This is a genomic window from Paenibacillus sp. FSL K6-3182 (genome assembly GCF_037976325.1).
Classification (GTDB): domain Bacteria; phylum Bacillota; class Bacilli; order Paenibacillales; family Paenibacillaceae; genus Pristimantibacillus.
In genome coordinates, this window is the sequence record NZ_CP150265.1 from 7466544 (window position 1) to 7524214 (window position 57671).

Consider the following 57671-nt stretch of genomic DNA (forward strand, 5'->3'; position numbering starts at 1 on the left):
TGCCATACAATATGGTCATCATCATTAATTTATTGTATCGATCTAGAAAATAGCCGCAAATGAGAGCCCCCGTAATTTCCATAATGCCAAGTATACTCATGGATAAGGCGATCATGCTTGGTGACACATCTGCCAACTGATGTATAGCTACCAAGTTCATTTCGACGGAACCCATATTAATACCGCAGGTGAACAGTGCAATAACGACAACGACAAAGATAGGAAGATAGACAAATTTCTTGGGTGATGTTGTTACTTTAAGCGGCATATCATGCTCCTCGATCACTACTGGACGATCCTTTTGAGCTTTATTTATATTTTGCTGTTGAGAGCTCTTAATTCCAAGCCAAATAACAGGTAATGTCACAACAATTCCTAGAGCAAAAGAAGCCATAAAAGCATCCTTCCAAGTCAGCCATCCCGCGGATACGAAAATTGGTGTAATAATCGCTAATCCTACAGAGGAAGCACTCCCCAGCAGTGCCATTGCTTTAGCACGATGATGCTTAAACCATTCAAACATCAATATATAACTTGTCGTCAGCCCAATACCAGCTAAACCAGAGATAACACCATATCCAATGAAAAACAAGATAGGCTGGTTCCCTAACACGACAACGCCAGTACCCAAGGTACTCAAGACTGCACTTATAAACAATATCCTTTTTGCACCGTAACGATCTACAAGCCAGCCACCCAAAGGAGCGCATATCGCTGTAATTAATAAATTAGTCGACCATGCCATCGAAATAAATCCCCTGCTAATCTGTAAATCCATTGCTATTTGCACCTGAAAAAAAGACATGCTGAACCTGGTCAATGCACCAATAAATCCAATAATCCAAAGAGACCCTAATCCAATCCATGCATAGCTGGATTCCTTAAACCATGTTGTGCCCATTATCGTTTCACCCCTGCCGCTCATAAAAGATACCGTTCGGTATCTTTTATGATAACATAGATGTTATGTTTTGCAAGAGTGCAAATTCGTTTGATATACTACGTGTACAAATACAGTTACGTACGGGGGGGGGGATGACGATGGAGAAAGGTGAAAAGACACGCCATTACATCATAACGAAAGCCGCTGAACTTTTTAACCAAAAGGGATATTCGGGCTCATCCTTATCTGATATAACAGAGTTGACAGGCATTAAGAAAGGCGGCATTTATCGTCATTTTTCCAGTAAAGATGAGATTGCATATGAAGCCTTTAGTTATGCCGGGCGTATTGTTGGGGCTCAGCTTGCTCATGCAATCAGTCAGCAGGAAACAGCCTCTGGCAAGCTGCTGGCATATTTACATGTATACGAGAAAGTCGTTGACGCGCCTCCCTTCATCGGGGGCTGCCCGCTCCTAAACACCGCTATTGAAAGCGACGACAGTCATCCAGGCCTACGCGAGAAAGCCCAGCAAGCAATGCAAGGTACGTTGGAAGCCAAGAAAAAAATCATTTTCGATGGTGTGCAAAGCGGTGAATTTAAAGCAGACCTTGATATAGAGGCGCTGGCTACCTTCTCCCTTTCCATCATGCAGGGTGGTATTATGATGAGCAAGCTTGAAGGCAATAATCGGCATATCCGGATGAATATTAAGAGCTTTGCTGCTTATTTAAAAACAGCGTGCTTACGCGAACCCAGTTAGATGAGCTCAAGCTAAAAAAAGAGCCTCGTGAGTAGTCACGAGGCTCTTTTTAATAATTCATAATGAGTAAACATTTAGGAAAATTGACTGCCGTCATTCCTATTTCATACTTTTTTTCTCTTCCTACGCCTCAACAGCTGTTTTTCGGTTCAGAGCTATTTTAGTTTCTTCTACTTCCTCGGCTTGCCCCACACGTTTAATGAAGAAGGAAAGCACCAGACCTACTACTCCGATTCCAATGATGACAAGATATGCATCATTAATACCTTGAATAGAAGCCTCCATCATAATATGCTCCTTCGAAAAATTAGCCGCGTCGCCTGCTGCAGACATATCTAGAAGATGCGCCTTTGTCCGGCTAGCCATAACCGTAACAAGCAGAGAAGTACCTATTGCGCCAGCTACCTGCTTGATGGTGTTGGATATTGCAGTACCGTGCGCATTTAGTCTTGCTGGCAGTTGGTTGAGACCCGCCGTAGTGATTGGCATCAGGAACATTGCCATACCGAAGCGTCGTCCTGTGGACATCAGCACTAAATACGTATAGCTAGTCGAATCGGTTAGATTAACGAAGCCGATGGTTGTGATGATCGTAATAGCCATACCGATGATGGACAGCCATTTTGCTCCAAACCGGTCGAATAGCTTTCCTGTTATCGGCATCATTAGTCCCATTAGAAGCGCGCCAGGGAGCATAAGCAAGCCTGACTCCAAAGCGGTGTATCCACGTGCGCTTTGCAAATAGAGTGGGAGCAGCATCATATCTGCATACATGACCATGGTTACAGCAATATTAATAATGGTGGTAAGAGAAAACATGCTGTATTTAAACGCTCTTAGATCCAGAAGCGGATCCTTCGAAATCAGCTGTCTCCATGTAAACAAAATCAAGGAAACCACACCAATAACAATCGATGCAATCACTTCCGCGCTTGACCAGCCTTTGCTTCCAGCACTGCTGAAGCCATAAAGAACGGTACCAAATCCGACTGTTGACAGAATGACACTCAAAAAATCAATTTTAGGATAGGTTCGTTCAGCTACATTTTTCAGGAAAATATAAGCAACTACAATAATGAGGACGACAATTGGAAGCATGCCATAAAACATCGTACGCCATGAATAATGCTCCATGACATAACCAGCCACTGCAGGTCCAATTGCAGGAGCAAAAATAATAGACAATCCAACCATACCCATGGCAGCTCCGCGCTTATCAGGAGGAAATACGGTCAGAATAACATTCATTAACAGAGGCATAATAATCCCCGCTCCAGCTGCTTGAATAAGGCGGCCAGTTAGCAAAATGTCGAAGTTAGGCGCAACTGCCGAAACAATCGTACCGACGAGAAAAATGATCATGGAAGACTGAAACAGCTCACGGGTCGTAAAACGCTGCATGAGGAATGCAGTGATTGGAATAAGTACCCCGTTAACCAGCATGTATCCGGTTGTCAGCCACTGTGCTGTAGACGCCTCAATGCTAAAGTCAATCATCAACTCCGGCAGCGCAACGCTCATTATCGTCTGATTCAGAACTGCGATGAACGCACCCAGTATCATGACAAACAATAAGGGACCTTTCTTAATTGAATTACTGTCAAAAGCTAAACTTGTACTCATGATGTTCAATCCCTTCAAATTGTTCGTGAATTTAATAAACACTTTGTAGTATAATAAACTCAATGTAAAAGATTATAATTACATCGCGCCTAATTTACAAACTACAGATTTTTTGAAAATGTTTATTAGTTTACAGATCATCAGATTCTGTAGTCTATACCGAGAATAAACTACATAAATATCTGTTCTTGTCGTTTAAATAATTTGTAGGGAAAGGAAATGAGTACCTATGTCAACTACATCACCGCGAATGGATCCACGTGTACTTCGCACGCGTCAATTGATTCGAGATGCCTTTGTAGATTTGCTGCAGGAGACGGATCTAGAAAAAATAACGGTGAATCGTATTGCGGAACGCGCGACCATCAATCGTGTTACTTTCTATCTTCATTACCGAGATATTCCGGAAATGCTTGAGAGATTATCAGACGATATGATTAATGAAATACATACTATTCTTCATGACATTCGAAATCAGCCTCGTTCTACTGATTTGGATTGGTCCATTCTGCTTAAAGTGCTCGAGCATATTGCTGAGAACTCTAAGTTTTATAAGGTTCTGCTCGCTTCGCAGCGCATACCGATCTTCACGGATAAGCTTTCGAATTTAATTGTTGATCTTATCACTAGCAGAAGAGAGTACCAAAACAACTCCTCATCTAAACCGGCCGTAATCGTATCAAAAGATATTGCAATCTGGTACGGCTCCTCCGCCTTTATTGGTACAATTGTCTGCTGGCTTCGCAATGATATGCCTTATACGCCGCTTTTTCTCGCCAAGCAGCTCTCTCAGCTGTTCCGTTTGCATCAAAATACGGACCAGCTCGTAGATCTGGAATAACTTCTCCGAAAACATAAATAAGCTCTCAGTAGAACTGATTCGTTCGACTGAGAGCTTATTTATGTTTTCAGTATTGTTGCTTTAAATGCTATATGGTTGCGATGACATCAACACTCCATCATTTTTTTATCTTGGACAGCATGTAGCTTTACCATCGCTAATCGCGCAATGGGTTGAATGACTAAGCTCTCTGCAATTAGTACAATTAAGAAGTTTCTTGGCCAGTTGGTTAAGAAGTTGCTAAAAATTTCTGAACTAAAACCGTTTCCTACAATATGACCAATAAGCGTCATACAAGCCGACATTCCTAGTACAGTAAATAAGATACGGAACATAATTTTGGAATTAAAGCTGTCCGTTGGTTCAGTAAATTTATCAACCAATTTTTCGGCGATACGGCCAATAAACACAGGCTCCAAAATCATGACAATAATCCACATGATCGGTAACGTTTTAAGAATCATGAAGGCAACTTCTCCATTAAATTCTCGGGAAGCTAAAATTATATTTAATGACGTCATAAACAGAACGGTCAATGTACAAATAATTGCACCATATAATGCTCCCTCTTTTCCGTTTCTCGGCAATCTTGTTTCTAAGTTCATCCTATTTTCTTCCTTTCAAAAAAATCATTTCATTATTAGTCATTCACTAAATAAAGATCAGGTACAGTCAACATAACTAATTTTCTGTATTAAAGGTCTTCAATACATTTGGCAACATTTTAGCGATCGTTTTTAAGGGAGCTGATGATTTTTGCGTTAAACAAAGCAGCATAGCACCTTCGATTGTAGCAGTCATCATCAAGGCAATAGCAGCAGCTGACTCATCAGAATAACCTTCAGCTATAAGTTTCACACAATAAATATGTTGAATATTTTCATACAGCACACTGCATGCTTTGCGAACAGGCTCACTCACTGTGGCCATTTCACTGACAATACTGCTAAATGTATAACCGGTAATCGTACCTTCTGTTTCTAAGTTGTGAATTAGTTTTTCGATCATGCCTTGCGTCGCTTCTATAGTTAATGGATACCTTCTAAAAATATTTTCGATATCTGTCGTAATGGCTTCGTTTAAAGCTTGCAAACAAGCAATTAACAGTTCTTCTTTACCATTTGGAAAATGATGATACAGCGCTCCTTTTGTAACGTTGCAGACTTTTAAAAGTTCATTCAGACCTACACTTTTGTATCCCTTTTGCTGAAATAGGACGGTAGCCTTCTCAATGATTAGCGATTTTGTATTCAATTTAAAACACCTCCCCCAAAACCATACCGACTGGTCTGTTTGGTATTATAACAAAATATTTATCCCCGATGTAAGTGTTTTTTTACACTTCATTCCGAGTATTTTTGCGCCGGACGCCGTTCACTCTTCCGATATGCCTTCGGAGACACTCCATTCCATTTTTTAAATACCTTGTTGAAATAGCTTTGATCGTTGAAGTTCAGCCATGCTGCGATATCAGCAATCGGATAGTCGGTCAACGTGAGCAGCCTCTTCGCTTCCTCAATCCGTTCACGCTGGACATATTCGGAAATGGTAAGTCCAACCTCCTTCTTGAACAAGCTCGACAAGTAGTTGGGGCTAAGATTCGCACTCTCGGCTAGCCGTTCAAGAGTAATGTCACCGTATAAATGGTTAGCAATTTCGTGAAGGCTATCCTGTATTGCGGGTGAGTAGTGACCCCGGCGAACCTCTGATACCCGATCGACGAAGTCGAACAGCACCTCGGTCATGATGGCGCTTATCGCTTGAAGCGTATCCTTCTCCTCCAGCTGCTGAATATAGAAATCACTCAGCGTAAACGCATCCTCCTCGTGCATTCCTCCTTCAATTGCAGCTCGGCAAATTAGGGCGATTCCCGTAATCATCAAGTTCTTCTCACTTCGAATCCTGCTCCGCTTGGCCAGCACGCCAAACTCGTCCTCGGCAATGATGGATTCCATGACGAATGTTCTTATTCTCTCCCGCTCTCCGCTACGCACATAATGCAGCATGACACGCTCATGCGACAGGTTGGCGTGCAGCATACCGTTTCGACGTCTTCGCGACAGCTCAGCTTCCGGCTCTCTCTTCTCCACAACCGGTTCCTGCATCGACATTGCATCCGCTAGAAGACTGATCGACGAATCAACGAGCTGCCTGCGAAGCACATAATAAATCATTCGGCTAAATACGGCTATGCGCTCCGTGGAGAGCAGCGCAATCTCCTCATACAACTCCAATAAATGCCTCCGGTTACCAATGGGGAGGGAGCTTATTGTCTCGTTCCATTCACCCTCTTGCGGCTTCTCATTCATGTACGGACCGACGACAAGCGTGCCAGTAAGCTGGTTCTCATCCATCGCATTCACAAAAAAATATTGGAGCCGTGATCGGGTAAAATGAACCGGCTGCTCTGCAGCATAAAGTGCATAAGCGTAGCCCGCCACCTGTTCACGAATGGACGTAAAGTAAGGATTAGACTGAAGCGAACGGTCTACAAACTCCGCTTCAATTGTCCGACCCGGATGAATGATAAATATAGGGATTCCAATCACATCAGAGAGAAGCTGGCCAAAAACAACCAGCTCAGAGAGCTTATTCATACGAACCTCCATAGGGTACGATTAAGGTTAAAAAGAAGATGATAAGAAAGTACTACAAATCATTGATAAATACAATTTTCAAAAATGAAAGCGCATTACAATGAAGAAAGCAAAGATCCTTTGCTATTACACTCGAAAGGGATGAACTCATATGTTGGAAAATAAAATAGCTATCGTTACTGGAGCAGGGAGCGGCATCGGCCGTGCAAGCAGCTTGAAAATGGCCAGCAACGGCGCAACGATTGTCGCTGTTGATTTTAATCAGGAATCCGGTCAAGAGACGGTTCGAATGATTCATGAACAGGGCGGCGAAGCCATCTTCGTACCGGCCGACGTGTCAAAAAGCGAGGATGTTCAGCGTTATGTAAAAGCAGCCGTCGATACTTACGGACGTATCGATATTTTCTTCAACAATGCCGGCGTTGTACAGAAGTTCTCGAAACTCGCGGATATTGATGAGAACGAGTTCGACCGAATTATGAACGTTAATGTCCGGGGCGTCTTCCTCGGCATGAAATATGTAATAAAGGTAATGGAGGAGCAAGAAAGCGGAACGATTATTAATACCGCTTCGACAGCTGGGGTCAAAAGTGAGCACAGCGCATCCGCTTATTCCGCCAGCAAACATGCGGTTGTCGGCCTGACGAAAGGTGCGGCAATCGAGTATGTGAAAAAAGGCATCCGTATCAACGGCATTTGTCCGGGTGGTGTGGAAACGGCTCTGACGAAGAGCGTCGAACAGGCTTTCATGTCCGGAGGATACGTGCCTGAGGAAGTCGGCAATATGCGTATGGGCCGCTATGCTAAGCCGGACGAGCTGGCGGAGGTCGTCACATTCCTTGCTTCCGATCGCTCCAGCTACATGACGGGCTCCATCGTACTGGTCGATGGTGGGCTGACACTTTAAACGAATGAAAATGCTTCTTTACTGAATTCAAACCGTTCTAAGTATACGCGAGTAAAGTTCCCCCCATCCAGACTATAGCGAAAATAGGGCATCCCCAATACGGGTATGCCCTATTACGCTTGGCTTTATCGTTGTAACTCCGTCTATTCTTCTTCCCCACAAACGACCCCAAGCAGCTATTTTTTCAACTTTGATACAGCCATATGTTTGAAACTGTCATGACCGCTGGCAGCGCTGTTTCATCCACCGCCACATGGTCATACCAGCCCCCAACAGCAAGGTTAAGCACCAAATAAAAAGGCTCGTCAAAGGGCATAATGCCCGGCTCCATAGGGCGCTCGGCGAAGCAATGCCCATCTACCAGCCACCTTATGGAGCCAGCATCCCATTCCAATGAATAATCACGGAATTCGTTAATGGTTCCCTGTTCAAGCTGGTAGGAGAACTCATCGGTAACCTTATGGTCCCAATCCTTCCCATAGTGCAGCGTTCCGGATACTTGCCTCGGCAAGCGGCCTTTAGCTTCCATAATGTCAATCTCGCCAGAGGCAGGCCAAGGACCGTAGGCCTGATGCTGCGGGAGCAGCCATATGGCAGGCCATAACCCCTGTCCCACTGGCAGCTTTGCGCGAACGATAAGCTTTCCATAGCAAAAGGAGAGATAGTCTTTTGTATCTATACGGGCCGAGGTGTACGCAAATTGCCGACCGTCTTTTTCAATGGCTTCACGTCGCGCGCATAGGTTTAACCCCAATTCATCGATATATAGATTGTTAGCATGTCCGGTATAAAACTGCTGTTCCCCGTTGCCCCAGCCCGGGTCTATTGGTTTGCCATCATTATCAAGCAAATCGTTGCCAAGGCGAATGTTCCATGCGCTCAAATCGGTGTTTCTATTTAAAAAATCCTGCTCCCATAAAAGCTTGCTCATCCCATGCACACTCCCTTCATTTATTCACAGCATACTTAATTTTGACGCCCAGTCAAACAAATCCAAAAAAATGGGATAGGGTCAAAAATCATGGCCTTTTTTTCCTAGGTCTATTTTCATACGATGAAAAGGAAGGGGGCGCAGAACATGTTTCAATACAGGACGGGACAAATAAAAACTTTTTTTAGGCAGTGGCAATTGCAAAGCATGGTAATCCCAGGCATTATATGGATGTTCATCTTTTGTTATATTCCAATGTTTTGGTTGATTATTGCATTTATGGACTTCAGTATCGCCAAGCCCATGCTGCAATCACCCTTTGTAGGGCTAAAACACTTTCAAGATTTTATTACGGATGACCGTTTTTGGCGCTCGATCCGCAATACTCTAGGGATGAGCAGCATCAAGCTGCTGCTAGGTTTTCCCATTCCCATCTTTTTCGCCCTGATGCTTAATGAAATACGGACGATTCGATTTAAGCGCACAGTACAAACCATTTCATACCTACCGCACTTTATTGCCTGGACTATTTTTGGCGGCATTATGCTCAATTGGCTGGGCGAGGGCGGTGTCATCAACCAACTGATGATGGCGCTCGGACTGCAGGATCGCGAAATTCTGTTTAATAGTGACGCTAAATATTTTTGGTGGATTACCTATTTCTCCGATACGCTGAAGGAAACGGGCTGGAGTGCCATCATTTATATCGCTGCAATCGCTGGCATTGATCCAGGGCTATACGAGGCAGCGGAGCTCGATGGCGCCAACCGTTGGCAGCGGATGTGGCATATTACCATTCAGAGCATACGTCCTACCATCGCGATTTTGTTCATCCTCGCTGTCAGCGGGATACTCGGCAGCAACTTTGAACAAATCTTTATGCTGAAGAACAACATGAACATGAAGATGGCCGAAAGCCTGGATTTGTACATCTATAACATGGGCTTGGTATCTGGGCGCCATTCCTTCTCAACAGCCGTCTTGTTTGTCCGCTCCATTGTGGCGTTAGGGCTATTATTTTTGGCCAATTACACATCCAAGAAATTAACTGGCGACAGCATTTTTTAAGAAAGAGAGGGCAGATACATGGAAAGACGCAGAAGATTGCGGCGAATTGGAGTATTTGAGGTGTGCAATGCGCTGCTGATGCTGGCAGTTTGCTTCATAACGCTGTACCCGATGTGGTTTGTATTTATAAATTCGCTTAATGCACCGGAGCAAGCCATGCTGGGCACCGTAAACTGGTTTCCAAAGGAATTTTCACTAGCCAGCTACAGTGTTGTATTCAATGATAAAAGTCTAATGCACGGCTTCTACATTACTACGCTGCGCACGGTGATAGGAACAGCGGTGCATGTGTTATTTACCGCCATTGTAGCTTATGGGATGAGCAAATCCAACTTAATCGGCCGCAAAATCTATCTCAAAATCGCCTTGATTACGATGTTGTTTTCAGGCGGCTTAATCCCTTCCTTTATTCTGATGACCAAGCTGGGCTTTTACGATAGCTTTTGGGTATTCATCATCCCGGCTATGTACACTTTTTTCAATATGGTTATATTCATGAGCTTCTTCCGCACCATCCCCGACAGCCTAGAGGAATCCGCAAAGGTAGACGGTGCTTCGGATTATGGCGTTCTGTTTCGAATCGTATTGCCTAACAGCATGGCCGTACTGGCTACCATATCGCTTTTCTCAGCCGTCTATCACTGGAATGATTATTACCAGGGCGTAATCTACATTCGCTCGCAGGATCAGCTGCCTATGCAAACCATACTGTACAAAATCATTGCGGAGAACTCCATGTCCTTCATGCAGCAGCAAGCCATGGCTCAATTCGGCGCAAGACTGCCTGGCAACTCCATCAAATTTGCATCGATGATGGTGGCAACGCTGCCAATTCTCGTGTTCTATCCCTTTATTCAGCGCTATCTGGTCAAAGGCGTAATGATTGGTGCGATTAAAGGGTAAGTGCTGTACGTTTCTCTAAGCGATCGTTAGCGAGACGTGTGGGGCCTATAAAAAAACAGTAAAGAAAGGGTGTTCATTTCATGAAACACAACCTCATCAAGCTAAGCATGGTAATCGTTTTAGCCGTAGTACTTACATTAGGCTTGGCCGCATGTACCAAATCGGAGAATAACGAAAACAAGCCGGCCTCAACGCCTGCGGAAAGTACCGAGCAGCCACAAGGCGAATCAACGCCGAGCCCCGAACAGCCTGCTTGGCAGCTGGATACCAGTCCAGTCGAGCTCTCATGGTTCGTAGGCGCATCCTGGTATGCCCACAGCTGGGGAGAGAGCTTGACTTCCAAGTACGTGACCGAAAAAACAGGCGTCAATATTAAGCTCGAAGTTCCTTCAGGAGAAGCAAACGAGCATATTACCTTGATGATGACCTCTGGCAAGCTGCCAGACTTAATTTCTATGGGCTCTTGGGAAAACGCTGTCAAGAAACTATGGGAAGGCGATCATGTATATGCTTTAAATGAATTGGCAGAGCAGTATGATCCCTACTTCTTTAAGGTTGCGGGTGACGGCACACTGAAGTGGTATCGTCAAGAAAATGGCAATACGTATGGCATTCCGAATGACTCATATAGCCCTAATCTCATGCATGAAACAGGCATGACAGCCGCCAACCAAACATTTTTGGTGAGAAAAGATCTGTACGAGGAGATGGGCAAACCAGATTTGAGCACGCCGGAGGGCTTTCTAAATGCACTGCAGCTGCTCAAGGATAAGTATCCTGAGTATAAAGGCCAACCGATTAGTCCCTTCTTTGCACAGGGGAATGTTCCTTATGGGATGAGTGAATACCTGCAAAATCTACTCGCTGTTCCGCATGAAAAAGACGGCAAAGTCTACGACCGCATTACCGATCCAGATTACCTCGCTTGGCTGAAAACCTTCCGCACAGCATACGAGCGCGGACTGATCAATGTGGATTTCCTAGTGGACTCCGATACGCAAGTAGAGGAAAAAACGAACAATGCCCGCTACTTCATGATGATTCGCGAATGGACGGGAATGACGGCTGTCAATCCGATGCTGGCCGCAAGCGGGAACCCGGATTCCAACTACATTGCAGTAGATGGACCGCAAAACAGCAAGGGTGACTCTGCAAAGCTGTTCCCTGGCAACATGGACGGCTGGATGGTTACAATGATTAGCAAATCGACTAAAAATCCTGAACGTGCTATCCGCTTCCTGACATATCTAGCCAGCGAAGAAGGCCAAAGAGATTTATTCCTTGGCAAGGAAGGCGAGACGTGGGAAATGGTGAGCGGCAAGCCGCAGCTGAAGGCTGAAATGGTGAAATTGCTTGAAACTGATATTGAAAAGTTTGAAAAGGAATACGGCATTATGGATACCTACTGGATGATGCGGAACCCTGTTATTATCAACCAGTGGAGACCGGAGAAAGCTCCTGTCATTAAGCAAATGGAGGACTTCGCCAATGCGCAGGCCGATATTGACAGCGGCATCTACAAAGGCTTAGATCCACTGGGTGATTCTGAAGTAGCGGTAGCCTGGTCACGCATCTCTCAAAATTGGGAGGAAGTGCTGCCTGAGCTGATTACGGCTAAGGATGAAGCAGCCTTTGATAAAATTTTTGATAATTTTCTTGCCCGCCGCGTGAGTTACGGTTTCGACAAGGTCATGGAATATCGCCAAGCCGAGCTGGATGTACGAAAAGCAAAAATGGCAGAGTAGTTACACCTATAACCTATATACTGCCGGCTGCCGAAATGGTGGCCGGTATTTCCGGCTTTACTTACACATTTGTAAGTAACGCCTTGTTACCTACCAGCCGGTTTGTAATATATGGTATATTACGGAGGTAGGGAGGGCCGTTAAATGAAGTATATGCTGACCAAAATGAAAAAGCTTTACCGCAATTCCCGCATATCCCAAAAGCTGTTTCTGGCCTTTAGCCTAGTCATTGCAATCCCTGCCATTTTGGTGTCCTTTTTATTTATCCGTATACAGGAAGCCCAGTTATACAAAGATGCTATGGCCACCGGCAGCAGCCATGTCGCACGGCTGAACGAACAGCTGCGCAGCAAAATGGACATGTTTGAAAACGCTTCCTCGACAGCGCTGACTCAAAAGGCATTCGTGGATTTTATCCACTCCAATATGCGCGGGGATGGCCTCCGCCTCGTGAAATTTAAACAAAATCAATTTGAGCAGATGCATAATATCATTGAAAGCCATGAGATGATCAGTGAGCTCAGCTTTTATGTCGATAACCCTAACCTGTTCGAAATTTGGCCCGAAATCTATCATTATGACAAGTTTTGGCCGCAGGATTATTGGGAGACCCTTCGAGATGAAGGCGGCGCAGCATACCGCCTGTTTGCTTTTAAGGATGGCGAGCACACGCTAGCCTATTATCGGTTGGTACGGCTTCAGGGTCAACAGAACAAGTTTCCTACCATTATGGAAATTCGTGCCGAGCACAGCGTATTTTTCAACGACCTGCTGGAGGAGAGCGGAGGGGATTTCTTCTCGGTTGTCATGGACGGAACAAATCCTTCAAAAAATATATACAATCCGCAGCATATATTTTCTCAAACCGCTGGGGAGGGGCTAAACAGTATCCTTGGCAGCATTCACCGGCAGCTGGACGTACTTCAACAGGATAGCCCCATGAAGGTCCAAGTAGGAGATCAAACCTACTACGCGCTTTATCGTTATATTGCTCCACTGAACGCTTATGTTGTGGATATTGCTTCCCATCAAGCACTGATGAAGGGTCCGCGCAGCTGGTATGCCTTTGTGGTAGTAATTGCTTTATGTGTATTGCTCCTGATCATGCTGCTCGTATCGCATACGACCCGGCGTATTTTCCGCCGATTGGACAGCGTATTATCTTCTATGCGTCAGGTGCGGAAAGGCCAATTGGATGCGAAGATTAATATCGGCCTAGATGAACACGAGACCGGTGATGAAATCGATGAGGTAGCCATCAGCTACAACAAAATGCTGGACGAAATTAGTCGTCTGATGACGCAGGTGGTGGATAAGCAGCTCATTGCCAAAAACGCACAGCTGCACTCGCTCCATTCTCAGATCAATTCACACTTCTTGTATAACGCGCTGGAATCCATTCGGATGCTGGCGGAGGTTCAGCAGCAGCCTGCAATCGCCGATGCGCTCGTATCGTTAGGCTCACAGCTGCGCTACAGCATGCAGTGGCGAAGCGATACCGTCGCCCTCAGTGAGGAGCTCGCCAACATCGAAAGCTATATCAAATTCATTAACTTTATGGAGGGTGGCAGCATCGTATTGACGGCGGATCTCCCGCAGGAGGTGCTTCACTATGCTATTCCTAAAATGTGCATGCAGCCCATCGTTGAAAATGCGGTTCATCATGCGGCACCTTTAGGCGGCAGTGTACACATACAAATGACCGTACAAGTGGAGAATGACAGCCTATTACGAATTGAGATACGTGATGACGGTGCGGGTGTTGATCCGAAGATGCTGGCTAGTCTGCAAGCTGTGCTGAGCGGCGATTCAGATACGCCAATTGTGACCAGCAAAAACGGCCTCGGCCTCGAAAACGTGCATAAGCGCCTGCAGCTTCATTATGGCAAGGGCTGCGGTCTTTCAATTGACAGTGTACAGGGTGCTTATACCTGTGTAACCTTACGTTTGCCTTGGGAAAATGTGAATCTTGGAGGATGGTAGGGCATGATCAATATTCTAATTGTAGATGATCAAAAGCATATACGCGATGGCCTGCAGGCCATGCTGCGCCAATTTCCATTGCAGCTTGATGCTATTTATTGTGCCGCTAATGGAATTGAGGCGCTGCACTTATTGCGTCAGCATAACATTCATCTGGTGATTACCGATATTATGATGCCGGATATGGACGGACTGGCGCTAATGGAGCAAACCAAAGAAGAACACCTCAACGTGGATTACCTCATAATTAGCGGCTATAGTGATTTTGCTTATGCCCAGAAAGCCATTGGGCTTGGGGCAAAAGGCTACCTGCTCAAGCCGGTAAAACGGGAGGATCTGCTTACCGCAGTAGAGCATATTGGTCAGGAAATAAAGGCGCGGCAAGCCCTTTCCCGCAATATGGAGCATATGTCCCGCCGCGCTGAGGAGACAGACCGTAAAGAGCTTTGCATGTTTATGCAAGGCGCAGTGAACGATGAAGCATGGATTCGGCAGATTCAGCAGCAAAACCCAAAACTTTGGCATAATTACCGTCTGTGCTTGCTGCGGGAAGAACTATGGATCAACCAACCGGGGGCAGACAGTGCCCATAGCATCGAATCTATTGCTTACCGTGTTTATGGCAGCCAGGGATATATATGTCTGCAGCACCGCCCATACCTGGTTCTTGCGGTCGATGCGGCCACAGATACGAATGCTTTGCCTGCTGCACTTAAGGCAAGTCAGATTGATGCCACAGCGGCTATGACTGGACCCCAGCAAGGCTTAAAAGGGCTTCCCGGCAGCTATACACAGGTGCTTGAACTATATCGCCATAGCTACTTGTTCCCTGATAAGAGGTGCATCCTACCCGCGCATATGGAGAGGCTGGAGTCGCAATGGGAAATTCCCTATGAAGAGCTATATGCCCTGTTTCAGCTTATTGGCACCAAAAACAGCGGGAAGATTGCCCAAGGCATTTCTACGCTATTCCACAAAAATGTGCTGCAGCGTTACCATATACGGTACACACAGCAGTTATGCAGCGCAACGGTGCAGATGCTGGAGGAATATGAGCGGGTGATCCGTCCCTACATGGGGGAAGAGGCGCTTGATATTGAATGCTTGCGGAATCTATTCGACTATCCGGGTATTCGAGATTATATTCAGGCGCTGCAGCAGCAGCTGCTTCGGCTGAATCAGTTTTATTATGATTACAAGTGCAGCTATCGCAAAACGCAGGACTTAAATGAAGCCATTCGTTTTATACACGAATGTTATCATAAGCCGCTGGACCTCGCGATGGTTTCCAACCATGTGTCGCTTAATTACGCCTATTTTTCCAACCTGTTTAAAAAGAATATTGGCAAAGGCTTTGCAGAATACCTGCGCGATGTGCGCCTAGATAAGGCCCGCCGCTTACTAGCCGAAACCGATCATAAAATTATCGAGGTAGCCACCATGGTTGGCTATGAAAGCTACAAAAGCTTTACAAGGGCATTTCGCGATGTTATGAATATGCAGCCCACGGAATACCGGCAGCTGATGCGGCGGAAGCTTGAACGAGAAGGAAAATATCAGGGCAAAGCACTATAAGCCTTCAAAAATAATCAAAATCCAAAAAATTGGGTCATAACAAAAACAAATGGACCTTTCCAGCTGTTAATTGTATTCGATAGAATAAAGGTGCACTCCAATGTAAGCGGTTTCCTCCGAGTACTTACACAATCAATTGCCTCAAAATAAAAGGAGCCGCAGGGGTAACCATATTTTATTGAAGGAGGACAATAATGAAGGTACTTCACCATTCACAGAAACGGTTTAAGCAGAAGGTACTGAGCTTGTTCTTGGCGGTAGCGATGATGGCGAGCGTCGGGCTATTGCCATTTTCGAAAATTCAAACCGTCGATGCAGCAGGCACCACCGTTACCTCTATGGCTTACTTTTCAGCAGCAGATGGGCCAGTCATTTCAAAATCAGGGGTTGGGCAAGCAAGCTACGGTTTCGTCATGCCTATATTTAACGGCGGCTCCGCCACATGGAACGATGTTTCAGATGACGTAGGCGTAAATGTGAAAGTAGGGGGCAACTGGGTCAATATTGACAGTGCCGCTGGCTATGTCTATAACCAAAACTGGGGGCACTGGAGCGATAGCGGCACTTACGGCTATTGGTTCACTCTCTCCGCAACAACAGAAATTCAACTGTATTCTAAAGCTAATGGAACGACCCTTAACTACACGCTTGTATTTCAAAATATAAACAAAACAACGATTACGGCTATGACCCCTACCCAAGGGCCACAAATTACTGCAGGCTTTACAGGAGGTGCAGGCTTTACTTATCCTACCTTCAACAATAATCCAGCCATTATTTATGAAGCCGTAGCGGATGATTTGAAGGTGTTTGTAAAACCTGTAAACAGCAGCACTTGGATTGATATTAACAATAATGCTGCCAGCGGCTGGATCTATGATAGCAACTTCGGCCAATTCACCGAAGGAGGCGGCGGCTTCTGGTTTACGGTAACCGAGTCTATCAACGTAAAACTTGAATCAAAAACCTCTTCGGCTAACGTCATTTATACGATAACCTTTAATCAACCCGTAAGAAATTCATATGTTATTACTCCCTACGATGGAACAACCTTTACAGCAGATTCGAAAGGCGTCATAGGCATACCGCTGCCAAAAATTGATGGTGGCGCGCCAATAGGCACTGAGCTTGGAAAATTCGTCTACCAAATTAATATCAACGGGCAATGGGTGGATATGGCGAACTCCAGCCAGAGCGGATTCTCATATTCCGGCAATGGTTACAATAACATGTCCGATGCCAATCAGTGGGGATATTGGGCTGACTATATCTATGGCCTTTGGTTCCAGCCCGTCCAGGTGAATATGCAAATTCGAATCGGCTACCCATTGAATGGGCAGGCAGGCGGAAGTGTTGGCAGCAACTTCGTTAACTATACCTTTATCGGGAATCCGGATGCTCCCCGTCCAGATGTATCCGATCATGACGATGTGGCAATCGGAACGCCAAGCGACCCAGCCATTGCGGGCATGAATCTCATCTGGCAGGATGAATTTAGCGGTACAGTGCTCGATACGAACAAATGGAACTATGAAACCGGCTATTATATCGGTAACGATCCCAACAGCTGGGGCTGGGGCAATGCAGAGCTGGAGCACTATACCAATAGTACACAAAATGTATTTGTACAGGACGGAAAGCTGAATATCCGGGCGTTGAACGATCCAAAATCGTTCCCGCAGGATCCAAGCCGATATGCTCTATATTCTTCAGGCAAAATAAATACCAAAGATCATCTGTCCTTCCAGTACGGTAGAGTGGATATTCGCGCGAAGCTGCCTACAGGCAATGGTGTCTGGCCTGCGCTCTGGATGCTTCCAAAAGATTCAGCATACGGTGCATGGGCCGCATCTGGTGAGATTGATATTATGGAAGCTAAAGGACGTTTGCCTGGCACAACTAGCGGCGCTGTACACTTTGGCGGACAATGGCCAGTGAATCGATATATTGCTGGGGAATATCATTTCTCGGAAGGGCAAACCTTTGCCAATGATTATCATGTGTATACGATGATCTGGGAAGAGGATAACATTAAATGGTACGTGGATGGGGAATTCTTCTTCAAAGTCTCCAGAGATCAATGGTACTCCGTAGCTGCACCGAACAATCCGAACGCTCCATTCGACCAGCCTTTCTACATCATTATGAATCTCGCGATCGGCGGGCATTTTGATGGCGGTTTAGCTCCAAGCCCATCTGATATTCCTGCGACGATGCTGGTGGATTATGTACGGGTTTATAAAGAAAACGGTGGCCAAAATCCTACGAACGTGCCTGTTACCGGTGTAACTTTAAACCAGAGCACTGCACAGCTGCAAGTAGGACAGAGTGTACAGTTAAACGCCACTGTTGCACCCTCTAATGCAACAAACAAACAGGTAACTTGGAGCGTTTCGGGCGCCAGCATCGCTTCCGTAAATCAGAACGGTGTGGTGACAGGGCTCGCTCCAGGAACAACAACGGTTACGGCAACAACGGCTGACGGCAACAAAACAGCCAGCTCTACCATCACGGTTGTACCCGCGCCATCAACCGTTATTGTCATTGGCGATGCGGTGCGTGGCCTGAAAAAAGCGGGCAATAACTTGACGTTTTATGTAAATGGCGCAACCTTTGCCGATTTGCACTATAAGATAAATAACGGTGCACAGCAAAACGTAGCCATGACCTCGTCAGGAAACGGCAACTATACTTACCCTGTAAACAACCTGCAATCTGGGGATACCGTCGAATACTTCTTTACCTATAATCCGGGGCAAGGCGCGCTGGATACTCCTTGGCTCACCTATATTCATGGGGTAACGCAAGGAACACCGGAGTAAACCGGAGAATCCTGGCTAGACAATTCTTTACTGGCCTGCTAGTAGTAACACGCGAGGTCATTTGATAGGTTCTTTAACAGGCGAGGGTGAGTCTTCCCCTCGCCTGTTCACTTTGCAGCCATCTCTCTCATTGGAGGCCAATGAGCAACTAAACATGGAGCTTCATGATGATATTGACAGATTTAGATTTAGAGTAAAATTCTGTGTTCTAATATATTTTTCAAACTGATATGAGACTTTGAAGTTCCTAGCTTTATAAGGGAATCTTGAAATTCAGCAAGTTCCTCAATCGATGCTGTTTGTACCTTATGTAGATGAAATGTTTCAAAAAGCCCTTGCTCATGGAGCAATCTCTTTTATAGAACCGGATTATCTGTCACTTGGAGATTGCGGTTGGCTGGATGCCCTTAGAGGAAAAGCATGCAACGAACGTCAATTATATCTAAGTACTGTTCGCTGTATCACTCATTTTTTTTGAAAAAAGGCATCCAATGGGTGCCTTTTTTATCATTCTAGATCCCAACCCGGCAGCCGTGTATCCATGCACTCATAATTCTTCAGGACTGCTCCCTGTTCGCAATCTGCTCTTGGGCGAGACGGATCATTTCCCGAACCATGGAACCGCCAATTTTGCCACCGACATGGCCCACTGATTCCGTAGTCAAATGACCATTGTTTCCTGGATGCAAAGGCACTCCAAGCTCCTTCGCCACTTCGTATTTTACGTCGTCCGGTTGATTCGGATTCACGGCATAGCCTTCGCGTTTCATTACATCTGCTTTGAAAGCTTGCATCCCCTGTTCAACCCCAGGCACCGCATATTTTCTCCTTCTTCTTGCCATCATACAACACTCCCCTCGATATTTTCTCTCTAACTTGCCCGTAAGCACAAAAATTCATCCCTCTTCCGCATCAGCACGAGAAATGCAGGACCATCAAACAGTTGATAAACTGTTGAAATTTATACGCACGACCGCAGTGGAAAATATCTTGGAGAATCTTTGTTTTCCTCTATACTCGACTTCTATTGGCCACCTACCATGAAACATAGAAATTCGACCTACTTAGAGCACAGCTCAGCTTAACGGATCAATCGTCGAAAATCATAAAAGGAGCAGCCGCAGCATGCTCCTTTGTTAGTGTTCTAATGAATTCTTACTTCATTTTGCAAGAGCTTTATGCAGCTCGTCAATGTTACCATGCCAGAGTCGGTCATCCTCCTTACATAAAAATCGCCGTCCGATTCCCATCAGAGAACGTGAACGGCAACAATTTTGGAGTCATCACGTAAGTGGCAGTCCTTTAATAGACCAATTCCGCCAGCAGCTTCCCAAGTTTATCAAGCAACTGCTCATTAGCTTCTATGCAGATCGGCTTAGATTTTTCAAACTCTTCTTTATCCTTGAAACGTTGACGGAAGGTGACTCTGGTGCTGCCTTGAATGCTCTCGAAGGTAGCGGTTATCCGAAATTCGTGACCGGACACATGATCGAGCACAATTCGCTCTGACGATACGATTTCAACAAAGACGTTATGGTTAGGATAATCTACTCCATCCGGTCCATGCATAATGAACCGCCATGTGCCTCCCGGCCTGATATCACACACCTGATTCGTATTCGTGAAGCCTTGCGGTCCCCACCACTGAGCTATCAAATCGGGGGTTGTCCAAGCTCGAAACACGAGCTCCTGCGGGACATTGTATTCGCGAGTAGTCATAAGTTCATTTTTAACTTTTGTCATGTTCCTACTCCCCGTCTACTGTTTTTCCAAGTGCGTCCAACATGATGTTTGTACCATGCTCCCGTATTTCTAGCGTATCGTGTCCGTCAAAGAACGCACCTTGCTCCGTGAAAATCAGCTTTGTACCGTCCTCCACTTTAATAAGCTCTATCGTTGTAATCGAGACGGAGATGCGTGTGCTTCCCGAATCCAGCGTGTACGTGTAAACAATGCGCTGCTCTGGAACAAGCTCCTGATAGTAGGCGTCAAAGGTAAAAACTGGCCCTTCCGGCGGCCCGCCGCTGCTGTACTCCCGCCCGCCGACCTGAAAATCGAAGATCTCTGGCTTCGAAAACCATTTCGCTTTGGCAATTGGATCGGCCCATGCGTGATAAACCCTCTCCAGCGAAGCTGCATAAGTCCGCTCGACGACAAAAGTTCCATGTTTGACAAATCGTTCGTTCATTGATTTTCCTCCTTATGTTTTGGACTTCCGCTCTCCTCGATAAGAAAGTCCCCTAATAGGTTCAAATGTCGCTCCCAACTCGTTTGCCGTTCAATGACCGGTTTCTCGAATTCCATTTTCATCGCTTGCAGAAGGCTTGTGAAATCTTCAACTGTTAATTCCGCTTGACCTTGCATTAGCTTGGATACATGTCTGAGCTGCTCCAATAGTTTTTGCTGTCGTTTGATCTGTTCTTTGATTTGATTGATCTGCAGGTTGACGATCTCAAGCGGACTGATCTGCCCGCCGCTTAAGGCCAGCTTAATCTCCTCGAGAGATAACCCCAGCTCCTTAAGCGATAATATCTGGTGCAAGCGTGATAAGTTCGATTCACTATATAGCCGGTGACCCGATTCCGTCTGGTCAGATGGCGATAACAAACCGATTTGATCATAAAAGCGCAGCGTTCTTACGGTCAGCCCCGTCAGGTTGGCGAGGTCCCCGACCTTCCAATGTTTCTTCATTAACCATCTCCGATCTCTGACGCTAGCTATATACCGGTAGCTCTATTGTAAAACATTACGTTACGTAAGGTGCAAGTGAAATTGTATCTCTCTCCCATTTTTTTTGCGTCGCTAATTTTGAACACAGGTTATTTTGTCTAATGGCGCAAACTCCGCCGCGGCGCTATTTTATGCAATTGTAATAAAAAAATACGCTTGGGGTTCCAAGCGCATTTTTGAGTTTTTTTAATTTTCTCCCTGCTTTAGACGAATATCGCCGCCGCTCGTTTCGCTCGATTTACCGCTGACTTTCCTGTTGGTTCAGCAAATAAAACAGATAATCGGTCGGGAACCCCGCATATCCTTGCTGCCTCAGCATCGCGGTCACATTGCCCCTATGATACGTCCCGTGGTTGACCACATGCTGCAGAATCTCAGAGAACCGCGTATTGAGACTACCGTACTTCGGATGCTCGATCGTCATCTCCTTGTCCGGGTCGGGCGTTCGCTGCAGCAAATCTCGGTACTGTTCGGCGACGCCGGCGAACAGCTGCCGTGTCTCGTCCACTGTTTTGCCTTGCGCTTGCTCCGCCCAGACCGACATCCTCGGAAAAATGTTTTCATTCGGAACTCCCGCGAGCACGCACAGATAAAGCTGTTCGAACAAGTACATATGCCCGAACGTTTGTGACACGGACGGGAAAACGCTCGTTACTTCCGCATGGAACACATCCTTCGGAAGCTGCTCTAGATGTCCGAATAAACGCTCGTTCGCCCAAACGTGATAATCATACAATTGATGCGTTTGTTTAAGCATGGGTGAATCCACCATCCTTTATTCATCGTCGTTCGGCTGCTGCAGCCTTTCCATTATCATACACCGGGCTTGCTGACAACTGTTGTCAGTGAAGTACAATCGGAATCGTCTGCATAATGTTTTGCAATTCCTATCGCTAATTCCTGAATGCGATATTTCAGATCCAGCGGCTCACGAATGCGAATGGCTGTGCCGAACGTCATCAGATACATTGGAAGGTACTTGTTCATTGTTGGGGTATCGAGCAGGAATTGCGCCTCCCGGTCGGTCCGTTCCGTCAAATAGTGGCGCATATGCCAGTGGCCGCAAACTGCGTTCAACGTGACCGGGTCCCCCTCGATGCGAATGACCGTCAACGGTCCGTCCGCTTCTCGTTCCCGCTTGGACTGGTCATGGAAATAGGCGGACGCTGAGAAGTGCTCCGGCTTTTCGAACCGCATATCGGTCGGCTCCAGCCGTGCGATACGATCCACGCGGAACGTCCGAACCGCTTGCGACCGATGACAGAACGCGACAGCGTACCATTCGTTTCGGACATAAGCCAGCCCGTAGGGATCGATGTTACGTTCGTCGGCCTGTTCCGCATTCGGTTTGCGGTAGGTGATGCGCATTGTTTGTCCGTCATCCGCCGCCTGCTCCAGGTCTCGCAACAACGGAACGACGGAAGGTGGACGCGACGGAGCAATCACATCCATGCCGCTCGTCTGACGGGTTAGATCGTGAAGCTGATCTTCGTGCAGCCCGTTCTCCACCTTCTTCAACGCGCTTTCCAGCTGTTCTGTATACGGATAGCCAGCGCCTTGCGTAAATTTAAACGCGTCTACAAGCGCCTTCAGCTCTAAGGGATTGAAGAACAATGGTGTCTCCTTGAAGCTTTCCATAATGCGAATGCCGCCGTCATGGCCCGATTCCGCGACGACCGGCACCCCGCTGGCGCATAGTGCGTCGATATACCGGTACACGGTGCGGACGCTGATCTCCAAACTGTCTGCAATCTGCGCGGCGGTGAGCTTCCTTCCGGATCGCAGCATCCACAGCATAGACAGCATGTTATCCCATTTTGCCATAGTGGCCGCCTCTTTTCCTCGGGTAATTGAACTTCATTTCACCGTCATTTATGATACGGTTCTCTGCGCTGTCTGTAACGGCAAGTTTTATTAAAAAAACGGGCGCCAAATCCGGCGCGCCCGTTAATTTATATTAGTATTCGACTCTCAAGATTCCATGTCCTGGAGTCTATTGAATGTTGAAGCTGGCAATAATTTTGTCGTATTCCTTCAAATCTTTATCTTGATACCGGGTCTTATCGACAAAAAACATCAGTGTTGCGAAATTAGAATCTTTTTGGATGAAGACCAGTTTGCCGACCGTGTCACTTGTCTCGTAATCGATCACCTGGGCTTCTGCTCCGGCGATCTTTGTGTTCGTTTGCTTGTTTACTTTGACGTATTTGAACGCATTCTTTAATGCCTGCTTGATATACTCGTCCAAGCCTAAGCCTTTCTCTGACTCCAATTGGAAGTCGACTCCCATATAATAGTTGCTGTACAGCTTCCGATTATCAGTCATTACAGAGGGTCTCCAATTGCCATTAATGACAATCTGAAAGAAGTTCGCGGTGTCATGATCAGACAAATTCACATACATAGGACCGCCGATGATTAATTTATTTGTCTTGTTGTCGAAAACGAGCTTCGAAGTTAGACCGAAGTAATCAGAAACACTCTTAGCTGGCAAATATAAGCTTCCATTGTACTGTAATGCTTTGATACCATCGATTTCCTGACCGTTTAACTCCACTTTGATCGAAGGATGAAAGAGCGCCTTTACTTCCTTCCAAGCAGATCCTGCCCAGGCTCCAGTTGCGTTGCCAAGCAAGAACATTGCTGCAATAATCCCCACCCAATATTTCTTCTTCATTTACCTTCCCCCTACTATTCAACAATAGCCTAATTCTACCATATCTTTTCAAAAAAGGGCGTTTTAAGAGGATGTTGCACCTATCAAAATGGATGAAATTCTAAATAATTGATCTCAGCTTCGCCCATCTACATCATGACTTCTTTGTAAAACTAAATATTTCGTTCCTCATACTCAAAGGGTTCTTCGCAAGAGTACATTTCATGAAAAAACCCTTTGTACGGGATATCGTCTTCCAAACATTTTATAAGATACGACAGCTCCTCATCACACTTTGGTTCCTCACCGTTGTTCTGCATGACCTCGAATGCATCAATAATATTTTCCAAGAGATTTACTTTGATAAATAAAGGCACCTTATCCAACGCCGAATCTTCGAGCTTGGTCTCGGATCTGTATCCCGCGAGGACTGTTTCAAAATAATCATCCATAAACTTTTTACGTTTACCGGCGTCTGGCTCAAATTGTATCCAGCCCACTCCGCTTGTCCAAAGGCCTGCCAAGTCAAACATATACCAACCGAAACATGAATTATCGAAATCATATACGGTTATTTGTCCGGTATCAAAATCGATTGAATAATTCCCATCGTTGTAATCAAAATGGAGCATTCCGAAAGTATCCTGGTTGTTGTCCAATCCTTTTAAGGCATTAAGGAGCTCTACCAGCTTCTCTTTAAGCAGAGGTAAGGAGTCTGGTATTAGCTTATTAATATATTCAGCATTGTATTTGTCAAAAAAACTATGCCGACGATGAACAGGCATATACCCTTTCGATATTTGGTGCAGTTTCCCCAGGACTTTGCCGCAATTGTAATAATATTCGGTAATTGGAGCTCCTTCTCGGTACTGATAATTATTTTCTACAAGCATTTTTCCCTTAGCCTTTTCAAACAGACAGACAAAAAAGGTGTGGTTATTATGTGTAATCTCCTCCAGCAGATTCCCATTACGGGAGCTGATTACATTTGAGACACTTCCCCCATGCTCGAATAAATATCTAACATACTCAACTTCTCCCAGAAAATCTTCCCGGCTTCTGTCAGGTAAAAAAGCGATTCTAAGTATTTTTGCGTCGGCGCCCTCTTTCACACAGGTATATAAGACATTCCTTCCTCCATCATGTGCCGGAATCAGCTGAATTTCATAGCCCTCTAATCCGAATAGCTCCGATACTACTGTAAGCAAATAGGCATCGCCGAATGAAACAACCTCGTTATAATTCATACAAGTTCCTTTCCGCACAAACATTTATTTTTTTCTTACCCTATAAAAAGAACGTACCATAATAGCGGCACGCTCAATGGACTTTTTTGATCATTTTACTCTAATGGGCGCAAACCATTCCATCTGACAGTACTCGCCATCGTATGCATCGGTGTCGATTTTTTCTACGAAAAATTCGCGATCCAGAAGCTCATATTTCCCTTCGTTCTCCTTTGCAAGCCTATCGATAGCATGATATAGCGCCTCTGCGCGCAGTTCACTAATCTCCTCATAATGATGGTTCCCTATATAACGAAAGCCGACGCATAAGGAAGCAGGGACGGTGTCACCTGAAAAGCCGTTAGGAATATCGTTCAGATTCTGCACGCGTATAGACGGTAGATAGTGCGTCCAACTAAGTGATGGATCAAGTGCCTTTGTTAGACCATAATAAATATTGGGTTCTACTGGACTTGGCACTTTATGCCGATTGTTCCACCAAAACTGCTTAGCAGCCTCGGGCGCTTTTGTCGGCGCTTCAGCAATTTCAATTCGATACATTTGCCCAATTAAATGAAACGATGGCATCATGACCATATTCGGCCCGTATACCAAGTTTCCGCAAACATTGTTTTTCGGAAATAGATGAAGAGGAGCTGTTATATGAATGTTTCTTCCGGAATGTCTGCATTCGCCAGGCGTAAGCCCATATTCGCGTTTAAACGCGCGTATGTAGGTTTGCTCATGTTCATAACCGCATTCGATTGCAATGTCGAGAATTCGTTTCTCGGTAAGCATCAAATTCTCCAAGCTGGCGGCAAGCTTTCGAGATCGGATATAGCTTTGTAACGGCACGCCGAAAGCGAACTTGAATAGTCGACGTAAATGAACAATGGAAATCGGGAGATCGACCAGATATTCTGCCTCCCTAGTACCAGAAACATTTTCTTCTATTCGTGATAGAAGCTCAGACAAAAGCTTGTATAATTCCATGCAACACTCCTAGGATGTTATTGTTCCTTATCGTAAAAAAAATAGAAAACTTTGCCCCGAACGTATATTTTCAGTACCCATTTCTACTACGTCCTATATATCAAATTACATAAGGGCTATTAGTAAAATTATACCATGATATGGAAAACGTTGTCGTTTTCTGCATATAAAAAAGCCCTTAAGTTAATTAAGGGCTAGACATTCTTATTACGATTCGAGCTTACAGGCCTCAAGCCCCATACAATCCGAATTTTCGCTGTTGCTTATTTAATATTCTTTTTTAATTACAAAAAACGAACCTCGGATTGTTCCAGCTAGTTTAGACTTCTGCCTCGCAAACTTAAACTTTCCTTCTAACTCCTTTGGTACTTCCATCCCCTCAGAGAGCTTAAAGCCAACGGCCCGCTTCTTAGCGTCATCGACCGTATACATGACATTGATACCAAGACCGTCTTCATAAAAGACGTAAGCAAATTTAATATTCTCCACTTGAAAACGCGACGTTTCTAAAGGCTTGGCCGCAAACGCAATATCACGCTCTTTCAAAACTTGGTTCACATAATCAAGTGTATCCTGACTTTCGCTAGCTGGCACAACCGTAAATTCATGTTTGTATTTATTCATAAAGTAACGGGCTTCATTAGCGCGCAAACCAGCAAGCGCTTCTGCTACAGGTGAAGACTCTAAACCAACCGTAGACACATTTTTAAAATCAACGATATAAGACATGTCCATCTCTCCTTTTATAACATTATTTCCAACAAAACTTGTCATTATTTATAATATCATTCCTTATCCCCACCATTCTACTAAGCAAAGCGGAGAAAACAGAAATGATATGCGGTACGGGTTCAAAAGCCTTCTTTACCTGCTCCGGTTCATAAATATGGACGAATCGTCACTTATGCTGATCACTAATTTGACTTAGAATTACCGTATAAGATTGAAAAAGGCTGTGATTATAATGTTAATCAAAAGAGACAAATGGTTGCAATATCGCATCTTTCGCAGCAGGTCCTCTCTCGCCGGACGGTTGCCAAAAACACAGTTACTTAAGAAGAACACCTTATCGAAAATGCTGCTTCAATATCAAAGCGTCGTACTGAAACCTCGCAACGGGAGTTACGGAAGGGATATCGTGTTCATCAAACGGAACGGTACGAATGCCTATCGTATTCATAACGAACAGAATGCAGTTACCATGAGAGACACTGATAAAATACTCAAATGGCTCCGTAAAAAAAATAGTGCTCATGGCTATATTGTCCAAAGACGTCTGCAGCTTGCTCAAATTGGGCACAAGCCCTTCGACATTCGCATAATGGCTCAGCGGAAAAAAGGCTCTTCATCCCCCTGGAACGTGACAGGCTCATACGCAAAAGTAGCGGCGCAAGGATATCTAGTCACAAATGTAACTAGCCGCACCATTCCAGTGCTTGAGGCGCTAAAATTAGCCCGAATCGGAGATCGAAGCTTGCTTGTCAAAGCGGAACGGATCGCACTATTGGCTGCCAAAAGACTTGGAGAGCGTTACCCCAAGCTTAGACAAGTCGGGTTCGATATAGGCATCGACAGAAAGCATCGAATTTGGATCATTGAAGGCAATTATCAACCGGACTTGCGCCCTTTTCGGCTCTTGAAAGATTCCTCGATGCAGCGCAGAATATCATGGTATAAGAAACATTAGAGCGAAAAAAAGACGACCAGCCTTTTATCCTTGGCTTGTCGTCTTTTCATTTTTATAGCCTATTCTTGATCATGCCCCGTTTGGGATTTTACTTGCGTCTACTTGTACTTACAACACGCGTCACTTGGAACTTATTTACCCCTACCTGTATAATGGCAAACTTGCTGAAAGAAGTGCCGGAAGAAGTATACGGTTCGGCCTCAATATTTCCACTCGGTGTTCTAACAGTTGCGGTGATTCTAGTCACCAAGCAAACTCCACGGCTAGAAGCTGTCCAAGTCTCATCACGCTGAACCGCATAATTGTCGTCACTACAAAAGATGGATGCATATTCAACTTTTCCAAACGCATTAAACGATGTGGAGTTAAATATCTGAACAGGGTCGTAACCCGTAGGTCTTCTATTTCCCATCTCCAAAACCTCCTTGATATTGGTATCGTTCATTAAATGCAATTTAATAGTTTTTGGTAAGGTATAAATGTGGACAAGGAAAAAAAGCACGTTTGTCCAATGGTCGCGGAGATACGTCAGCATATGATGATGCACCTCAAACAAAAAAAAGAACCACCCTCGTTGTTAAACAGGTGGTTCGAGAACTATAGGTTTAATACAGCGAGCGCTATTACTATGCTTCTTATGGCTACTCTGTGACAAATAGCTATAACTCTCCCTCAAGAAACTTGATGAGGTACATTTCAGGCTGCGCGAGGAACTCTGTAAAGCTGCACAAATCCGCATACTCCTGGTGCTCCACGTCATAACAGCCTACCAAGCCTTTTTTCTTCGGATTCCATACTAGCTGCAGATCAGAGTAATTGTCGATATCGGCTGACAGACGCAACAGCTTTTGCCTGCCAACTCTCATCTCAATCGTATCAGTTAATGTAAAAAAATCGATATACCCGATTTTATATTCATTTTGTGCTAGCTCAAGGCGCAGCTTGTCTCCAGTAAGAAAGCTGAGCAGCTCATCGGTCAGTTTATATTTTTTTAGCTCAAACTTTTTATTTTCCATATTATGAAGCTCTGCCGGCTCCAGCGATTTCAAATAGTCAGCCAAGATTGTATTCTTATTGCTGACCGCAATCGTATACGGGCGCTCGCCGTCCTTTTCCGCAAAAGTCACGTCCGCACCGCGTTCAATTAAAAATTTGACCATGGCCAGATTACCCAAACGCGCGGCAACGGTCAACGGAGTCGCTTGATAAGGATAGACCATATCCGGTTTATTATAGTTGATGTCCACCCCATGATCGAGCAAATAGGTGAGAGTCTTATAGTCATGATCCGATACAGCTTGACGCAATACAGCACCGCCATGCAACTTTATATCTAATCCCAGCTCATGTATGAGAGGGATATTGCTTTTGTTGCCATAGTAGGCCTGTGAATATGCGCCAGACCCGATTTGATTGAGTTTGTCCAGCTTGGCTCCTTGCGCTGCAATGTAGCGAATGATATCTTCCTTGCAATAGCGAACTGCTCGCAAAAAGGCCGGATTATGATTGACATTCAGGTTGACGCCATGCGCTACCAGCAGCTTTACAACATCCATTTGCTGCAATATAAGCGCCAGATCAAGCGGAATTAACGTGGTATGCTTGCTAAGTATGATGCCAGCTTCAATATCCCAGCCTGCTGTAATTGCAGCTTGCAAAGCAGGAATATTTCCTTTGTAAATGTGCATCGCGATTTCCGGCAGATCCTCGAACTTCCCAATATCTTTTAGATTTATCATTTACTAATCGCTCCTACACCTAGTTCAACTGTTATTTTCTGAAATTGCTTCGCACCCTTTTGACAAGAGCCACTGCTTCATAACGGCAAACGCCTGTTGTACATCCTGTTCATAGAAAACAGCCACCTCTTGTTGGTAGGCATAATTCAATCGTACATAGCCACCTAGTTGCCGGTAGAACAGGAAGCATGCATATGGGGTCTCAATGGACAAATCCGGTGGAAAATCTGCTTGGCACATTCCGGCCAGATCGGGCAACGAAAGTCGGTTCTGCCCTTGTGGCAAACGTAAAAAGAGATGGCTCCGAGTGCCCGTCCACGGTTCATAATAGACAGCCTCCTCTTGACTAATTCCATACACCTGACGATATATTTCGTCCAGCACCAAGGCGTACATCCCTTCGTCTTCCTGCTCCCGTTCCTGCAGTGAAATCGCCTTAACGTGCTCCGCATGCCGAGGCAGCCAGAGAAGTAAAGCCGTCTGGGGATGCACGGCCAGAAAATCACCGTCCACTGTTGTGCCTATAACGGTACACTCACCGATCTGTTGCTCAGTAATGGGGCTGTCTTCGTCATGCTCCCATAACCCGTACTCAGCAAAGGGCTTAAGCACCTCCGTATCCGGCAGTTGGACATTCAACCACCCTCTGTAAGTCCCTTCGCCGAATCGCCGCAAAAACCGGAGGTAGCCCGGTGGATAAACAGCGCTGTCTTCCTTTGCAAGTGCTTGGTTTTGACCATCTGACAGCGGTTTTGGCCGAGATACAATGTACATAAATACTCCCCCCTATTTGGACTATTAAGTCTGCCGCTGTTGGCAGTCGGATTTACTTCATGGAAAATTCTTTTCAAAATTCATATGTCCCAAATTGTTTTCTGAGAGATTCTTCGTGCGGTATCCACTCCGAATCACTCCATAAAGACATTTTCACGAGTTCTGACAGCTTATCTACAGCTTGTACTGGACTCGTAATGCTAATGAAGTCGTCAAAAACCTCATTACGGATATCCAACGCTTTCCGCAGGTAGTCATCATTAATACGCTCTTCTTTGAGTTGTTCATATTCATCCCTCATCCACTGTTCACAAAAAATTTTTTCGGCCCTAATATCTCCATTCTCGAAAAACGACAAGTCAAATAATTCCTCATTCATATATCCGGCGGTCATCACCGGCTCTTCGATAAGCCGGGACAACGTTTTGCCAACCTCCTTCACCGTACCCCATACAAAATAATCGTGCAGCACGCTGATCCAGTTTTCGTTGCTTTTGCTTATGTACATGACGACTTTGATCTCTTGAGTCTCATTATTTGGCTCGCCTAATACTGTGGCATGCCCTTCACTTAGCTCTCTTAATGCATCGACAGTCTTTTCAAGGTTTTTCGACTTAATATGCAAATTCGCAAATGATCTTCCCACGAGATCGCCTCCTCTAATCGCTTTCTTACTCAGCCTGATTCTTGTTTATATCCAATAGATTGGTTCTATATATGTATCTTATTTCCATTATAGTGATCGCTTGTCCTGAGTCTACCTACTTTTCACCTGAATTTTGGAATAAAGTTTGCAATGCTAGAGATATAGCCTTGATCTCTCCAACTTTCCAAAACAAAGTTTTTCGCCGTCATATATGGCATGGTTCTCCGCTTTGTCTGTAAAGGCCAGCTTTTGAACAAAGACCATCCCGATAAAAGGATGGTCTTTGGAATCTCTAATTTATTTTAATTGCCTCAATATTAAGTTCGATTATCACTTCATTTCCGACAATAATTCCACCCGTTTCAAGAGGCGAGTTGAATTTCAAACCAAATTCATTACGATCAATACTCGCTGTTGAATGAAAGCCTACACGTTCACGGCCGCGAGGGTCTTTGTTTAGTCCTTCAAAAACGGAATGAAAAGTGACAGGTTTAGTTACTCCATGCAGAGTTAGATTGCCCGTAAGTTCATACTGCCGTTCGCCAGCAAATACGCAGTTGGTGCTTTGAAACACAATAGTTGGATACTTGTCAGCATGAAGAAAGTCGTCGCTTCTCAAATGCTCATCTCGTTGTGCTTGACGAGTTGTGATACTATTTGCTTCTATGGAAGCCTGAATACCCATGGTTGTTAACTCGTTGGGATCAAAACTTATAATCGCTTCGAAACGCTCAAATACTCCTTTAATTTTATTAATCATTAAATGCGTCACCGAAAACTCGACGGAGCTGTGGTCCGGATCTACTTCCCATTTGATATTACTCATGAATAAATTCCACCTCTATAATAAGATTATGAGAAAGGTCACCCTATCTCCAAAACACTGCGCTATTCGCATATACCTAATATACAAAAACGCTACTGACAACGTAATGTCAGTAGCGTTTTAGCATTTTTTTGGTTCGCAGATGTCGATTATCTGTAGTGTGATACTCCCTAATTTAAAATGGGCAGGCGGTTCCAGATCAAGTTTATTTAAGCTCCTGTAAGAGACTCTGTCCAAACTGCGGCATTTTCACATTAAAGTTATCTGCAACCGTTGCCCCAATATCCGAAAATGTCTTACTTACAGGTAGCTCACTTTGCTCAGTGAAACTCTTGTTGTAGATGAGTAAAGGTACATTTTCACGGGTATGATCTGTACCCGCATGAATGGGATCATTGCCATGATCTGCTGTAATCATGAGAAGATCATCTTCGCTCAGCTCAGCAAGAACTTCATTTAATCGATCATCAAATTGTTCTAGCGCTTTCCCATAACCGATCGGGTCTCTACGATGTCCATAGAGTGCATCAAAGTCAACAAGATTCAAAAAACTAAGTCCTGTAAAATCAATATGAATGGTCTCCATGAGTTTATCCATGCCATCCATGTTTGATACTGTGCGCAAAGACTTGGTGACACCTTCACCATCATATATATCTGAGATTTTGCCAATCGCTAATACATCGAACCCAGCATCCTTGAGCTCATTCATCACGGTTCTTCCATAAGGCTTCAAGGCATAATCATGACGGTTCGATGTTCTCTTGAATTTTCCAGACTCTCCGAGGAATGGCCTGGCGATCACTCTGCCTAACATGTATTCCTCACGTAGCGTAATCTCTCTGGCTATCTCACAGATTTGATAAAGCTCTTCCACAGGGACAACCTCTTCATGAGCCGCAATCTGAATCACTGAATCTGCTGAAGTATAGACAATGAGTGCACCAGTGTTCATATGCTCTTGCCCAAGTTCATCCAGAATAGCTGTACCACTAGCTGGTTTATTGCCAATAACCTTTCGTCCCGTTTTTTGCTCTAATTCGTTAATTAATTCATTTGGAAATCCTTCAGGGAACACTTTAAAAGGAACATCGATTTTTATGCCCATAATCTCCCAGTGACCAGTCATTGTATCCTTCCCGTTCGAAGCCTCCTGCATTTTGGTGAAATAAGCTAAAGGCTGCTCTACTTTGGGTACTCCGGGTATTTGTTCAATATGGCTTAACCCTAACTTAGATAAAACAGGAACATGCAGCCCATTCATTCTTTCTGCAATATGCCGTAATGTATGTGATCCTGTATCCCCAAACTTTTCAGCATCCGGAGCTTCACCGATGCCTACAGAATCCATAACGATGACGAAAATCCGCTTAAACCGAGGTGTTTGTTTCATGTTAATGCTCCTTCTATTTTAGCTGTACTCAACTAAAATATGATTCCGATAACGATGGCTGATAAAACGCTTACAAGTGTCGCGCCATATAACAACTTTAATCCAAATCGAGCAACCACATTCCCTTGTTTTTCATTCAAGCCTTTTACGGCACCCACGATTGTACCAATGGACCCAAAGTTAGCAAATGAGATTAGAAATACAGAGACGATGGCTGTCGTACGATCACTAAAGCCGTCTTGAATTTTTACAAAATCAAGCATAGCCACAAATTCATTCGCCACTAATTTGGTCGCCATGATACTGCCTGCACTAACAGCCTCAGACCATGGCACACCCATAACAAAGGCAACCGGTGCAAAGACATAACCTAATGCTTCTTGGAACGAGATACCGAATATGCCAGCGAAAACGCCGTTAATTAAAGCAATTAACCCAACGAAACCAACCAACATAACCCCAACCACGACGGCTACCTTAAAGCCATCCATAATATACTCGCCCAGCATTTCGAAAAACGTTTGTTTTTCTTGTTCCTGAACTTCAACAATATCCTCTTCAGGTTTAACCTCATATGGGTTGATGATGGATGCAATAATAAAGCCGCCAAATAGGTTTAGTATTAATGCAGCTACAACATATCTAGGCTCCAGCATCGTCATATAGGAACCAACGATTGACATGGATACCGTCGACATTGCTGATGCACATAATGTGTACAGACGCTGCTTAGACAATAATCCGAGTTGATTTTTCACCGAAATAAACACTTCATTTTGTCCGACAATGGCAGCCGCAACCGCATTATAGGATTCCAATTTCCCCATACCATTTATTTTACTTAGGACCAGACCAATATACTTTATAATAAATGGCAGTATTTTATAATGTTGCAGAATCCCGATAATTGCTGACATAAATACGATAGGCATCAATACAAAGAGGAAAAATGTGTGTGCTCCTTCGTTTGCCATTCCACCAAAAATAAAGTTAATCCCTTCATTTGCATATCCCAGTAATTTATCAAAACTATTGGCAAAGCCCTTAATTAATAATTCCCCTATACTCGTTTTTAGTAGAAGTATTCCTAAAACAATCTGAACCACAATCATGACAATAATTGGTCGATATTTAATCTTTTTCTTATCATTACTTGCAAGCCATGCCAGTATTAGAACAAGAATTAGACCAGCAACAGAGATGAGATAATGCATCTTTACCCCTCCAAATTTTTGTTTATTGTCTTACCTTACTCCGCTGTTTTTCCCTCCACATGCATCCCTGTTCCAAAATAATCGCCAACAGGCTTCCGCATATTAACCCGTTATTTAAAATGGCGATCACGATCGGAGATAAATGGATTGTGGCTGATGAAGGGATAAACATTAAACCCACACCCACTAGCAGGGAAACTCCACTAACAATAAAAGGTCGCTCTTCATGAATGACCTTTCGCAATTCCCTCAACGATATTCCAACCATCTTCACAAAAATAACGAATGTAACAGCATAACCAATCGGAGCTGGAATGCCGGATATGACATTCATAATTGGCGGAAACAAGGATAAAATTATCACTAAGCTGCACCCTATTAAAAACGATCTGCGCTCTTTCACACCTGTCTGCTGAACATATCCCGCCGCTCCCGAAATAGGCACCGAGCCAATCGCCCCTAAAGAGCCGCCAATAAAATGTGTAATTCCGGATATAATTCCAGCACGCCAATAACGGCGATGATCCGTGGATTGCTTTTGCTCTATCACGGTTTCCATCAACCGGATGGATGCAATCGCATTGGTTATTAACAGCAGTGTTAATAACAACGCTGTAGTAATGGTCCCACCGTCAAATCGCGGCCGTCCAAATGGAAACATTTCGGGTAGATTAACTAGGTTTTCTGCTTGTGAAAAAACCGGTGTGTTACCAAAAACTATAAATAATAGCCAACCTAACAATATACTAATGATCACCGAAAATTGTCGAAGTAACGCGATGCGACAGCTCCCTAACCAAAAGGTAATGCAAACCACAATCACACTAAGCAAAAACACTTTAACATCTAACGTCGTATGGCTAGATGTAATTCCCATCATCCCTTTCATAAAAGAACCGCTTAATTGAAAGATCAATAACAGTAAATATATAAAAGTGATGGTTGGTGTAAATAATCGGGCTATTTTATCCATTAGCTTAAAGGCTGAAATGAGGATAAATAAGACACCGCTAATGATCATTCCTCCACTTAAAGCTTGCAGAGCATCAATGTTAGAAGAATATAATACCCCCACTAAACTCGCGTAAATGGTAAAAATGCTCCACCATAACCCTGCCGGACCTTCATGAATAGGAAGTTTATGACCAATCAGGCCTTGTAAAAAGCCCGCTATCCCCAAAGTAATAATGGTACTCTGGATGAGTCCAGCAGTCTCAATGGGTGTTAAGTTATATAAATCTGCGATAGCAATTGGTGCAGCAATTGCGCCTGCGATCATAAAAATCATCCACTGCAATCCGGACAGAATTACTCTCATTTCTTTCTCACTCTCTTTTCCTAACCCTTAAACCTATAAACTAGTGTCATCAATGATTGTATTAAGAGCTATTTCTACCATTTCATAAAAGGACTGTTCACTTTCTTGATGAGTTAAGTGCTCCTGCGTTAATAATTGACTGCCCACGGTCAAAATGGACAGTGCTTTTACCCCATATTTAGAAGCCAAAGTATAGAGCGATGTGCTTTCCATTTCTACTGCTAATACGCCAAAGTCCATAAATTTGTGAAGTCGATCCAACGTTTCACGATAAAATTCATCCGAATTATAAATGTTGCCAACAAAGACTTTCGCTTGCTTACCTTGTGTGTGTTGATATGCTTTCATTAACAATGAGAAATCTGCCGTAGGCGCATAGTTGCAGCCATGGAAAATTTTCTCCGTCAGATTGCTGTCTGAAGACACGGCTTGGGCCAATACAATATCACGGATATTTACATCTTCTTGCATCGCGCCACATGTGCCAATGCGAATCAATTTCTTCACTTCGTAATCGATGATCAGTTCCGTTGCATATATGCTCATCGATGGGTTACCCATCCCTGTCCCCTGAACCGACACCGGCACACCTTTGTATAACCCAGTGTATCCATACATACCTCTTACTTCGTTATAGCAATAGGCTTCCTCTAAAAAATTCTCTGCTACAAATTTTGCACGCAAAGGATCTCCTGGAAGCAAAACACGTTCTGCTATTTCTCCTTTTTTTGCACCTAAATGCCTGCTCATATGGTTTCCTCCAATAATCTGAATACTGCACTCAGATTTTCCGAAATCGCTTCCATTTACCGACGGGAAAATAGATGCTTTAGTATTCTCCAAACGAATTTCCTTAAGGAAGGTCAGTATTAATCGTTTAGAACCTGCTTTGAGCATAAGGTTTTTTATCATCGCAAACTAGACCAAAATCTTACGTAGGGTACGGAAAATAATTGGTCAAATTATAAAAGTAATTCTTTACGAATATTGTCCAGATCTCTTTTTGATGGAATCGTAGAGATAGTAACAACAGGTACTGTCTTTAATGAAACAGGGAAATTACTAATGACAAAATCAATTTGATGCTGCTGCACCATTTCGTCGGTTAGTCCTTTCATAATGGAAGTATTAACGATCAACTGATCCCCAATTTCCTTTTTAATCAAATCCGCTATGTAATGACGAATTGAGAATTCTTCACCGATCACTAAGAAGGCCTTTTTTCTTTTATAACGTAAGCTTGAACGAACAATTAAGGTTAGTTTTGTTAAATGGAAATCATTATACAAGACAGAAGGATAAGCTTCATTCCACGTTTTCATGCAGTCTTGCAATTGTTGATATATCTGCTGGCACTCTTTTTGAACATATGTCGATAAATTGCTTTTTGAAATCATCATCCATTCAGGAATGGCATTATCCATCAGAAGCTTATCAATGAAGTCATATACCTCCAATGTAAATCGTTCTTCCATATCCATATTCGGATATACCTTTGCCAGTAATGTAAAAAGCAGATTACCCATTTGATACTCTTCTTTATCCTTGTATAATTCGAATTCTTTTATCGGTGTCATTTCTGATCCTTCGTAATAATGGTATTGGCTGAGTCTCACTCGTGATTGCATAAAGGATATTTCACTTTCAGGAAATTCTATAGAAAGCTGTTCTTCTAGACTCTTCGCAAGAGCTTTCACCGGCAAATAAAACATCCCTTTTTCCCAGGGATATCTGACCTCGTCGACTTTTACACATTTCCCTCTCGTCACTCTATCTACTACAATCGCCAGCAAAAAGGATAATTTCCTTTTTGAATTGATAAAATAAACTATATTTTTCTCATTCTCTATATTTGTGATTAACTCATTAATATAAGCAAAGTCAATATTCTCAAAGGGCCATCCAGTAAAGTCATAGGCATCACAATATAACTTCCAATAAAAATATCGTATATTCATTTCATTCCCTTTGATCTTAGGGCTGGAATAAGTAATGTGCAGCTTATACGGTTTCAGATCATTATTATTTAAATTTACAATCAACTTCTTCAAAGACGAGGTGCTCATAAACATTTCACCAGCAAGCTCCTCCACTGAGAATCGTCCGTCAGTGGTAAACAATAGATTCATCAGCCGATAAAAGGTGGTTTGCCTGAGCATAAAAGAAACCACCTCACTAATTGTCTTTCCTCGTCCATCACGTCGAAGAAATACTCCCTTTCCTCTAGTCACCTCAATGGTGATATCGGGTGGCAGCTGCTTGCTTATCTCTTCAACCATCTTACGTATGGTTTTATCTGAGATTCCTAAACTCTTCTCAACTTCGGCTAAGGTAAACCACCTTTGTTCCGTATCAAGCAGTGTTAATAGTTGGCTAGCTAATTTATATTCCTTATCCATTTTCCCACCCTATTTCAATTTAATTTGAATGTTATAGGATAAACAAGGACAATTCCTCTTGCCCTTTTTGTCGTTCTTTTTCTGTAATTCCAACAAGCCCCTCTAACGAAAAATCGATTCTCCCATAAGGAAGAATCGGCTTTTTGATCTGTTTGAACATTATCTATGTTAAGTCTCACCCTAACATAATTGTGTTATTCAGTATCGAATAAGAATTTTGTTCAAAAAAATTCACCATATTTATGATATGGTTCAGCTTAACGGGTCTAACGGCGAAAAATGTTAAATCAGCTACCACGGCATGTCCTTTGTTGATGTTCTTATGGGTTTTTAATTTCATGATCTGCACGACAGGCTGACAATTCGGTGCCGACACACTCGAAAAGTCAGCCTTTTTATTGATCTACCGTGTTGAATTAACTGGCACGTTATCATAACCCCCAAATCGCATCTCGTCAAGAGATAATGTGAGAATGAGCGACATAGCGGGGATCCCCCCTTATGCTTTCTAAATAGGAATGAATTTCCGAGTATGCAGGGCGATATCGCTTTTTCCAATTCATCTGCTGTCACGTAAAATATTCTTCAGATCGATGTGGAATAAGGAAAGGAGATCTGCATGAACAGCGTGGACAAAATCAGATTTTTGCTCTTTTACGGCGAAGCGCCCGAGGCAACTTGTTACGGGTATATGGAGCTGAATCGGGATGGTAATATAATCGCGCTTTACAATAGTTGTGGCGAGGAAATCGACATGTTTGGCGGACATGAATTTGTCAGGGTACGGGCGCTTGGCAAATTCGATGATGAAGACCGCGATAATTTTTACTCCTTATTAGAAAGTGATGGTGTAGGATAACCTGCACGACAGTCAGATGAAGATCTGGTGTCAAGTCACTACGTGGAACGCAATGAATATTCTCTGGAGGTAGAAGATGAACAAACGGGTTCAAGAGGCAAGGGGAATGAAGAGAGGGCCGATGTTAGCCGCGTTACTCATAGGTGCATTTGTTGCGTTTCTTAGCGAAAATTTACTTGTTAATGCATTTCCTGGATTAATACAGGAATTCAACGTTGCTGCTTCGACCATTCAATGGTTATCTACGGCTTACATGCTCGCGATCGGCGTACTGGTGCCGGTGACCGCATTGCTGCAGCAATGGTTCACGACTCGCCAGATGTTTATGTCTGCGATGGCCTTATTTTTAGCCGGTACCTGCTTGTGTGCAGTATCCCCTGGATTCGAAATCTTGCTGATGGGCAGGGTTGTTCAGGCTTGCGGGACAGGATTATTGATACCGTTGATGATGAATACGATTCTCGCCCTTTATCCTCTAGAGCGCCGGGGTGCGGCCATGGGACTCATGGGGCTGGTCATTATGGTCGCCCCTGTCATCGGGCCAGCTTTGTCAGGTCTGGTCATCGATACCTTACACTGGCGATGGCTATTCTATATGGTGATTCCTGTCGCATTGTTTTCGATTATTTATGCGTTCATGTACTTAAAGAATGTGACAGAACTAACCAAGCCAAGAGTCGATCTTTTATCCATTGCGATGTCAACCATCGGTTTCGGTAGCGTCATCTACGGCGTCAGCCGGGTAAATGTCTGGACTGAGCCTGAGGGTTACATTTTGATTGCCATAGGCAGCCTCTTCTTGCTCTTGCTTGTATGGCGGCAGTTCAAGATCAAAGAGCCTTTGATTGATCTTTCCGTATTCCGGCATCCCACTTTTTCTTTGGTTGCGGCATTGGTAATCATCCTGATGATGGTTCTATTCGCCACCACGACATTGCTGCCGATCTATATGCAGGATGTGATGCAGTTGACAGCATTCGCGACAGGTTTACTTCTGATGCCAGGCTGCATTTTAAACGCAATGATGATGCCTGTGACGGGAAAATTATTCGATAAATTCGGGCCGAGATTCGTCATAATGCCCGGACTGGTCATGATCGCCCTATCGCTGTGGCTGTTTGCCGGTATCGATAGCGATACAACCCGAGTCTCCGTTCTGTTCAATCATGTCCTCTTATTCTTAGGCATATCGTTTGTCGTCATGCCGGCTCAGACAACGGGATTGAATCAACTTCCGCGTCATCTAGTAGCCCATGGCACAGCCATATACAATACGCTCCAACAGATTGCCGGGGGAATGGGCATCGCTTTGTTCGTTGGCGTCATGTCATCCGGAGCCAATCGTTATCTTCATCATTCGCTCGATCCCACTTCAATGCATGAGAAATCACAGAGTATCCTTACCGGTCTACAAACGGTTTTTTGGATTGAATTTATTCTTTCCATACTTGTTTTGGTGCTGGGTTGGTTTATAAAAAAGCCGATTACCAACCTTTAAATACCCGATTCAATGTACATCATTATCTAGCCAACGTAACATGCACAGAAGGCCACCGAAGTAATCGGTGGCCTGTTGTCGATGATTCAACTATCGTTCCTCGTTAGAATTCCTGTGGAACGTAAAATTTGGAGTTTGAATAAAAAAGAGCGCCTCTGTACGATGTGAGTACGAAACGGGTCTACAGCCCTTAAAATCCCACATCAGGAGGTCACTCTACTATGAAGTTTAAAGCTCAAGATAAGCAAAATCAACTCATTGAAAACATGACCGTTAATCACCTTGTTGTCGGTGTAGATACCGCTCAAGAAAACCACGTTGCTAGAGCTGTTAATTTTCGCGGAATTACTTTAGATAATCCATTGAAATTTTTCCTGACTCCCAAAAACCGGTGCCCTTATTTATGATACGGTTCCCCCCGATTTATCTTCACTCCGCGATAAATCTGCTCAATCAGCACCAGACGCATCAGCTGGTGCGGCAAGGTCATGCGCCCAAAGCTCAGCTTCTGCTGGGCGCGCTTCATCACAGCGGGAGACAATCCCGTACTCCCGCCAATAACAAAAGCCACGTGGCTGCGCCCATACGTGGCTAATTTATCGAGCTGGCCCGCGAGATCCTCGCTTGACCAGAGCTCGCCATCCAGCGCGAGCGCGACAACATGCGCATCAGGCTTCAGCTGCGCTAGAAGCCTCTCGCCCTCTCGCTCGCGCACAATCGCTTCCTCCGCCGCACTCATCGTCTCCGGCGCCTTCTCATCGGGCACTTCCGTGAGCGTGAGCTTCACGTAAGGCCCTAACCGCTTGGCATATTCCGCTATGCCAAGCACTAAGTACTTTTCCTTCAGCTTACCAACAGCAGCTATCTGTATATGCAATCCTTACACTTCCCTTTATCATCTCGGATCTATTATTTCAGTCCGCAGCGCTTTCGTCCTTTAAATCCTCTATATCTCGGATATTCCCTTCAGTCCGATATGCTCTCCGAACAAGAGAGCCTTTATTCCTCAATATTCGAGTCTTTCTTCATACCTTCACGTTATACGGACATAACCCTATAGATCCTGCTCTGCGGTCAGTTAAACCACCAAAAAAGTAGCTGGTTCTTCACAAAAATCACATTTGCGCGGTGGATCCCAATCTGCAAACTGTGTTTCCTTCAGATCTACTACGTCTGGTGCATCCTCATACTCATCTACAAAACGGTCCAATGCTTTCTCAATATGCTCTTTACATACACAATACATCGTCTGCACGCTTCCTATCCCTAGTTGATGGTCGTCCTTATTGTCTATACACAGCATATCAGAAAACGCCTCTCCATGTGAAGACGACAATTTTCGTATTATCTCCGCACGATCCCTTTCCCAGTATGCTCCCCACATCCACGCACAAAAAAAACCGCAGCACACAAATGGGCTACCATTTGCATACCGCGGCTCCTTCGAGCTATTCCTAAAATTCCAGCTCAATAAGCTTGAACTAACCAAGCTTTATCCAGCGCTTATGCACTCGAACTTATTCCTCATCTGTCTTCTCAGCCAGCTTAAACTTCGTAACCTTCAGCTTCCCATCACGGTAAAAGCTAATCTCAATCTCGTCACCAATCTTCTTCTGTTGGTACAAATATTTGCGAAGGTCCATCGTACTGCTGATCGGATGACGATCCAGCTTAACAATCACGTCATTGAACAGCAAACCTGCATCCTTAGCAGGGCCAACCGCTTCAAGCACGATTACACCATCGTAAACCTCATCTGGCAGCGTAAGCTTCTGTCCGCCCTCAAGAATCTGATCATCACCTGGGTTAGCCTCTTCTTCGTCATGAGGAACATCGCCCTCCGGCAAAATTCCGCCTTCGCCAGGATTGCTGTATGCATCCTCAAAGTCCTGCTGCTCCCAATACTGCTCCAAGTCCATCGTGTATACGCCAAGATACGGACGCGGCACATGGCCCAGCTTGATCAAGCTTTCAACAATCGGCATAGCTAGATTGATTGGGATAGCAAAGCCAATGCCCTCTACGCCAAGATCAGCTATTTTCATACTGTTGATGCCAACTACACGTCCATTCAAATCGATCAGCGGTCCGCCGCTGTTTCCTTGGTTTATGGATGCATCAATTTGAATAACCTCTTGTTCCCAGTCGTACACTCCATCTTGATTAAGTGATACTGGTACAATTTGTCTTGTCTTGCTCACGCTGCCCGTGGTCACAGACTCTCCGAGTCCGAGCGGGTTGCCGATCGCAATAATATATTCAGCAGGGCGAAGCGCAGACGAATCGCCAATTTCTGCAACGACTTCAATTCCTTTTGCGTCAATTTCCAGCACTGCAAGATCCGTAATTTGATCTTTACCGACAATACGTGCCTCACGCGCTTCTCCATTCATCAGTACAACCTTTACCGCTTGTGCCTGATCAATGACGTGGTAATTCGTAATAATAATCGCTTTGCCATCCTTCTTGCTAATGATGACACCTGAGCCAACACCCGCTTCACGAAGTGTACCTTTGCCTTCTTCTTTTTCCGGCTGCGATTTGTCTTTTCCAATTCCAAGAGAGAACATTTGCTGATTAATGACGCTTACGACGGCCGGTCTTACTTTCGCTGAAGCCTGTATAGGACGCTCAAGCGGATCAATCACTTGTATACCACCCGTTACCGGTGCACCGCCGCCGCCGCTGGTCGTACCACTGCCTCCGCCGCCAAACACAGCACCGAACAACAACGTTGCAGCTACCGCGCTCGTGATAGAAGATACAAATGCAATACGAACGTTGGACCACTTGCGTCCACCGCTCTTATATCGAAATGCAAAGTCTCCTTTCTTACTCTCGCGAGCAGCACGCTTGGATACTTTGGTTGAATAAAAATCGTCGTCGAATAAGCTCATTACTATCGCCCCTCTCAAAGTCCCCTACATCAAGACTATTTTTTTGAATCTAGGAATGTTTTCGGAAGAAATGACTAAAATAATAATAGAATCATGCGATGCTTATCCGAAGTTTTTTGTTGCGCTTCAAAATTCGTTCCACTAAAGGAGAAATGCTTATATGAAAGCCAAAACGCCAGTCGCTTGGGAACATGTTCAGCTTGCTGCAAAGCTAGCAGATTTAAAGGATGATCACTACCGTACCGTTCTCACCTTAAGTGCGATGCTAGAATTGTTTATAGATAAGGGCATACTTACTAGAGAAGAGCTAAGTGCTAAAGCGGATGTGCTTGATGCACAGCTGGAATCCCTTATTTCTGCTTCACTACATCCCATGACGTAGGTCGGTCGTGATAGGTTGCGCGTAGAGGATGTTCTTCTTTCTTATAAAATATTCCATGGTCCTCTAATATAGTATTCACGGTCAGCATTGCCAAATCCATTAAATTATGGTCAAGGCTCAAATGAGCCAAATAAACGCGTTTTGTTCGATCTGTCATGAGCTCTAGCAGCGCTTCGCCTGCAGCCACATTGGATAAATGGCCAACATCGCTCAATATCCGGCGCTTCGTATTCCACGGATAACGCCCCATACGAAGCATTTCCGTATCATGATTGGCCTCAAGCACGAGCACATCGGAATCAATAATTTGACGTTTGACCTTTTCACTTACATAACCTAGGTCAGTAGCTAGACTCAGCTTCTCGCCATTCTCTACAAAGCAATAACCTACAGGCTCTGCCGCATCATGCGAGATCGGGTACGATTGAATGGCCATTGAACCGAGGTTGACCTCTTCACCTGTTTCCATAAACACTCGCTTCTCTGGAGCAATCGTGCCAACATGCCTCTCCATTGCAGCCCACGTTGCCTCATTTGCATAAATGGGCAAATCATATTTCCTTGCAAAAGCACCCAATCCCTTAATATGATCGGAATGCTCATGTGTGACGAACAGCCCGTCCAATTGATGACCCATTACTCCGCGCTCGCGCATAAGTTCATCCAGCTTCTTCGCGCTCATACCGGCATCTACAATGACCATCTTGTCATTCCCCTGAACAATGGTTGCATTGCCGGTCGAGCCGCTTCCTAGTACTGTAAATCGAAGTCCCATAATTGCTTTTTCCTGTCCCTTCTCCTGCTCCCGTTAACGTAAACCGTTCGCTGCCGCTTCCCCTTGCTCATCATCCGTTGCAACCTCGCCGCTGATGGCATGCACGTAAAACAGATGGCCGTCCTCCAGCATAACACGCCATGACGGCACCGATACTTGACGCTCCGAATCAAAGATTTGTCCTTTATAGCCAAGCTGGATATCGGTAATGACCGCACCATCGGGTAAATAAGTTTCAATCAAGCTCGCTACCACCTTGGCAGCTGGCAGCACCTGCTTGGCTTCACCTGATCCGAGCAGCTCTACGCGATCCTGCAAAAAAGAAGTAATCTTCTGATCTTTAATATAAAGCTTCAGCTTCACATCAAACATCGGACGTCCTTCTACTACTCGATAAAAAACAGACTCGCCTACGCTGCTGTTCAGCAAATCAAATGCATATTGATCAAGCTCAGGAATACGATCTCCCAGCGTCTTTATTAATTCTTTTTTGGAATAGATGATCGTACTATCCACCGGTTCTTTCAATATGACTGGTTCCGCATTTTTGCGGCTGTCAGAGTGGAGCAAATAAGTTAAGTCCTTGAGCTCAGGTGTTTCCAGCGATAGATTGGCTTCTAACGAAATTCGCTTCTGCTGCATGAGCAGTAACTTATCCTGCGGCAGCTCCGCCGTATTTACATTAATGTTCAACTGTTCCCTGATATCCAGCCATAGCTGATAACCAAGTAATACATTGAGCAGCAAAAACGAAATAATAAGCACGTTTTTCGCTCGTCCCCAATCCAATCGCCTTCACCTCCTGCTTTTGTATCCTATTTCTATGGTCCATTAAGCGAACGAATCTGGCTCGCACCCACTGATAAGCTTACAGCTCCTGCAGCATTAGCTGCTGTTGCTGTCGTATCATTTGGCTTCTCTGAATTGCCATCAGCCTCACCTTGCACAGCGTCCTCATCCTTCTGCTCAGGCGGTGTAAATCCGCTTCGATAAGCCTCTACCAATATTTCTTCCGTACCGTCTTTCAAGCGAACAGCCCATACCGGTATGAACCGAAGTCTGTTCTCATCGATCTGAGCTGCTTGCAGCGCTGGGAACAAAGCTGTCACTTCGCTGCGTCTATCGTAATTACTGAGCGTTTTCTCCAGCTCTTCCCCGCCTGACAACCAGCGAACATTCCTCGATTCCGACTGCGCTCCAAGCGTAATAAGTGTTCTCGAATATTCGGTTACGACACCTTGCTGAAGCCTTAATCTCATGTACCCATAGCGGAACGGCTTCGTATCCATAACAGGATACTGCTCGACATATTGCTTAAATCTAATATCCTTGCCTTCGCTGCCCGGCATAGCATTCACAAAACGATGTGTGCCGTCCCATCCGCCATGCTGATTGACAAAATCTACTGAGGCATACACATTGTCGCTAAGCAAGTTTTCCGTAATTTGCGGAGCGCTTGGATCTGTATAGCTGATCCACTTGCCGTTCTGTTCTACCTGCAATCCCCGCTTGCCGTCTGTATAAATTTGCGAACCGCCTCGGTCTTCAATTGCTCTTGTTGTGCTTTGATCGAAGAATAAGCTTCGTTTCATCAAATCTGGCGAATACGTCTCGTAAGGAAATACGATTTCCGTTGACTGAATTGGCGCAACCGGAATATAGAGGCCGTCTGCTGTCATGGTGTACTTAGGCTGGAACTGCCCGAACCCCACATAGTCCTGCACATCGCGTACCGTTAGATCCGCACGAACGGACTCATAAACCATCTCGCCATCAGCGCTAAAAAAGAACGTTCGAATTTCCTCGGTGCCCGACGTCTTGAAAATCCAGATGCGGTCAATCGTTTCGTTCAAGAACAGCAAATCGCCTTCCAGCTTAAGCAGCTTCTGCAGCAGCTCTACTGGAATGCCGTTATCAAAGCGAAGCTCGATACCGATATCGTTTTTGCGAATTTCTTCCCAGTTGAGCACATCCGAAGGGCTTCGCTGGAACCCTTTAAATTCTCTACCCTGAATGCGCTGGTTAAGAATCATCTCGTAGAACTGTGTTCCCGGATAGATGATGGTATGCTTATTACCGCCCAAGTGGATAACTAACGCTTCTGGAAAAATAACACTCTCTACGCTTGTCGGTTTTCCTATTGGCTCCGAATTCACATAATCCTGATCGCTTCTTACCGTAGCGCCAAGACCAGGCATGCTGTAAGCAAGCAAATAGCTTTGAAGGAGACTAAGCACAACTAGCAGGATAAGCGTTGTTGTCTTTATTTTTTCTTTCATGCCAGCTCGCCCCCTTCCTGTAGAAGTGGTAGAGTGAATGTAACCGTAGTTCCTTCATTTAGCTCGGAATCAAGTGAAATCGTACCGCTATGTGCCTTCACAATTTCCCGGGCAATCGAAAGCCCAAGGCCGGTTCCGCCCATGTTGCGTGAACGTGCTTTATCTACACGATAGAAGCGGTCAAAAATACGATTCAAATCCTTTTTCGGAATTCCAATGCCAGTATCCTTCACACTAATTGAAAGTGATGCCGAATCGGCCGGCTTCTTCGCCGTTAATTCAATCGTTCCACCGTCCAGCGTATATTTGATTGCATTGGAGAATAAATTATCAAGCACCTGATCGATCTGATCGCGATCCAGCCAAGCGGACTCCAGCCCTTGATCAACGCTCACTGCGGCTTTAATCGACTTCTGCCTAAGCTGAAATGAGAAACGATCAGCCACTTCATCAAGCATGTCATGAACATTTGTCTGTCTGCGGCGCAGCGGCGCTTGGTTTGAATCGAGCCGCGACAAATGCAGCAGATCAGTAACAAGCCGAATCATCCGCTCCGTTTCATTGCGAATAACGCCAACAAACCGCTCGGATAACTCCCGTTCATCCAGCGCACCGTCATTAAGTGCTTCTGCATAACTCTTAATTGTAGTAAGCGGTGTACGCAGCTCATGCGATACATTCGCGACGAACTGACGCCGCGATTGCTCAAGCTTCTCTTGCTCTGTCACATCCTGCAAGACAGCAATCGTTCCGGTAATGCCCTTATCCCGACGATGAATAGGCGTAAAGGTTACTTTTAGCAGCCCTTCATCATTATCGTTCATCTCCTGCCCATCCTCATCACGTTCAATAAGCAGTGTCTGACCGCGCCCTTGCTGCAGCTCTTCGAGCCGCTCCTCGGATAGATCGAACAGCTCGGACAACTCAAGTCCTTCACAGGAGCGTACGTCGAGCAGTTCTAATGCTCTCCTGTTCCATACGATGACCTTGCCGTTCTCATCCGCTGCAACAACGCCATCGCTCATGTTGGAGAGAACGGAATTCAGCTTCTCATTTTCCTCTTCATTAACCGATAGGGCTTCTTTAAGCCGAATCGTCATATCGTTGAAGGCAACGCTCAAGCTGCCAATCTCATCATCGCCAAGCACAGGCACCTGCAGATCGAATTTCCCTTGTGAAATCGCCTCTGCTTGCCTCGTCAGACCTTGAATCGGGCTCGTAATGGTATGAGCAAGCAATATGCCAAGCACACCCGTGAGACCAAGCGCAATAAGCGTCCCTGAGAAAAAGATCTGATTGACCCTGTTGACGGTCTCATACAGCTCATTCATAGACGCAACGACATATACAACCCCAACCACCTTGTTGTCATTAATCGTCACTGGCTGGGCAATCATCTTTTTGCGTGTATTATCATCATCTATAATTTCTTGCTCATTGTCTGTAATGTTCTGAAGTGCCCGGCTTACAGCAAGCGACTTGTTCTTCTGGCCAATATAGGCTTCGTTGCTTTGAACGGACGTTGCTACCATCTTCCCGTTCGAATCAAGCACCTGCACCTCGGCGCCGCTAATGCTGAACAGATTGCGAACGACCAAGCTAAGATCCTCTGTCGTGCTTTCCGCAGAATCACCCTCAGTATCTGGTTTAGCCGCTAAGCTTGGAGCTGCAAACTTAGATAAAATATCCGCTTGCTCCTTCAAATTTTTCGTGAAGCTGTCAATTAAGGAGTTTTTGACCGTACTTATAAAATAAACACCGATCAACTGCATAGCCACCAATATAAGCAGCAAATAGATGATGACCAGCTTTACTTGGATTGTGCGAAAAAAACTTTTGCCCTTCATCCTGGGCCGAAGCCTCCGGACTTGGAGTTGCGCATCATATAGCCGAGACCGCGCCGTGTCATAATGTACTCAGGGCGACTTGGATCATCCTCAATCTTCTCGCGCAATCTTCTAATCGTAACATCAACCGTTCGCACGTCTCCGAAATACTCAAATCCCCATACTGCTTGAAGCAAATGCTCCCGCGTCATTACCTTGCCGCTGTTGCGGGCCATATAATAAACGAGCTCATACTCACGATGTGTCAGATCAAGCGGTACGCCGTCCTTATAAACGACATACATATCAGTATCCACAAATAGGTTGAACAGCTTAAAGCCCTGCTGCTCCTGCTCGGCGGAATGATCGGCAGTGCCAGAATGATCACCGCTTGCAGCTTCTTCTGTCTTTTGCTGCCTGCGCAGATGCGCCTTCACTCGCGCGAGCAATTCCCTTGTGCTAAATGGTTTTGTCACATAATCATCAGCGCCCAGCTCAAGCCCAAGCACCTTATCAATTTCCGTATCCTTGGCCGTCAGCATAATGATTGGCATTTGCAGCTTGGCACGAACCTCGCGGCATACATCCATACCGTCCTTTACAGGCAGCATCAGGTCCAGCAAAATAAGATCAGGAAGCTCCTCGAACGCAAGCCGAACCGCCTCACCGCCATCGAAAGCGCAAATAACTTGATGCCCTTCCTTCTCCAAATTAAACTTTATAATATCTGCAATCGGCTGTTCGTCATCGACCACTAATATTTTTCCGTGCATCGCTACACCCGCCCGTCGCTTGTCCTTTTTATTACCTTCTATTTTAACACTGTTATCCCTTGCTTCACAATGAAACTTCCCTCATGTTGAAAGGTTTTTCCTCAGTCCGCCATCACTGCATGAATCAGTTAAATACTCCATGTCCATACACATCATTTATATACGCAAAAAAAAGAAACACTTCGCTTATAGCAAAAGTGTTTCTCTCTAGTAAATTATGGGTATATGTTATAAGTACTTTAATGGATTTTGCAAAACGCCGTCCTTGTGTACTTCAAAATGCAAATGAACGCCAGTAGAGTTTCCTGTACTGCCCATGATAGCAATCTTTTCACCCTTCTCAACAATATCCCCTACTTTGGTATTGTAAGAGCTAAGGTGACCGTATACGGTTTTGTAGCCGTTCTTATGATTGATAATAACCGTTTTGCCTAGACCTGGCTTCGTTCCAACAAACTCAACTTTTCCTGTATCGGATGCAAGAATGTTCTTGTTGCCAGTAAGGTCAATACCGTTATGCATGCGTCCCCAACGTTTCCCGAACTTACTAGTCATTCTAGATCCGGAGACAGGCATTGCAAAACGTCCTGATCCTTCTCCCAAAACAACCTTCGTTCCTCGTTCAACAATTTTTGGAGTCGCTTCTTTAATTACTTCTTTCGTGAGAAGCTCTTCGGATACGACGTAACCGTTTTGCTTCACGATGCGATAAGTCATTCGTTTGGATCCAGCCGTACCATTTGCTATCGTCTTCGACTCGCCTACACGCATGCTCGCATTTTTCTTAATTTCAACGGGTGGTTCTATCGTTTCAACTTCAACTAAATTCTCGGTTGTCTTTACTGTGAGCTCCGGTTGGAGCACCGTTAGATCTAGAACATCGCCAATCGTTATCTTATCATCTTTAATCCATGCATTATTCTTATAAATAACCTCTGGGGAAATATCAAATTTCTGTGCGATACAGCCAACGCAATCGCCTGCTTGTACCGTATATTTAGTTGGTTGAATACTGCCTTGAACGAGCATCTTATAAATGGCTTCTGCTTCCATGATCTGTTCTGGATCGGTATCGATTGATTCCATCATTACCGCTTCAATGAATTCAACTTCTGTCACTTCACGCCCAGGCTGCTTAGAGGCTGCCTTTGAATCAAGCGCTGGCGGCTTTGCATCTTTTGCATTGAACGAAAGCGACTTCACTTCCTTTGCTTCCTTCTTCGCTGCGGCAAGCTTCGGTGCAAACTTGCTTTGCACGCGCAATAAAACTTCATCTGCTGTCTGTTGGTCTTTCACTATACCGATGACTTTTCCATCAACCTTCACTTCGACACCAACCGCATGAGAGGTAAACAACCCTTCAAGCTTGTCCAGCGTACCAGCAGTTTCTGGAGCTCCTTTGAATGCATGATCAGGCTCATAGGTAATTGTTCCTGTATCAAGCACCATGTTAATGCCCGGGTTAGCTTGCTGAACCTCTTCGGTTTCCAGCAAAACTAGCTGCTCTACTTCTTGTGGATCACTTACGGTTCCAACGGCTGTTCCATTCATATATACGTTATAAAATTCGACTGTGTTTGCTTGAACATATTGGATTCCGCTAAATCCGGCTACTGTGAGGAGTACGAGCGCCCCGCCCGCTAACTGAACCGGCTTTTTTCGCCAAAACGGCTTGTTTGCCTGATCACTTGCGGATTGTTGCTGTGTCTTGCCATCCAGTTGTTGCGATCGGTCATGCCGAAAGTACTGAATCGCTTGATTCCATACTTTCTGAATCCGACCCTTGTCCCTGAAAACGGTCATGATTGTCTCCTTTTCGCGCTAATGCAACTTTTTTTCCGATTTCCGACATAAAAAAAGACGAATTATCCTGTCGGATCGTTCGCCTAATACTGTAACATATGCCCAACAATTGGAGCAACCTTTACACCCTATTCACAATATTAATATTTTTTCAGAATCTCCATCATTTGCCCATATTCGGTCTTGTCGAGGTGCTGTGCCATTATTTGTTGAATCTCTGTCAACTCTTGTTCTGTCAACCCATTTTCGATATATTGAGAGATTGTTTGCCACGATTCTTGCGGTAATTTTGTCATAAGCAGACTGAATAACTTTTCCTTATCCTCATCGCTCATTTGATCCTTTACCTCAGTCAAATCATCCGTTGTCATCGCTGTCTCGGTATCATCAACACCTGCTGTTCCCTCTTCAACACTGCCATCTTCAGGTTTTGCTCCACTTCCTGCTTCGGTGCCCCCGCCAATGCCCATATCGGTAAGCGGAGCATCCGTTGCTTGGCCAAAGGCGTCGATGGCTGCCGGTGGATCAGCCTGCTCATTTTCACCTGCATCTGTTGCTGGAGTATCCTCACCATCAACTATAGTCTTCTTCTCTTCTTTATCTGCAATATCCGTCGTTACTAGCGGATCTGCTCCCCATAGTTTGCCCCATACGCCTGACATTGCCATCGGCGGCACTTCAAGCGGTAAATTGAATTGTTTTAATATCGTTTCCACATAGCTGGTTACAATATATCCCGTCGTCCAAATGGATAAGAAGCTTACGATTAATCCTGCTGCTACAATTTTCGCCAGCCATTCTACTTTTTTCAACATTGCCGCACCAATCCCTTCGTCCAGCAGCTGACAAATTGTTATTTAGCAGCTGCAATTGCCATAATCTGTTATATACCATTATGGTCAACATTAGGGACAACCATTCTTCTAAACTCTATTAATTTCCTATAAATTACGTGTTTAAAAGCGAGTTTTCAACATTTTTATATACAAAAAAAAAGGATGGCCCGCAGGCCACCCTTTGTAAGAAACATTTTATTCGTAAATCGGACGAACCGGATTTGTTTGCTCACGGTTACGGCCAACGGAGAAGATCGCAATTGGAATACCTGTAAGCTCGGATACACGGTTCAAGTAATTGCGTGTATTCACTGGAAGATCCTCAAGTGTTTTCGCGCCAGAGATATCCTCTGACCAGCCTGGGTGCTCCTCGTAAATCGCTTCGCACTCTGATACCATTTTGAGGCTTGCTGGGTAAGTATCAATCACTTCGCCGCGCAATTTGTAGCCTGTGCAAATTTTAACTGTTTCAAGGCCTGTAAGAACGTCTAGCGAGTTCAGAGAAAGACCTGTAATACCGCTAACACGGCGTGCATGACGAACAACTACCGTATCGAACCAGCCAACGCGGCGTGGACGACCTGTTACTGTACCGTATTCATGGCCTTTGTCACGAATCATTTGACCGATTTCGTTGTCTTGCTCTGTTGGGAAAGGACCATCGCCTACACGAGTTGTGTATGCTTTAGCAACACCAATAACTTGCTGGATTTTTGACGGACCAACGCCAGAACCGATACAAACTCCGCCAGCTGATGGGTTGGATGATGTTACGTACGGATAAGTTCCTTGGTCAATATCGAGCATAACGCCTTGAGCGCCTTCGAACAAAACCTTCTGACCAGCATCGATAGCATCGTTTAGAATAACAGAAGTATCTGTTACATATTTGCGAAGCACTTCTGCATAACCAAGATAGTCGGCAACGATGGAATCCGCATTAAGATGCGCTCCGCCATATACTTGCTCAATCAATTGGTTTTTCTCGATGATGATGCTGCGAACTCTGGATTCAAATTCCTCAGCATCCATCAAATCAGCAATACGAATGCCGTTGCGTGCCGCTTTATCCATGTAGCAAGGGCCGATCCCTTTGCGAGTTGTGCCGATTTTATTATCGCCTTTACGATCCTCTTCAAGACCGTCAAGCACAAGGTGATAAGGCATAATGACATGAGCGCGATCGCTAATTTTCAAATTATCAGTAGAGAAGCCATTTTCGTGAATATAGTTAATTTCGTCAATCAGAGCTTCCGGATTAATAACCATTCCGTTACCGATGACGCAAGTTTTATCATGATTGAAAATACCCGATGGAATCATCGTCAATTTATATTTTTTGTTATCAATAAGAATGGTGTGTCCGGCATTGTTTCCTCCTTGGTAACGAGCGACGACGTCGGCTCCCTCTGCCAAGTAATCAGTGATTTTGCCTTTACCTTCGTCTCCCCACTGTGTACCAACTACAACAACCGTAGACATAATTATACCCCCGTCCGGTGTTTATAAGCACCGAAAATTACCGTCCCAATGCTTTATACACCAGCAAACCTTTAATAAAAGGGCCCGTGTCACAAGTCAAAAGACAGCATTAATAGTGTAGCAGTCCAACATCGAGAAGTCAAACTAAAAACGAACAATTGCATAACTACACATGCAATTGTTCGGATATTCACGACGCTTGCATCGGATCTTGATGCGCGCGATCGATACTTACGAATTTATTGTACTTTTTGAGAAACACGAGCTCAACCGTGCCTACCGGTCCATTCCGCTGCTTCGCGATAATGATCTCGATAATATCTTTTTTCTCAGATTCTTTGTCGTAATAATCATCCCGGTAAAGGAACGATACGATATCAGCATCTTGCTCGATAGATCCCGATTCCCGAAGGTCGGACATCATCGGACGTTTGTCTTGCCGCTGCTCAACGCCCCGGCTTAGCTGAGAAAGTGCAATAACGGGAACTTCAAGCTCACGCGCAATTTGCTTCAGTGTACGTGAAATTTCGGAAACCTCTTGCTGCCTATTCTCGCCCGCTTTACCGCGGCCGGAGATCAGCTGCAAATAGTCTATCATGATCATGCCTAACCCTTTTTCCTTCTTCAAGCGACGGCATTTGGCGCGAATTTCTGCGACCGTAATGCCCGGTGTATCATCAATAAAGATTTGTGCCTCCGAAAGCGACCCAATCGCCATCGTCAGCTTTTCCCAGTCATCGCCTTCAAGATGCCCTGTCCGCATCCGCTGGGCGTCTACATTTGCTTCTGCGCAAATCATACGCTGTACAAGCTGTGCCGCTGACATCTCCAGACTAAAGATCGCGACGGTCTCGCGTGCGCGAACGCCGACATTTTGTGCAACGTTAAGCGCGAATGCCGTTTTACCTACAGAAGGACGGGCAGCAACGATGATCAAGTCGCTTCGCTGGAAGCCAGCCGTCATCCGATCCAGATCGGTAAATCCGGATGGAATGCCTGTTGTGCCGCCTTTATCCTGGTACAGCTGCTCTACCTTCTCGAATACCTCCATCAATACGTCTCTAATGGAGATGAACCCGCTGCCGGAGCGGCGGTTCGATATTTCGAGAATTTGTTTCTCTGCATCTCCGAGAAGTACACCTACATCCTCCGAATTCGCATAACCATCGGATACGATGTTGGTTGCTGTGCGAATAAGGCGCCTCAGCATCGACTTCTCTTCTACAATTTGTGCATAGTAGTCAACGTTTGCTGCGGTTGGCACCGAGTTGGCAAGCTTTGCCAAATAGCTTACTCCGCCAATTTCCTCAAGCAAATGCTGATCCTGCAAATGCGCAGTCAAAGTCACGAGATCAACCGGCTGGTTGTTCTCCGCGATTTCAACCATCGCCTCATATATTTGTCTGTGAGGACCGCTGTAGAAGTCATCACTGCGCACGCGCTCCATCGCTGTAATCAAGGCTTCTGATTGCAGCAATATCGCTCCGATAACAGCTTGTTCCGCTTCTAAGTTTTGCGGTGGAACACGATCAAACATCAATTCAGTGCTCATGGGCCCCTCCTAAAGGTTTTCGAAGAAAACCTACATCGTAAGCATACACTAAGGTTTGCGTAGCAAACCTACTTCGTAAGCATATAGCTAAGTTTTTCATAAAAGCCTACTTCGTAAGCATAAGCCAAGGTTCTGTAACAAACCTTGGCTTATACTTTAGACTGCTCTATTCTTCAGACGCCTGCACGTTCAGCTTTGCTTTCACTTCAGGGTGAAGCTTCACAACGACTTGTGTAACACCCAGCGTACGGATTGGATCATCAAGCTCGATTTTGCGTTTATCTACTTTAATGCCTTTCGCCGCTAATGCTTCGCCAATTTGTTTGCTCGTAATGGCACCAAATAGTCTGCCGCCCTCGCCTGCTTTTGTCTTAATTACGATGGTCATCTCTTCAAGCTTCTTGCCTAGTTCTTGCGCGTCCTGCTTTTCCTTATCCTTGCGCTTCTGTTCAGAAGCATGCTGTACTTCAAGCGTCTTCAGATTGCCGTCGGATGCCAGCTTCGCAAGCCCTTGCGGCAATAGAAAATTACGTACATACCCTTCGGACAGATCCTTTACTTGCCCTTTTTTCCCTTGTCCTTTAACATCCTGCAAAAAGATTACTTTCATTCAAATAACCCCTCTTCCTTTTCAATTTCTTCTAACACTTGTTTCAAACGCTCCGCTACTTCCACCACAGAGCCTTCCAGCTGAGCGGCAGCATTCGTCAAATGTCCGCCTCCGCCCATTCTCTCCATGACGACCTGTACATTCATATGGCCTAGTGAACGCGCACTAATGCCAATAAGCCCATCTTGGCGCTCTCCGATAACGAAGGAAGCAAGTATATCCGTCATATTCAGCAGCGTATCCGCTGATTGCGCGATGAGCAGCTGCGAATATTTACGACCGCTTTCGGTTACAGCAATGGCGACATGCTCATAAAGCACCTCAGCATGCTTAATAATTTCGGCCTTGCGTACGTATTCCTCAAGATCCTCTTTCAGCATCCGCTGAATCATCATCGAATCTGCCCCATTACGGCGCAGGAATGATGCCGCTTCAAACGTTCTCGCACCAGTGCGAAGCGAGAAGCTCTTTGTATCCACCGTAATACCGGCAAGCAAAGCTGTTGATTCCCTTACATCCAGTACAACTCGATCATGGATGTATTGCAGCAGCTCCGTTACGAGCTCACATGTTGATGAAGCGTAAGGCTCCATATAAATTAATATCGCATTCGCGATAAATTCCTCACTGCGGCGGTGATGATCGACAACGACAATGCGGTCGGTCTGTGTAAGCAGCTTAGGCTCCTTAACCATCGATACCTTGTGCGTATCAACAACGACAGCGAGCGTCTGAGGTGTAATTAATGCCGAGGCCTGCTCCGGTGAGACAAAGCGTTTGGACAGCTTCTCGTCTTCGCGGATGAGCTCCATCATTTTCTGAATGGCTGGATTTACGCCTTCTAACACAATATAAGCTTCCTTGCCGAACAGCTGCGCTGCCTTCATTACACCGATAGCTGCTCCAATCGCATCCATATCGGGCATTTTGTGCCCCATAATGACTACGTTATGGCTCTCGCGTATCAGATCACGTAATGCATGTGCGACAACCCGTGCGCGTACACGTGTCCGTTTCTCCACCGCATTCGACTTGCCGCCATAGAAGGATTGCCGACTGCCAACCTTCACCGCTGCTTGGTCGCCGCCTCGTCCGAGCGCGATATCAAGACTCATATGCGCCCATTGACCGAGCTCGATTATATGCTCAGCCCCTGCCGCAAAACCGATGCTCAGCGTAACCGGAATTTTGTGATCGCCGGTAATATCTCTAACCTCGTCCAGCACGACAAAACGAGACTGTTCAAGCTGCTTTAACGTTTTTTGATCCGTCACGAGCAGAAAACGATCCGACGTGAGCCTCTTCAAATAAATATGATACTTTTGAGCCCACTCGGTAATTTCCGTCGTCACCTTCGAGAGCATAGAGCTGCGCTGGTGATCGTCGAGACCCTGCGTAACTTCTTCAAGATTATCGATCATTACAATGCCGATAACGAGCTTCTCATCATCGTATTTGCGGCCAAGCTGCCACAGATCCGTAATGTTCTTCACATAAAGAATACGTTCCTTCTGCTTGAAGATCAGCTGATAAACTTGCGAGCCTACTGTCGCTTCAATCGTTCCTTCACGTTCCTTCACTTGCTGCAATGATGGGAACAGCTCCGCAAGCGGAACGCCAATGACGGTTTCCCGCTCCACCATATTAGCAATATAAGGATTATGCCATTCCACCATACGATCCTCGTTATATAAAATAATTCCGAAAGGAAGCTCGCTGACGACATCGTTTCCTGCCTTTTTAACCCGGTAGGACAACGTGCCTAGATACGATTTCAAATCTTTGCGGAAAGCACGTTCTGCCATTATGGTATAAAACAATACCAAGGCCGTGAGCAGTAATCCGAGCAGCCCTAGCAG

54 protein-coding genes and 1 pseudogene (2 of these 55 cut by a window edge) are annotated in these 57671 nt (G+C 45.0%); 15 read left to right on the forward strand and 40 right to left on the reverse strand.

Going from position 1 to position 57671, the window contains the following annotated elements; translation table 11 throughout:
- Positions 1 to 901, reverse strand: the 5' portion of a protein-coding gene (locus tag MHH56_RS32675; RefSeq protein WP_339205724.1) for an MFS transporter. 362 nt of this gene lie to the left of the window's left edge; 901 of the gene's 1263 nt are visible here — the first part of the coding sequence; its start codon is at positions 899 to 901; the stop codon falls past the left edge of the window.
- Between the two features lie 140 nt (positions 902 to 1041).
- On the opposite strand from MHH56_RS32675, the gene MHH56_RS32680 reads away from it, so the two are divergent.
- Positions 1042 to 1644, forward strand: coding sequence for a TetR/AcrR family transcriptional regulator (locus MHH56_RS32680; RefSeq protein ID WP_339205726.1), 603 nt, complete (start codon positions 1042 to 1044; stop codon positions 1642 to 1644).
- Positions 1645 to 1767: 123 nt separating this feature from the next.
- On the opposite strand, the gene MHH56_RS32685 is transcribed toward MHH56_RS32680, so the two are convergent.
- The gene (locus tag MHH56_RS32685) at positions 1768 to 3267 is read right to left on the reverse strand and encodes a DHA2 family efflux MFS transporter permease subunit (protein WP_339205727.1); all 1500 of its coding nucleotides are present in this window, start codon (positions 3265 to 3267) and stop codon (positions 1768 to 1770) included.
- Between the two features lie 250 nt (positions 3268 to 3517).
- Here MHH56_RS32685 and MHH56_RS32690 point away from each other — a divergent pair, with 250 nt between their 5' ends.
- Positions 3518 to 4108: a TetR/AcrR family transcriptional regulator gene (locus tag MHH56_RS32690; RefSeq protein ID WP_339205728.1), complete on the forward strand. Its 591-nt coding sequence runs from the start codon at positions 3518 to 3520 to the stop codon at positions 4106 to 4108.
- Between the two features lie 107 nt (positions 4109 to 4215).
- On the opposite strand, the gene MHH56_RS32695 is transcribed toward MHH56_RS32690, so the two are convergent.
- The 3 genes from MHH56_RS32695 to MHH56_RS32705 all read right to left on the reverse strand — a co-directional run bounded on the left by MHH56_RS32695 (position 4216) and on the right by MHH56_RS32705 (position 6705).
- Complete coding sequence (locus MHH56_RS32695; protein ID WP_339205729.1) at positions 4216 to 4713, reverse strand: DUF2798 domain-containing protein; 498 nt, start codon at positions 4711 to 4713, stop codon at positions 4216 to 4218.
- Positions 4714 to 4789: 76 nt separating this feature from the next.
- The gene (locus MHH56_RS32700) at positions 4790 to 5362 is read right to left on the reverse strand and encodes a TetR/AcrR family transcriptional regulator (protein ID WP_339205731.1); all 573 of its coding nucleotides are present in this window, start codon (positions 5360 to 5362) and stop codon (positions 4790 to 4792) included.
- Between the two features lie 89 nt (positions 5363 to 5451).
- Complete coding sequence (locus MHH56_RS32705) at positions 5452 to 6705, reverse strand: helix-turn-helix domain-containing protein (protein WP_339205732.1); 1254 nt, start codon at positions 6703 to 6705, stop codon at positions 5452 to 5454.
- 151 nt (positions 6706 to 6856) lie between these two features.
- Between MHH56_RS32705 and MHH56_RS32710 the strand changes: the two genes are divergently transcribed.
- The gene (locus MHH56_RS32710) at positions 6857 to 7612 is read left to right on the forward strand and encodes a glucose 1-dehydrogenase (RefSeq protein WP_339205733.1); all 756 of its coding nucleotides are present in this window, start codon (positions 6857 to 6859) and stop codon (positions 7610 to 7612) included.
- A 184-nt stretch (positions 7613 to 7796) separates the two neighbouring features.
- On the opposite strand, the gene MHH56_RS32715 is transcribed toward MHH56_RS32710, so the two are convergent.
- Positions 7797 to 8543, reverse strand: coding sequence for a glycoside hydrolase family 16 protein (locus MHH56_RS32715; RefSeq protein WP_339205734.1), 747 nt, complete (start codon positions 8541 to 8543; stop codon positions 7797 to 7799).
- A 147-nt stretch (positions 8544 to 8690) separates the two neighbouring features.
- Here MHH56_RS32715 and MHH56_RS32720 point away from each other — a divergent pair, with 147 nt between their 5' ends.
- The 6 genes from MHH56_RS32720 (at position 8691) to MHH56_RS32745 (ending at position 18639) form a co-directional block, all read left to right on the forward strand.
- Positions 8691 to 9611 (forward strand): ABC transporter permease subunit, encoded by a 921-nt coding sequence (locus MHH56_RS32720; RefSeq protein WP_141500841.1) that lies wholly within the window; start codon positions 8691 to 8693, stop codon positions 9609 to 9611.
- Between the two features lie 18 nt (positions 9612 to 9629).
- Complete coding sequence (locus MHH56_RS32725) at positions 9630 to 10514, forward strand: carbohydrate ABC transporter permease (RefSeq protein WP_339205735.1); 885 nt, start codon at positions 9630 to 9632, stop codon at positions 10512 to 10514.
- A gap of 80 nt (positions 10515 to 10594) precedes the next feature.
- The gene (locus tag MHH56_RS32730) at positions 10595 to 12259 is read left to right on the forward strand and encodes an extracellular solute-binding protein (RefSeq protein WP_339205736.1); all 1665 of its coding nucleotides are present in this window, start codon (positions 10595 to 10597) and stop codon (positions 12257 to 12259) included.
- A gap of 144 nt (positions 12260 to 12403) precedes the next feature.
- Positions 12404 to 14242 carry a histidine kinase gene (locus MHH56_RS32735; protein ID WP_339205737.1) on the forward strand — a complete coding sequence of 613 codons (1839 nt, stop codon included), beginning with the start codon at positions 12404 to 12406 and terminating at the stop codon, positions 14240 to 14242.
- 3 nt (positions 14243 to 14245) lie between these two features.
- The gene (locus MHH56_RS32740) at positions 14246 to 15817 is read left to right on the forward strand and encodes a response regulator (RefSeq protein WP_339205738.1); all 1572 of its coding nucleotides are present in this window, start codon (positions 14246 to 14248) and stop codon (positions 15815 to 15817) included.
- 194 nt (positions 15818 to 16011) lie between these two features.
- The gene (locus MHH56_RS32745; protein WP_339205739.1) at positions 16012 to 18639 is read left to right on the forward strand and encodes a family 16 glycosylhydrolase; all 2628 of its coding nucleotides are present in this window, start codon (positions 16012 to 16014) and stop codon (positions 18637 to 18639) included.
- Between the two features lie 557 nt (positions 18640 to 19196).
- Here the strand turns inward: MHH56_RS32745 and MHH56_RS32750 are convergent.
- On the reverse strand, positions 19197 to 19481 hold the full coding sequence (locus MHH56_RS32750) for an alpha/beta-type small acid-soluble spore protein (RefSeq protein WP_339209789.1): 285 nt from the start codon (positions 19479 to 19481) through the stop codon (positions 19197 to 19199).
- A 305-nt stretch (positions 19482 to 19786) separates the two neighbouring features.
- Between MHH56_RS32750 and MHH56_RS32755 the strand changes: the two genes are divergently transcribed.
- Positions 19787 to 19930 carry a hypothetical protein gene (locus tag MHH56_RS32755; protein ID WP_339205741.1) on the forward strand — a complete coding sequence of 48 codons (144 nt, stop codon included), beginning with the start codon at positions 19787 to 19789 and terminating at the stop codon, positions 19928 to 19930.
- Positions 19931 to 19941: 11 nt separating this feature from the next.
- On the opposite strand, the gene MHH56_RS32760 is transcribed toward MHH56_RS32755, so the two are convergent.
- From MHH56_RS32760 to MHH56_RS32800, 9 genes are all read right to left on the reverse strand, one after another.
- A complete protein-coding gene (locus MHH56_RS32760; protein WP_339205742.1) occupies positions 19942 to 20382 on the reverse strand; it encodes an SRPBCC family protein in 441 nt (146 codons plus the stop codon).
- Between the two features lie 4 nt (positions 20383 to 20386).
- Positions 20387 to 20827 carry an SRPBCC family protein gene (locus MHH56_RS32765; RefSeq protein WP_339205743.1) on the reverse strand — a complete coding sequence of 147 codons (441 nt, stop codon included), beginning with the start codon at positions 20825 to 20827 and terminating at the stop codon, positions 20387 to 20389.
- A complete protein-coding gene (locus MHH56_RS32770; protein WP_339205744.1) occupies positions 20824 to 21330 on the reverse strand; it encodes a MerR family transcriptional regulator in 507 nt (168 codons plus the stop codon). The genes MHH56_RS32765 and MHH56_RS32770 overlap by 4 nt, the downstream gene beginning before the upstream one ends.
- Before the next feature lie 277 nt (positions 21331 to 21607).
- Positions 21608 to 22126: a DinB family protein gene (locus MHH56_RS32775; RefSeq protein ID WP_339205745.1), complete on the reverse strand. Its 519-nt coding sequence runs from the start codon at positions 22124 to 22126 to the stop codon at positions 21608 to 21610.
- A gap of 56 nt (positions 22127 to 22182) precedes the next feature.
- Positions 22183 to 23193 carry a YafY family protein gene (locus tag MHH56_RS32780; RefSeq protein ID WP_339205747.1) on the reverse strand — a complete coding sequence of 337 codons (1011 nt, stop codon included), beginning with the start codon at positions 23191 to 23193 and terminating at the stop codon, positions 22183 to 22185.
- A 169-nt stretch (positions 23194 to 23362) separates the two neighbouring features.
- Positions 23363 to 24046: a hypothetical protein gene (locus MHH56_RS32785; protein ID WP_339205749.1), complete on the reverse strand. Its 684-nt coding sequence runs from the start codon at positions 24044 to 24046 to the stop codon at positions 23363 to 23365.
- Positions 24047 to 24198: 152 nt separating this feature from the next.
- A complete protein-coding gene (locus MHH56_RS32790; RefSeq protein WP_339205751.1) occupies positions 24199 to 25272 on the reverse strand; it encodes a phosphotransferase in 1074 nt (357 codons plus the stop codon).
- A 90-nt stretch (positions 25273 to 25362) separates the two neighbouring features.
- Positions 25363 to 26244 carry a helix-turn-helix transcriptional regulator gene (locus tag MHH56_RS32795; protein WP_339205752.1) on the reverse strand — a complete coding sequence of 294 codons (882 nt, stop codon included), beginning with the start codon at positions 26242 to 26244 and terminating at the stop codon, positions 25363 to 25365.
- A gap of 267 nt (positions 26245 to 26511) precedes the next feature.
- Positions 26512 to 26973 carry a phage tail protein gene (locus MHH56_RS32800; protein WP_339205753.1) on the reverse strand — a complete coding sequence of 154 codons (462 nt, stop codon included), beginning with the start codon at positions 26971 to 26973 and terminating at the stop codon, positions 26512 to 26514.
- A gap of 235 nt (positions 26974 to 27208) precedes the next feature.
- On the opposite strand from MHH56_RS32800, the gene MHH56_RS32805 reads away from it, so the two are divergent.
- On the forward strand, positions 27209 to 27931 hold the full coding sequence (locus MHH56_RS32805; protein WP_339205755.1) for a YheC/YheD family protein: 723 nt from the start codon (positions 27209 to 27211) through the stop codon (positions 27929 to 27931).
- An 88-nt stretch (positions 27932 to 28019) separates the two neighbouring features.
- On the opposite strand, the gene MHH56_RS32810 is transcribed toward MHH56_RS32805, so the two are convergent.
- The 10 genes from MHH56_RS32810 to MHH56_RS32855 form a co-directional block, all read right to left on the reverse strand.
- On the reverse strand, positions 28020 to 28343 hold the full coding sequence (locus MHH56_RS32810; protein ID WP_076266536.1) for a hypothetical protein: 324 nt from the start codon (positions 28341 to 28343) through the stop codon (positions 28020 to 28022).
- A gap of 247 nt (positions 28344 to 28590) precedes the next feature.
- Positions 28591 to 29670 carry an ankyrin repeat domain-containing protein gene (locus tag MHH56_RS32815; RefSeq protein WP_339205757.1) on the reverse strand — a complete coding sequence of 360 codons (1080 nt, stop codon included), beginning with the start codon at positions 29668 to 29670 and terminating at the stop codon, positions 28591 to 28593.
- 24 nt (positions 29671 to 29694) lie between these two features.
- Complete coding sequence (locus tag MHH56_RS32820) at positions 29695 to 30444, reverse strand: hypothetical protein (RefSeq protein WP_339205758.1); 750 nt, start codon at positions 30442 to 30444, stop codon at positions 29695 to 29697.
- A 73-nt stretch (positions 30445 to 30517) separates the two neighbouring features.
- Positions 30518 to 31090, reverse strand: a complete 573-nt coding sequence (locus MHH56_RS32825) for a hypothetical protein (protein WP_339205759.1) — start codon at positions 31088 to 31090, stop codon at positions 30518 to 30520.
- Positions 31091 to 31382: 292 nt separating this feature from the next.
- The gene (locus MHH56_RS32830; RefSeq protein WP_339205760.1) at positions 31383 to 31916 is read right to left on the reverse strand and encodes a YceI family protein; all 534 of its coding nucleotides are present in this window, start codon (positions 31914 to 31916) and stop codon (positions 31383 to 31385) included.
- Between the two features lie 205 nt (positions 31917 to 32121).
- Positions 32122 to 33309, reverse strand: coding sequence for a phosphopentomutase (gene deoB / locus MHH56_RS32835; RefSeq protein WP_339205762.1), 1188 nt, complete (start codon positions 33307 to 33309; stop codon positions 32122 to 32124).
- 32 nt (positions 33310 to 33341) lie between these two features.
- Positions 33342 to 34523, reverse strand: coding sequence for a nucleoside transporter C-terminal domain-containing protein (locus MHH56_RS32840; RefSeq protein WP_339205764.1), 1182 nt, complete (start codon positions 34521 to 34523; stop codon positions 33342 to 33344).
- A 22-nt stretch (positions 34524 to 34545) separates the two neighbouring features.
- Positions 34546 to 35841, reverse strand: coding sequence for a purine/pyrimidine permease (locus MHH56_RS32845; RefSeq protein ID WP_339205766.1), 1296 nt, complete (start codon positions 35839 to 35841; stop codon positions 34546 to 34548).
- 33 nt (positions 35842 to 35874) lie between these two features.
- Positions 35875 to 36591: a purine-nucleoside phosphorylase gene (deoD, locus tag MHH56_RS32850; protein WP_339209790.1), complete on the reverse strand. Its 717-nt coding sequence runs from the start codon at positions 36589 to 36591 to the stop codon at positions 35875 to 35877.
- 212 nt (positions 36592 to 36803) lie between these two features.
- On the reverse strand, positions 36804 to 38240 hold the full coding sequence (locus tag MHH56_RS32855) for a helix-turn-helix domain-containing protein (protein ID WP_339205767.1): 1437 nt from the start codon (positions 38238 to 38240) through the stop codon (positions 36804 to 36806).
- A 619-nt stretch (positions 38241 to 38859) separates the two neighbouring features.
- Between MHH56_RS32855 and MHH56_RS32860 the strand changes: the two genes are divergently transcribed.
- The 3 genes and pseudogenes from MHH56_RS32860 to MHH56_RS32870 all read left to right on the forward strand — a co-directional run.
- Entirely contained in the window at positions 38860 to 39099 is a 240-nt protein-coding gene (locus tag MHH56_RS32860) for a hypothetical protein (protein WP_339205769.1), read from the forward strand.
- A gap of 76 nt (positions 39100 to 39175) precedes the next feature.
- Complete coding sequence (locus tag MHH56_RS32865) at positions 39176 to 40597, forward strand: MDR family MFS transporter (protein ID WP_339205771.1); 1422 nt, start codon at positions 39176 to 39178, stop codon at positions 40595 to 40597.
- Between the two features lie 221 nt (positions 40598 to 40818).
- Positions 40819 to 40968: pseudogene (locus MHH56_RS32870) on the forward strand (IS110 family transposase); the annotation flags it as partial.
- A gap of 26 nt (positions 40969 to 40994) precedes the next feature.
- Here MHH56_RS32870 and rlmH read toward each other — a convergent pair.
- The 3 genes from rlmH to MHH56_RS32885 all read right to left on the reverse strand — a co-directional run bounded on the left by rlmH (position 40995) and on the right by MHH56_RS32885 (position 43494).
- Positions 40995 to 41474, reverse strand: coding sequence for a 23S rRNA (pseudouridine(1915)-N(3))-methyltransferase RlmH (gene rlmH / locus MHH56_RS32875; protein ID WP_339205773.1), 480 nt, complete (start codon positions 41472 to 41474; stop codon positions 40995 to 40997).
- 201 nt (positions 41475 to 41675) lie between these two features.
- On the reverse strand, positions 41676 to 41843 hold the full coding sequence (locus MHH56_RS32880) for a CxxH/CxxC protein (RefSeq protein WP_063847536.1): 168 nt from the start codon (positions 41841 to 41843) through the stop codon (positions 41676 to 41678).
- A gap of 271 nt (positions 41844 to 42114) precedes the next feature.
- Positions 42115 to 43494 carry a S1C family serine protease gene (locus MHH56_RS32885; RefSeq protein WP_339205775.1) on the reverse strand — a complete coding sequence of 460 codons (1380 nt, stop codon included), beginning with the start codon at positions 43492 to 43494 and terminating at the stop codon, positions 42115 to 42117.
- Positions 43495 to 43654: 160 nt separating this feature from the next.
- Between MHH56_RS32885 and MHH56_RS32890 the strand changes: the two genes are divergently transcribed.
- Positions 43655 to 43876 carry a hypothetical protein gene (locus MHH56_RS32890; protein ID WP_339205777.1) on the forward strand — a complete coding sequence of 74 codons (222 nt, stop codon included), beginning with the start codon at positions 43655 to 43657 and terminating at the stop codon, positions 43874 to 43876.
- On the opposite strand, the gene MHH56_RS32895 is transcribed toward MHH56_RS32890, so the two are convergent.
- From MHH56_RS32895 to MHH56_RS32945, 11 genes are all read right to left on the reverse strand, one after another.
- The gene (locus MHH56_RS32895) at positions 43845 to 44651 is read right to left on the reverse strand and encodes an MBL fold metallo-hydrolase (RefSeq protein WP_076266550.1); all 807 of its coding nucleotides are present in this window, start codon (positions 44649 to 44651) and stop codon (positions 43845 to 43847) included. The genes MHH56_RS32890 and MHH56_RS32895 overlap by 32 nt on opposite strands.
- A 33-nt stretch (positions 44652 to 44684) precedes the next feature.
- Positions 44685 to 45440, reverse strand: a complete 756-nt coding sequence (yycI, locus tag MHH56_RS32900) for a two-component system regulatory protein YycI (protein ID WP_339205778.1) — start codon at positions 45438 to 45440, stop codon at positions 44685 to 44687.
- Positions 45441 to 45472: 32 nt separating this feature from the next.
- Complete coding sequence (yycH, locus tag MHH56_RS32905; RefSeq protein ID WP_339205780.1) at positions 45473 to 46930, reverse strand: two-component system activity regulator YycH; 1458 nt, start codon at positions 46928 to 46930, stop codon at positions 45473 to 45475.
- Entirely contained in the window at positions 46927 to 48777 is a 1851-nt protein-coding gene (walK, locus tag MHH56_RS32910) for a cell wall metabolism sensor histidine kinase WalK (RefSeq protein ID WP_339205781.1), read from the reverse strand. The genes yycH and walK overlap by 4 nt, the downstream gene beginning before the upstream one ends.
- Positions 48774 to 49529: a response regulator YycF gene (yycF, locus tag MHH56_RS32915; protein WP_076266554.1), complete on the reverse strand. Its 756-nt coding sequence runs from the start codon at positions 49527 to 49529 to the stop codon at positions 48774 to 48776. Before yycF ends, walK begins: the two co-directional genes overlap by 4 nt.
- Positions 49530 to 49757: 228 nt before the next feature.
- Positions 49758 to 51332: a M23 family metallopeptidase gene (locus tag MHH56_RS32920; RefSeq protein WP_339205784.1), complete on the reverse strand. Its 1575-nt coding sequence runs from the start codon at positions 51330 to 51332 to the stop codon at positions 49758 to 49760.
- A 140-nt stretch (positions 51333 to 51472) separates the two neighbouring features.
- Complete coding sequence (locus MHH56_RS32925; RefSeq protein WP_339205786.1) at positions 51473 to 52147, reverse strand: hypothetical protein; 675 nt, start codon at positions 52145 to 52147, stop codon at positions 51473 to 51475.
- A gap of 216 nt (positions 52148 to 52363) precedes the next feature.
- The gene (locus MHH56_RS32930; protein WP_076266557.1) at positions 52364 to 53650 is read right to left on the reverse strand and encodes an adenylosuccinate synthase; all 1287 of its coding nucleotides are present in this window, start codon (positions 53648 to 53650) and stop codon (positions 52364 to 52366) included.
- A 190-nt stretch (positions 53651 to 53840) separates the two neighbouring features.
- Entirely contained in the window at positions 53841 to 55202 is a 1362-nt protein-coding gene (gene dnaB, locus MHH56_RS32935) for a replicative DNA helicase (protein ID WP_339205788.1), read from the reverse strand.
- Between the two features lie 166 nt (positions 55203 to 55368).
- Entirely contained in the window at positions 55369 to 55812 is a 444-nt protein-coding gene (rplI, locus tag MHH56_RS32940; RefSeq protein ID WP_076266559.1) for a 50S ribosomal protein L9, read from the reverse strand.
- Positions 55809 to 57671: the 3' portion of a DHH family phosphoesterase gene (locus MHH56_RS32945; protein ID WP_076266560.1), read on the reverse strand. It continues 99 nt past the right edge of the window; only the last 1863 of its 1962 coding nucleotides appear in the window; its start codon lies off the right edge, out of view; the stop codon is at positions 55809 to 55811. Before MHH56_RS32945 ends, rplI begins: the two co-directional genes overlap by 4 nt.

What these genes read in the sequence shown, in the direction of transcription:
- MHH56_RS32920 (WP_339205784.1), bottom strand. Translation starts at nt 51,332, where the DNA reads ATGACCGTTTTCAGGGACAAGGGTCGGATTCAGAAAGTATGGAATCAA.
- MHH56_RS32840 (WP_339205764.1), bottom strand. Translation starts at nt 34,523, where the DNA reads ATGCATTATCTCATCTCTGTTGCTGGTCTAATTCTTGTTCTAATACTG.
- walK (WP_339205781.1), bottom strand. Translation starts at nt 48,777, where the DNA reads ATGAAGGGCAAAAGTTTTTTTCGCACAATCCAAGTAAAGCTGGTCATC.
- MHH56_RS32860 (WP_339205769.1), top strand. Translation starts at nt 38,860, where the DNA reads ATGAACAGCGTGGACAAAATCAGATTTTTGCTCTTTTACGGCGAAGCG.
- MHH56_RS32930 (WP_076266557.1), bottom strand. Translation starts at nt 53,650, where the DNA reads ATGTCTACGGTTGTTGTAGTTGGTACACAGTGGGGAGACGAAGGTAAA.
- MHH56_RS32830 (WP_339205760.1), bottom strand. Translation starts at nt 31,916, where the DNA reads ATGAGTAATATCAAATGGGAAGTAGATCCGGACCACAGCTCCGTCGAG.
- MHH56_RS32890 (WP_339205777.1), top strand. Translation starts at nt 43,655, where the DNA reads ATGAAAGCCAAAACGCCAGTCGCTTGGGAACATGTTCAGCTTGCTGCA.
- MHH56_RS32865 (WP_339205771.1), top strand. Translation starts at nt 39,176, where the DNA reads ATGAACAAACGGGTTCAAGAGGCAAGGGGAATGAAGAGAGGGCCGATG.
- MHH56_RS32715 (WP_339205734.1), bottom strand. Translation starts at nt 8,543, where the DNA reads ATGAGCAAGCTTTTATGGGAGCAGGATTTTTTAAATAGAAACACCGAT.
- deoD (WP_339209790.1), bottom strand. Translation starts at nt 36,591, where the DNA reads ATGAGCAGGCATTTAGGTGCAAAAAAAGGAGAAATAGCAGAACGTGTT.
- MHH56_RS32785 (WP_339205749.1), bottom strand. Translation starts at nt 24,046, where the DNA reads ATGAAGAAGAAATATTGGGTGGGGATTATTGCAGCAATGTTCTTGCTT.
- MHH56_RS32795 (WP_339205752.1), bottom strand. Translation starts at nt 26,244, where the DNA reads ATGGAATTATACAAGCTTTTGTCTGAGCTTCTATCACGAATAGAAGAA.
- MHH56_RS32735 (WP_339205737.1), top strand. Translation starts at nt 12,404, where the DNA reads ATGAAGTATATGCTGACCAAAATGAAAAAGCTTTACCGCAATTCCCGC.
- deoB (WP_339205762.1), bottom strand. Translation starts at nt 33,309, where the DNA reads ATGAAACAAACACCTCGGTTTAAGCGGATTTTCGTCATCGTTATGGAT.
- MHH56_RS32780 (WP_339205747.1), bottom strand. Translation starts at nt 23,193, where the DNA reads ATGGCAAAATGGGATAACATGCTGTCTATGCTGTGGATGCTGCGATCC.
- MHH56_RS32805 (WP_339205755.1), top strand. Translation starts at nt 27,209, where the DNA reads ATGTTAATCAAAAGAGACAAATGGTTGCAATATCGCATCTTTCGCAGC.
- MHH56_RS32820 (WP_339205758.1), bottom strand. Translation starts at nt 30,444, where the DNA reads ATGTACATTGTATCTCGGCCAAAACCGCTGTCAGATGGTCAAAACCAA.
- MHH56_RS32775 (WP_339205745.1), bottom strand. Translation starts at nt 22,126, where the DNA reads ATGCTTAAACAAACGCATCAATTGTATGATTATCACGTTTGGGCGAAC.
- MHH56_RS32790 (WP_339205751.1), bottom strand. Translation starts at nt 25,272, where the DNA reads ATGAATTATAACGAGGTTGTTTCATTCGGCGATGCCTATTTGCTTACA.
- MHH56_RS32810 (WP_076266536.1), bottom strand. Translation starts at nt 28,343, where the DNA reads ATGGGAAATAGAAGACCTACGGGTTACGACCCTGTTCAGATATTTAAC.
- MHH56_RS32925 (WP_339205786.1), bottom strand. Translation starts at nt 52,147, where the DNA reads ATGTTGAAAAAAGTAGAATGGCTGGCGAAAATTGTAGCAGCAGGATTA.
- MHH56_RS32845 (WP_339205766.1), bottom strand. Translation starts at nt 35,841, where the DNA reads ATGAGAGTAATTCTGTCCGGATTGCAGTGGATGATTTTTATGATCGCA.
- dnaB (WP_339205788.1), bottom strand. Translation starts at nt 55,202, where the DNA reads ATGAGCACTGAATTGATGTTTGATCGTGTTCCACCGCAAAACTTAGAA.
- MHH56_RS32730 (WP_339205736.1), top strand. Translation starts at nt 10,595, where the DNA reads ATGAAACACAACCTCATCAAGCTAAGCATGGTAATCGTTTTAGCCGTA.
- MHH56_RS32800 (WP_339205753.1), bottom strand. Translation starts at nt 26,973, where the DNA reads ATGTCTTATATCGTTGATTTTAAAAATGTGTCTACGGTTGGTTTAGAG.
- MHH56_RS32750 (WP_339209789.1), bottom strand. Translation starts at nt 19,481, where the DNA reads ATGGCAAGAAGAAGGAGAAAATATGCGGTGCCTGGGGTTGAACAGGGG.
- MHH56_RS32745 (WP_339205739.1), top strand. Translation starts at nt 16,012, where the DNA reads ATGAAGGTACTTCACCATTCACAGAAACGGTTTAAGCAGAAGGTACTG.
- MHH56_RS32765 (WP_339205743.1), bottom strand. Translation starts at nt 20,827, where the DNA reads ATGAACGAACGATTTGTCAAACATGGAACTTTTGTCGTCGAGCGGACT.
- MHH56_RS32680 (WP_339205726.1), top strand. Translation starts at nt 1,042, where the DNA reads ATGGAGAAAGGTGAAAAGACACGCCATTACATCATAACGAAAGCCGCT.
- MHH56_RS32710 (WP_339205733.1), top strand. Translation starts at nt 6,857, where the DNA reads ATGTTGGAAAATAAAATAGCTATCGTTACTGGAGCAGGGAGCGGCATC.
- rplI (WP_076266559.1), bottom strand. Translation starts at nt 55,812, where the DNA reads ATGAAAGTAATCTTTTTGCAGGATGTTAAAGGACAAGGGAAAAAAGGG.
- MHH56_RS32740 (WP_339205738.1), top strand. Translation starts at nt 14,246, where the DNA reads ATGATCAATATTCTAATTGTAGATGATCAAAAGCATATACGCGATGGC.
- MHH56_RS32690 (WP_339205728.1), top strand. Translation starts at nt 3,518, where the DNA reads ATGGATCCACGTGTACTTCGCACGCGTCAATTGATTCGAGATGCCTTT.
- MHH56_RS32760 (WP_339205742.1), bottom strand. Translation starts at nt 20,382, where the DNA reads ATGACAAAAGTTAAAAATGAACTTATGACTACTCGCGAATACAATGTC.
- yycH (WP_339205780.1), bottom strand. Translation starts at nt 46,930, where the DNA reads ATGAAAGAAAAAATAAAGACAACAACGCTTATCCTGCTAGTTGTGCTT.
- MHH56_RS32685 (WP_339205727.1), bottom strand. Translation starts at nt 3,267, where the DNA reads ATGAGTACAAGTTTAGCTTTTGACAGTAATTCAATTAAGAAAGGTCCC.
- MHH56_RS32695 (WP_339205729.1), bottom strand. Translation starts at nt 4,713, where the DNA reads ATGAACTTAGAAACAAGATTGCCGAGAAACGGAAAAGAGGGAGCATTA.
- MHH56_RS32720 (WP_141500841.1), top strand. Translation starts at nt 8,691, where the DNA reads ATGTTTCAATACAGGACGGGACAAATAAAAACTTTTTTTAGGCAGTGG.
- MHH56_RS32705 (WP_339205732.1), bottom strand. Translation starts at nt 6,705, where the DNA reads ATGAATAAGCTCTCTGAGCTGGTTGTTTTTGGCCAGCTTCTCTCTGAT.
- MHH56_RS32815 (WP_339205757.1), bottom strand. Translation starts at nt 29,670, where the DNA reads ATGATAAATCTAAAAGATATTGGGAAGTTCGAGGATCTGCCGGAAATC.
- MHH56_RS32880 (WP_063847536.1), bottom strand. Translation starts at nt 41,843, where the DNA reads ATGTATTGTGTATGTAAAGAGCATATTGAGAAAGCATTGGACCGTTTT.
- yycF (WP_076266554.1), bottom strand. Translation starts at nt 49,529, where the DNA reads ATGCACGGAAAAATATTAGTGGTCGATGACGAACAGCCGATTGCAGAT.
- MHH56_RS32855 (WP_339205767.1), bottom strand. Translation starts at nt 38,240, where the DNA reads ATGGATAAGGAATATAAATTAGCTAGCCAACTATTAACACTGCTTGAT.
- MHH56_RS32725 (WP_339205735.1), top strand. Translation starts at nt 9,630, where the DNA reads ATGGAAAGACGCAGAAGATTGCGGCGAATTGGAGTATTTGAGGTGTGC.
- MHH56_RS32885 (WP_339205775.1), bottom strand. Translation starts at nt 43,494, where the DNA reads ATGAGCTTATTCGACGACGATTTTTATTCAACCAAAGTATCCAAGCGT.
- MHH56_RS32770 (WP_339205744.1), bottom strand. Translation starts at nt 21,330, where the DNA reads ATGAAGAAACATTGGAAGGTCGGGGACCTCGCCAACCTGACGGGGCTG.
- MHH56_RS32895 (WP_076266550.1), bottom strand. Translation starts at nt 44,651, where the DNA reads ATGGGACTTCGATTTACAGTACTAGGAAGCGGCTCGACCGGCAATGCA.
- MHH56_RS32755 (WP_339205741.1), top strand. Translation starts at nt 19,787, where the DNA reads ATGAATTCTTACTTCATTTTGCAAGAGCTTTATGCAGCTCGTCAATGT.